52 protein-coding genes (1 of these 52 cut by a window edge) are annotated in these 56,777 nt (G+C 72.4%); 41 read left to right on the top strand and 11 right to left on the bottom strand.

The features are described 5' to 3' along the window. Positions 1-235, top strand: the final stretch of a protein-coding gene (locus tag ACFWBN_RS07970; RefSeq protein WP_385172276.1) for a pyridoxamine 5'-phosphate oxidase family protein. The gene continues 236 nt to the left of window position 1, outside the view; only the last 235 of its 471 coding nucleotides appear in the window; its start codon lies off the left edge, out of view; its stop codon occupies positions 233-235. A gap of 78 nt (positions 236-313) precedes the next feature. Then, entirely contained in the window at positions 314-931 is a 618-nt protein-coding gene (locus ACFWBN_RS07965) for a dihydrofolate reductase family protein (protein ID WP_385172273.1), read from the top strand. A gap of 5 nt (positions 932-936) precedes the next feature. On the opposite strand, the gene ACFWBN_RS07960 is transcribed toward ACFWBN_RS07965, so the two are convergent. Further along, positions 937-1,317, bottom strand: coding sequence for a hypothetical protein (locus ACFWBN_RS07960; RefSeq protein ID WP_385172271.1), 381 nt, complete (start codon positions 1,315-1,317; stop codon positions 937-939). 137 nt (positions 1,318-1,454) lie between these two features. Between ACFWBN_RS07960 and ACFWBN_RS07955 the strand changes: the two genes are divergently transcribed. Both ACFWBN_RS07955 and ACFWBN_RS07950 read left to right on the top strand, forming a co-directional pair. After that, positions 1,455-2,363, top strand: a complete 909-nt coding sequence (locus tag ACFWBN_RS07955) for a DMT family transporter (RefSeq protein WP_385172268.1) — start codon at positions 1,455-1,457, stop codon at positions 2,361-2,363. 53 nt (positions 2,364-2,416) lie between these two features. Further along, complete coding sequence (locus tag ACFWBN_RS07950; protein ID WP_385172266.1) at positions 2,417-3,610, top strand: cytochrome P450; 1,194 nt, start codon at positions 2,417-2,419, stop codon at positions 3,608-3,610. 18 nt (positions 3,611-3,628) lie between these two features. Here the strand turns inward: ACFWBN_RS07950 and ACFWBN_RS07945 are convergent, their stop codons facing one another. Continuing rightward, a complete protein-coding gene (locus ACFWBN_RS07945; protein ID WP_385172263.1) occupies positions 3,629-4,633 on the bottom strand; it encodes a Gfo/Idh/MocA family oxidoreductase in 1,005 nt (334 codons plus the stop codon). A 229-nt stretch (positions 4,634-4,862) separates the two neighbouring features. Between ACFWBN_RS07945 and ACFWBN_RS07940 the strand changes: the two genes are divergently transcribed. The 12 genes from ACFWBN_RS07940 (at position 4,863) to ACFWBN_RS07885 (ending at position 14,828) form a co-directional block, all read left to right on the top strand. Next, a complete protein-coding gene (locus ACFWBN_RS07940; RefSeq protein ID WP_385172260.1) occupies positions 4,863-5,843 on the top strand; it encodes a substrate-binding domain-containing protein in 981 nt (326 codons plus the stop codon). After that, on the top strand, positions 5,840-6,871 hold the full coding sequence (locus ACFWBN_RS07935) for an ABC transporter permease (RefSeq protein ID WP_385172258.1): 1,032 nt from the start codon (positions 5,840-5,842) through the stop codon (positions 6,869-6,871). The genes ACFWBN_RS07940 and ACFWBN_RS07935 overlap by 4 nt, the downstream gene beginning before the upstream one ends. Before the next feature lie 2 nt (positions 6,872-6,873). Continuing rightward, on the top strand, positions 6,874-7,764 hold the full coding sequence (locus ACFWBN_RS07930) for an ATP-binding cassette domain-containing protein (RefSeq protein ID WP_385172422.1): 891 nt from the start codon (positions 6,874-6,876) through the stop codon (positions 7,762-7,764). Next, on the top strand, positions 7,761-8,936 hold the full coding sequence (locus ACFWBN_RS07925; protein ID WP_385172255.1) for an ROK family glucokinase: 1,176 nt from the start codon (positions 7,761-7,763) through the stop codon (positions 8,934-8,936). The genes ACFWBN_RS07930 and ACFWBN_RS07925 overlap by 4 nt, the downstream gene beginning before the upstream one ends. Continuing rightward, positions 8,933-9,529, top strand: coding sequence for a hypothetical protein (locus tag ACFWBN_RS07920; RefSeq protein ID WP_385172252.1), 597 nt, complete (start codon positions 8,933-8,935; stop codon positions 9,527-9,529). The genes ACFWBN_RS07925 and ACFWBN_RS07920 overlap by 4 nt, the downstream gene beginning before the upstream one ends. Positions 9,530-9,550: 21 nt before the next feature. Next, the gene (locus ACFWBN_RS07915) at positions 9,551-10,183 is read left to right on the top strand and encodes an MBL fold metallo-hydrolase (RefSeq protein ID WP_385172249.1); all 633 of its coding nucleotides are present in this window, start codon (positions 9,551-9,553) and stop codon (positions 10,181-10,183) included. 30 nt (positions 10,184-10,213) lie between these two features. Then, the gene (locus ACFWBN_RS07910) at positions 10,214-10,999 is read left to right on the top strand and encodes an exodeoxyribonuclease III (RefSeq protein ID WP_385172246.1); all 786 of its coding nucleotides are present in this window, start codon (positions 10,214-10,216) and stop codon (positions 10,997-10,999) included. A gap of 80 nt (positions 11,000-11,079) precedes the next feature. Further along, positions 11,080-11,520: a DUF6278 family protein gene (locus ACFWBN_RS07905; RefSeq protein WP_385172244.1), complete on the top strand. Its 441-nt coding sequence runs from the start codon at positions 11,080-11,082 to the stop codon at positions 11,518-11,520. Between the two features lie 106 nt (positions 11,521-11,626). Continuing rightward, on the top strand, positions 11,627-12,370 hold the full coding sequence (locus tag ACFWBN_RS07900; RefSeq protein WP_385172241.1) for an amino acid ABC transporter ATP-binding protein: 744 nt from the start codon (positions 11,627-11,629) through the stop codon (positions 12,368-12,370). Positions 12,371-12,383: 13 nt separating this feature from the next. Further along, entirely contained in the window at positions 12,384-13,289 is a 906-nt protein-coding gene (locus tag ACFWBN_RS07895) for a glutamate ABC transporter substrate-binding protein (RefSeq protein ID WP_385172239.1), read from the top strand. Between the two features lie 16 nt (positions 13,290-13,305). After that, positions 13,306-13,950 carry an amino acid ABC transporter permease gene (locus ACFWBN_RS07890; protein WP_385172236.1) on the top strand — a complete coding sequence of 215 codons (645 nt, stop codon included), beginning with the start codon at positions 13,306-13,308 and terminating at the stop codon, positions 13,948-13,950. Continuing rightward, positions 13,947-14,828 (top strand): amino acid ABC transporter permease, encoded by an 882-nt coding sequence (locus ACFWBN_RS07885; protein WP_385172233.1) that lies wholly within the window; start codon positions 13,947-13,949, stop codon positions 14,826-14,828. The genes ACFWBN_RS07890 and ACFWBN_RS07885 overlap by 4 nt, the downstream gene beginning before the upstream one ends. 69 nt (positions 14,829-14,897) lie before the next feature. Here ACFWBN_RS07885 and ACFWBN_RS07880 read toward each other — a convergent pair whose 3' ends face one another. Together ACFWBN_RS07880 and ACFWBN_RS07875 are read right to left on the bottom strand one after the other, a co-directional pair. Further along, positions 14,898-16,502 (bottom strand): CocE/NonD family hydrolase, encoded by a 1,605-nt coding sequence (locus ACFWBN_RS07880; protein WP_385172231.1) that lies wholly within the window; start codon positions 16,500-16,502, stop codon positions 14,898-14,900. 122 nt (positions 16,503-16,624) lie between these two features. Then, positions 16,625-17,794, bottom strand: coding sequence for an Ig-like domain-containing protein (locus ACFWBN_RS07875; RefSeq protein WP_385172419.1), 1,170 nt, complete (start codon positions 17,792-17,794; stop codon positions 16,625-16,627). A gap of 247 nt (positions 17,795-18,041) precedes the next feature. Between ACFWBN_RS07875 and ACFWBN_RS07870 the strand changes: the two genes are divergently transcribed. The 6 genes from ACFWBN_RS07870 to ACFWBN_RS07845 all read left to right on the top strand — a co-directional run bounded on the left by ACFWBN_RS07870 (position 18,042) and on the right by ACFWBN_RS07845 (position 25,060). After that, positions 18,042-19,205: a lipid II:glycine glycyltransferase FemX gene (locus ACFWBN_RS07870; RefSeq protein WP_385172228.1), complete on the top strand. Its 1,164-nt coding sequence runs from the start codon at positions 18,042-18,044 to the stop codon at positions 19,203-19,205. 152 nt (positions 19,206-19,357) lie between these two features. Next, the gene (gene murJ, locus ACFWBN_RS07865; RefSeq protein WP_385172416.1) at positions 19,358-20,959 is read left to right on the top strand and encodes a murein biosynthesis integral membrane protein MurJ; all 1,602 of its coding nucleotides are present in this window, start codon (positions 19,358-19,360) and stop codon (positions 20,957-20,959) included. 39 nt (positions 20,960-20,998) lie between these two features. Then, entirely contained in the window at positions 20,999-21,691 is a 693-nt protein-coding gene (locus ACFWBN_RS07860; RefSeq protein ID WP_385172226.1) for a response regulator, read from the top strand. After that, the gene (locus ACFWBN_RS07855; RefSeq protein ID WP_385172224.1) at positions 21,688-23,145 is read left to right on the top strand and encodes an ATP-binding protein; all 1,458 of its coding nucleotides are present in this window, start codon (positions 21,688-21,690) and stop codon (positions 23,143-23,145) included. The genes ACFWBN_RS07860 and ACFWBN_RS07855 overlap by 4 nt, the downstream gene beginning before the upstream one ends. 62 nt (positions 23,146-23,207) lie before the next feature. Next, the gene (locus ACFWBN_RS07850) at positions 23,208-23,717 is read left to right on the top strand and encodes a GerMN domain-containing protein (RefSeq protein ID WP_385172221.1); all 510 of its coding nucleotides are present in this window, start codon (positions 23,208-23,210) and stop codon (positions 23,715-23,717) included. Between the two features lie 71 nt (positions 23,718-23,788). Further along, positions 23,789-25,060 carry a cytochrome P450 gene (locus ACFWBN_RS07845; RefSeq protein WP_385172218.1) on the top strand — a complete coding sequence of 424 codons (1,272 nt, stop codon included), beginning with the start codon at positions 23,789-23,791 and terminating at the stop codon, positions 25,058-25,060. Here ACFWBN_RS07845 and ACFWBN_RS07840 read toward each other — a convergent pair. Continuing rightward, positions 25,020-25,745, bottom strand: coding sequence for a hypothetical protein (locus tag ACFWBN_RS07840; protein ID WP_385172215.1), 726 nt, complete (start codon positions 25,743-25,745; stop codon positions 25,020-25,022). The two genes, ACFWBN_RS07845 and ACFWBN_RS07840, sit on opposite strands and share 41 nt — an antisense overlap. Before the next feature lie 137 nt (positions 25,746-25,882). On the opposite strand from ACFWBN_RS07840, the gene ggt reads away from it, so the two are divergent. Then, a complete protein-coding gene (gene ggt, locus ACFWBN_RS07835) occupies positions 25,883-27,682 on the top strand; it encodes a gamma-glutamyltransferase (RefSeq protein WP_385172212.1) in 1,800 nt (599 codons plus the stop codon). Positions 27,683-27,706: 24 nt separating this feature from the next. On the opposite strand, the gene map is transcribed toward ggt, so the two are convergent. After that, a complete protein-coding gene (map, locus tag ACFWBN_RS07830) occupies positions 27,707-28,474 on the bottom strand; it encodes a type I methionyl aminopeptidase (protein ID WP_385172209.1) in 768 nt (255 codons plus the stop codon). Positions 28,475-28,538: 64 nt separating this feature from the next. Between map and ACFWBN_RS07825 the strand changes: the two genes are divergently transcribed. Further along, positions 28,539-28,790 (top strand): helix-turn-helix domain-containing protein, encoded by a 252-nt coding sequence (locus ACFWBN_RS07825; RefSeq protein WP_385172206.1) that lies wholly within the window; start codon positions 28,539-28,541, stop codon positions 28,788-28,790. 223 nt (positions 28,791-29,013) lie between these two features. On the opposite strand, the gene ACFWBN_RS07820 is transcribed toward ACFWBN_RS07825, so the two are convergent. Then, a complete protein-coding gene (locus tag ACFWBN_RS07820; RefSeq protein ID WP_385172204.1) occupies positions 29,014-29,220 on the bottom strand; it encodes a hypothetical protein in 207 nt (68 codons plus the stop codon). A 157-nt stretch (positions 29,221-29,377) separates the two neighbouring features. Here ACFWBN_RS07820 and ACFWBN_RS07815 point away from each other — a divergent pair, with 157 nt between their 5' ends. From ACFWBN_RS07815 to ACFWBN_RS07780, 8 genes are all read left to right on the top strand, one after another. Beyond that, complete coding sequence (locus tag ACFWBN_RS07815; RefSeq protein ID WP_385172202.1) at positions 29,378-32,128, top strand: SpoIIE family protein phosphatase; 2,751 nt, start codon at positions 29,378-29,380, stop codon at positions 32,126-32,128. Positions 32,129-32,137: 9 nt separating this feature from the next. Next, positions 32,138-32,518 carry a PPOX class F420-dependent oxidoreductase gene (locus ACFWBN_RS07810; RefSeq protein ID WP_385172199.1) on the top strand — a complete coding sequence of 127 codons (381 nt, stop codon included), beginning with the start codon at positions 32,138-32,140 and terminating at the stop codon, positions 32,516-32,518. Between the two features lie 1,428 nt (positions 32,519-33,946). Then, entirely contained in the window at positions 33,947-34,453 is a 507-nt protein-coding gene (locus ACFWBN_RS07805; RefSeq protein ID WP_385172196.1) for a hypothetical protein, read from the top strand. 166 nt (positions 34,454-34,619) lie between these two features. After that, positions 34,620-35,462, top strand: a complete 843-nt coding sequence (locus ACFWBN_RS07800; protein WP_385172193.1) for a nitrilase-related carbon-nitrogen hydrolase — start codon at positions 34,620-34,622, stop codon at positions 35,460-35,462. Beyond that, positions 35,459-36,754: an aspartate aminotransferase family protein gene (locus tag ACFWBN_RS07795; RefSeq protein ID WP_385172190.1), complete on the top strand. Its 1,296-nt coding sequence runs from the start codon at positions 35,459-35,461 to the stop codon at positions 36,752-36,754. Before ACFWBN_RS07800 ends, ACFWBN_RS07795 begins: the two co-directional genes overlap by 4 nt. Positions 36,755-36,764: 10 nt before the next feature. Beyond that, the gene (gene hydA / locus ACFWBN_RS07790) at positions 36,765-38,165 is read left to right on the top strand and encodes a dihydropyrimidinase (RefSeq protein WP_385172187.1); all 1,401 of its coding nucleotides are present in this window, start codon (positions 36,765-36,767) and stop codon (positions 38,163-38,165) included. 25 nt (positions 38,166-38,190) lie between these two features. After that, complete coding sequence (locus tag ACFWBN_RS07785; RefSeq protein WP_385172184.1) at positions 38,191-39,207, top strand: TIGR03842 family LLM class F420-dependent oxidoreductase; 1,017 nt, start codon at positions 38,191-38,193, stop codon at positions 39,205-39,207. A 60-nt stretch (positions 39,208-39,267) separates the two neighbouring features. Continuing rightward, positions 39,268-40,803, top strand: coding sequence for an NCS1 family nucleobase:cation symporter-1 (locus ACFWBN_RS07780; protein WP_385172182.1), 1,536 nt, complete (start codon positions 39,268-39,270; stop codon positions 40,801-40,803). Positions 40,804-40,818: 15 nt separating this feature from the next. Here the strand turns inward: ACFWBN_RS07780 and ACFWBN_RS07775 are convergent, their stop codons facing one another. Continuing rightward, positions 40,819-41,952, bottom strand: coding sequence for an alpha/beta hydrolase (locus ACFWBN_RS07775; protein ID WP_385172179.1), 1,134 nt, complete (start codon positions 41,950-41,952; stop codon positions 40,819-40,821). Positions 41,953-42,149: 197 nt separating this feature from the next. Here ACFWBN_RS07775 and ACFWBN_RS07770 point away from each other — a divergent pair, with 197 nt between their 5' ends. The 3 genes from ACFWBN_RS07770 to ACFWBN_RS07760 all read left to right on the top strand — a co-directional run bounded on the left by ACFWBN_RS07770 (position 42,150) and on the right by ACFWBN_RS07760 (position 44,973). After that, the gene (locus tag ACFWBN_RS07770) at positions 42,150-42,974 is read left to right on the top strand and encodes an inositol monophosphatase family protein (RefSeq protein WP_385172176.1); all 825 of its coding nucleotides are present in this window, start codon (positions 42,150-42,152) and stop codon (positions 42,972-42,974) included. Positions 42,975-43,045: 71 nt separating this feature from the next. After that, a complete protein-coding gene (locus tag ACFWBN_RS07765; RefSeq protein ID WP_385172172.1) occupies positions 43,046-44,464 on the top strand; it encodes a phytoene desaturase family protein in 1,419 nt (472 codons plus the stop codon). Further along, positions 44,464-44,973 carry an O-acetyl-ADP-ribose deacetylase gene (locus tag ACFWBN_RS07760; protein ID WP_385172170.1) on the top strand — a complete coding sequence of 170 codons (510 nt, stop codon included), beginning with the start codon at positions 44,464-44,466 and terminating at the stop codon, positions 44,971-44,973. Before ACFWBN_RS07765 ends, ACFWBN_RS07760 begins: the two co-directional genes overlap by 1 nt. A gap of 10 nt (positions 44,974-44,983) precedes the next feature. Here ACFWBN_RS07760 and ACFWBN_RS07755 read toward each other — a convergent pair whose 3' ends face one another. Then, positions 44,984-45,457, bottom strand: coding sequence for an Lrp/AsnC family transcriptional regulator (locus ACFWBN_RS07755; protein ID WP_385172167.1), 474 nt, complete (start codon positions 45,455-45,457; stop codon positions 44,984-44,986). Between the two features lie 136 nt (positions 45,458-45,593). Between ACFWBN_RS07755 and ACFWBN_RS07750 the strand changes: the two genes are divergently transcribed. The 6 genes from ACFWBN_RS07750 to ACFWBN_RS07725 all read left to right on the top strand — a co-directional run bounded on the left by ACFWBN_RS07750 (position 45,594) and on the right by ACFWBN_RS07725 (position 55,710). After that, complete coding sequence (locus ACFWBN_RS07750; protein ID WP_385172164.1) at positions 45,594-46,607, top strand: DMT family transporter; 1,014 nt, start codon at positions 45,594-45,596, stop codon at positions 46,605-46,607. Next, on the top strand, positions 46,600-47,844 hold the full coding sequence (locus tag ACFWBN_RS07745) for an aromatic amino acid transaminase (protein ID WP_385172161.1): 1,245 nt from the start codon (positions 46,600-46,602) through the stop codon (positions 47,842-47,844). The genes ACFWBN_RS07750 and ACFWBN_RS07745 overlap by 8 nt, the downstream gene beginning before the upstream one ends. Positions 47,845-48,096: 252 nt before the next feature. Continuing rightward, positions 48,097-51,345 carry a DUF3376 domain-containing protein gene (locus ACFWBN_RS07740; protein WP_385172158.1) on the top strand — a complete coding sequence of 1,083 codons (3,249 nt, stop codon included), beginning with the start codon at positions 48,097-48,099 and terminating at the stop codon, positions 51,343-51,345. Between the two features lie 69 nt (positions 51,346-51,414). Next, positions 51,415-53,475: a SpoIIE family protein phosphatase gene (locus ACFWBN_RS07735; protein ID WP_385172154.1), complete on the top strand. Its 2,061-nt coding sequence runs from the start codon at positions 51,415-51,417 to the stop codon at positions 53,473-53,475. Between the two features lie 222 nt (positions 53,476-53,697). Then, positions 53,698-55,182 carry an AlkA N-terminal domain-containing protein gene (locus tag ACFWBN_RS07730; RefSeq protein WP_385172151.1) on the top strand — a complete coding sequence of 495 codons (1,485 nt, stop codon included), beginning with the start codon at positions 53,698-53,700 and terminating at the stop codon, positions 55,180-55,182. A gap of 12 nt (positions 55,183-55,194) precedes the next feature. Further along, a complete protein-coding gene (locus ACFWBN_RS07725; RefSeq protein ID WP_385172148.1) occupies positions 55,195-55,710 on the top strand; it encodes a methylated-DNA--[protein]-cysteine S-methyltransferase in 516 nt (171 codons plus the stop codon). Positions 55,711-55,729: 19 nt separating this feature from the next. On the opposite strand, the gene ACFWBN_RS07720 is transcribed toward ACFWBN_RS07725, so the two are convergent. After that, positions 55,730-56,158 carry a hypothetical protein gene (locus ACFWBN_RS07720; RefSeq protein WP_385172145.1) on the bottom strand — a complete coding sequence of 143 codons (429 nt, stop codon included), beginning with the start codon at positions 56,156-56,158 and terminating at the stop codon, positions 55,730-55,732. Between the two features lie 35 nt (positions 56,159-56,193). After that, positions 56,194-56,694: an NUDIX domain-containing protein gene (locus ACFWBN_RS07715; protein ID WP_385172143.1), complete on the bottom strand. Its 501-nt coding sequence runs from the start codon at positions 56,692-56,694 to the stop codon at positions 56,194-56,196. Positions 56,695-56,777: the final 83 nt, after the last annotated feature.

Raw genomic sequence — 56,777 nt, 5'->3', positions numbered from 1 at the left:
CGGCGCCACCCGCGACGTGGTCCTGGTGGAGGGCACCGCGACGACCGTGGAGTCGGGCGACCTCGCGCCGGCCGTACGGGAGGCGTTCGCGGCCCACACGGGCTTCGACCCGGGCGGCTTCGCCACGCCCTACCCGTACTTCCGGATCACGCCGGTGTGGATCCAGGCGTGGCGGGAGGTCAACGAGCTGGCGGACCGGCAGCTGATGACGGACGGCAGCTGGCTCCGCGCGTGAGCGTGGCGCGGCGATGAGTTCTGCGGGGTCCGGGAGTCTTGATCCGCGTAGGGACCATCGAGCTAGGAGCGCGGAGCCATGGGCAAGCTGACCCTCACCACCTTTGTGACCCTCGACGGCGTGATGCAGGCGCCCGGGGGACCGGACGAGGACCGCAGCAGCGGGTTCGAGTACGGCGGGTGGCTCGTCCCGTTCGCCGACGAGGGGATGAACGAGTTCGTCACCGAGGTCTTCACGAGGACCGAGGCGTTCCTGCTCGGGCGGCGGACGTACGAGATCTTCGCGGCGTACTGGCCGCAGCACGACGACCCCGCCGACCCGATCGCAGGCAACCTGAACCGGCTGCCGAAGTACGTGGCCTCTACCACGCTCAAGGAGCCGGCCTGGGGTCCGGTCACCGTGCTCGACGGGGAGCAGCTGCAGAGCGAGATCATGCGGGTGAAGGACGGCATGGAGGGCGAGCTGCAGGTGCACGGCAGCGGCGCGCTCGCGCAGTGGCTGCTGGCCCGGGATCTCGTGGACGAGATCAACCTGCTGGTCTTCCCCGTGTTCCTGGGGGCCGGACGGCGGCTGTTCCCCACCGGCGGGCTGCCGACCGCCTTCGAGCTGACCGGCTCCCGGACGACGTCGGCCGGGACGGCCATCCACACCTACCGGCCGAAGGGGCGGGCCACCTTCGGCTCGTTCATCAGGTGAAGGGACTAGCGGGGGTCCAGGGCCAGCTGGACCACGCGGCCCTCGCGCAGGACGAGCAGGTCCGGGGATTCGTGCTCGTAGTGGCGGATCCGGCCGACCGGGCCCGGCGGGCGGATGCAGGGGGCGACCAGCATGAGGAAGTCCTCCAGCTCGGGGAGCTGTTCCTCGTGGATCTCCTGGCGGGCGGTCAGGGCCCAGCGGCCGTGGTCGCCCTGCTCGAATTCCCCGACGAGCACGCCCCCGACGCGCCACGCCGGGCCGCGGGCCGAGAGGAGGGCGCCGTCCTCGGCGGCCGGCGCGAGCTGGCGCCGTACCTCCGCGAGGACGGCCTCCGGCGTGCCCTCGACGAGGTCGAAGGCGAGGTCCAGGGCGTAGAGATCAGCCATGTGGCTGATGCTACGGGGCCGTCGGGGGCGGTTCGGAATGGGGTCGACCGGCAAGATCGGCTGCGATAGCGTGGCGCGCATCCGTGTGAGCCGCCGAAGTCTCCACCCCCGTACACAGCCCCGTTGGAGACACACCGGTGACCGTCATCTCGCCCGCCCTCGCCGCTCCCCGCCGGACCTGGCTCGCCGACCTGCCCGTGCTGGCCGTCGCCGTCGTCTGGGGCGGCAGCTATCTCGCCGCCAAGGGCATCACCGCCACGCACACCGTCGTCGCCGTGCTCGTGTTGCGGTTCGCCCTGGTGCTGCCCGTGCTCGTCGTCGCCGGGTGGGCGCGGCTGCGGGCGCTGAGCGCCGCACAGCTGCGCGGGGCCGCGGTGCTGGGCCTCGTGCTCGGCGGGATCTTCCTGCTGGAGACCTACGGGGTGGTGCAGACCTCCGCCACCAACGCCGGGCTGATCATCAGCCTGACGATGATCTTCACGCCGCTGGCCGAGGCCGCCGTACGGCGCGAGGCGCCGTCCGGTGCCTTCCTCGGTGCCGCCGCCGTATCCGTCGCGGGTGTCGTGCTGCTGACCCAGGGGGGAGGGTTCACCGCGCCCAGCCTCGGGGACCTGCTCATCCTCTGCGCCGCCCTCGCCCGCACCCTGCACGTGCTGCTGATGTCGCGCATCAAGGCCGTCCAGGACGCCGACTCGCTGTCCCTGACCACCGTGCAGCTGGGCAGCGCCGTCCTCGTGTTCGCCGTGCTGGCCGCCGTGCCCGGGACCGGGGACAGCCCCTGGGCGGCCGCCGCCGACTTCGGGGCGGGCCAGTGGGCCGGGCTGGCCTTCCTGTCGGTCTTCTGCACGCTCTTCGCCTTCTTCGTGCAGATGTGGGCCGTACGCCGGACCTCGCCCTCCCGCGTCAGCCTGCTGCTCGGCACCGAGCCCCTGTGGGCGGCCGCCGCCGGCATCGCCATCGGCGGCGAGCACCTCGGAGCCCTCGGCCTCGCGGGCGCGGCCCTCGTGCTGGCCGGCACCGCGTGGGGTCGTCGCGCCGCCGCCTGATTGTCCGAAACGGGTCCCTGTCCATGGTCAACGGCGGGCCTACGCTGGCCCCCATGCCAGTTCTGGACATCAGCAACTTAGCCGACGGCTTCAACGAGGACCCGTACCCGCACTACGCACGCTTACGGGAGAGCGGCCCCGTCCACCGCGTCAAGACGGCCGACGGGGAAGAGATCTGGCTGATCGTCGGCCACGACGAGGCCCGGCAGGCCCTCGCCCACCCCGACGTGTCGAAGAACTGGCAGACCGCCGGCCTCTACGCCGACCGCACCACCACCACCCTCAGCACCAACATGCTCCGCTCCGATCCGCCCCACCACACCCGGCTGCGCCGGCTGGTGGCCCGCGAGTTCACCTCCCGCCGGGTCGAGGCCCTGCGGCCGCGCGTCCGGCAGGTCACCGACGAGCTGCTCGACGCGATGGCCGCCGCCCCGGGCCGGCGCGCCGATCTCCTCTCCGCCTTCGCCGTGCCGCTGCCGATGACCGTCATCTGCGAACTCCTCGGCGTCCCCGACCTCGAACGCGGCCGCTTCCGCCGGTGGTCCACCGAGATCGTCGCGCCCACCGGCAAGGAGGCCGAGACCGCCGCCCTGCGCGCCATGTCCGGCTACCTCGCCGAGCTCACCGACGCCAAGCGCGCCACCCCCGGCGAGGACCTGCTCAGCGCCCTGATCCGGACCCGCGACGAGGACGGCGACCGGCTGTCCCCCGAGGAGCTGGTCGGCATGGCCTTCCTGCTGCTGGTCGCGGGCCACGAGACCACCGTGAACCTGATCGGCAACGGCGTACGGGCCCTGCTCGCCCATCCCGACCAGCTCGCGGCCCTGCGCGCCGATCCGGACGGGCTGATCGACGGCGCCGTGGAGGAGATGCTCCGCTACGACGGCCCCCTGGAGAGCGCCACCTTCCGCTTCGCGAGCGCGGACCTGGAGATCGGCGGCACCTTCATCGAGGAGGGATCCGCCGTCCTCGTCGCCCTCGCCGCGGCCGACCGCGACCCGGCGCGCTTCCCGAGGCCCGATGTCTTCGACATCCGCCGCACCGGCCAGAGCCACATGGCTTTCGGCCACGGCATCCACTTCTGCCTCGGCGCCCCGCTCGCCCGGATGGAGGGCCGCATCGCGGTCCGGGCCCTGCTGGAACGCTTCCCCGACCTGGCCGAGGACACGGAACCCGCCGCCGGGCCGCGCGAGTGGATCCCCGGCGCCCTCATCCGGGGTGTGAAGCGGCTGCCGGTCCGCTGGTAGCCGTAGGTGACCACATGCTCACGGAGCCGGCAGCTCCTCCAACCGGACCCGCCGCCGCTCGCGCCGCGACAGCTCGCACGCCTCCGCGATCCGCAGCGCGGCGAGCGCCTCACGGCCGTCGCAGGGGTTGGGGCCCTCGCCGCGCACCAGGCGGACGAAGGCCGCCAGCTCCGCCTCGTACGCCGGGGCGAACCGCTCCAGGAACCCCGTCCACGGCTTGCTCGCCGGGGGCGGGCCGTGCGGTTCCGTCGAGGCGATCGGCGTCCGGTCGTCCAGCCCGGCGGAGACCTGGTCCAGCTCGCCGGCCAGCTCCATCCGCACGTCGTAGCCGGCGCCGTTGCACCGGGTGCCGGTCGCCGTGACCAGGGTCCCGTCGTCCAGGGTCAGCACGGCCGCGGCCGTGTCGATGTCGCCCGTCTCCCGGAACCGCGCAGGACCGGCGTCCGACCCGGCCGCGTACACCTCCGCCACCTCGTGACCGGTCACCCAGCGCACCATGTCGAAGTCGTGCACCAGGCAGTCCCGGTACAGCCCGCCCGAGGTCGCCAGGTACTCCGCGGTCGGCGGCGCCGGATCGGCCGTCATCGTCCGTACGGTGTGCAGCCGGCCCAGCGTGCCCGAACGGACCAGCTCGCGGGCCGTGCGGTAGCCCGCGTCGAAGCGGCGCATGAAACCCACCTGCAGCAGCCCGCCGCCGGCCTCCACCTCGCGCAGCACGGCCAGGGAGCGGGCCAGATCCGGGGCCACCGGCTTCTCGCAGAACACCGGCAGCCCGCCGCGCACGGCCCGTACGACCAGCTCCGCGTGCCCCTCGGTCGCGCAGGCCACGACCACCGCGTCCACGCCCCAGGTGAAGACCTGCTCCACGGAGGGCGCGGCGGTGGCCCCGAGCCGGTCGGCGAGGCGTGCCGCCCGCGCGGGATCGGCGTCCGCGAGCAGGAGCGAGCCCGCATCCGGGTGGCGGGCCAGCGCCGCCGCGTGGAAGGAGCCGATCCGGCCCGTTCCGATGAGCCCGATGCGCATGCACTCAACGTGACCCCGTACGGGGGACCTGTCAATCCGCCCGCACACGCCCCGATGACCCCTCATGGTCCACTGTGGCGGATACTGGGCGGCTGGAACCGGATGGAACCGGAATGACCGAATGGTGACGGCCGGACGATGGCGACCGGCCGACGGCAGACGACGACGGACGAGACGGACGAGGGAAGGGCGCGGCGACGTGGCTAGGGTTCGGACAGGGGTACGGGTCGTGGGCGCCGTGCTCGCGGCGGTACTGGGGGCCTCGCTCGCGGGCTGCAGCAGTACGGGCGGCAAGCGCGCCGAGGAGCGGGCCAAGGCCGAGGCGCAGGGCCGGCCCGCCGTCTCCACCCCGCGCTGGACCTTCGCGATGGTCACCCACGCGGGCGATGGCGACACCTTCTGGGACATCGTCCAGAAGGGCGCCAAGGAGGCCGCGGCGAAGGACAACATCAACTTCGTCTACTCCCACGACGACCAGGCTCAGCAGCAGGCGCAGTTCGTGCAGAACGCCATCGACCAGAAGGTCGACGGGATCGTCGTCAGCCTCGCCAAGCCGGAGGCCCTCAAGGACGTCATCGCCAAGGCCGTCAAGGCCGGCATCCCGGTGGTCACGGTCAACTCCGGATCCGCCCAGTCCGCCGAGTACGGGGCGCTGACCCACATCGGCCAGGACGAGCAGATCGCGGGCGAGGCGGTCGGCACCGAGCTGAGCAGGCGCGGCCGCAAGAAGGCCGTCTGCGTCCTGCACGAGCAGGGCAACGTCGGCCACGAGCAGCGCTGCGCGGGGGCCAAGAAGACCTTCAGCGGAACGATGGAGAACCTGTACGTCGAGGGCACCAACATGCCCTCCGTCCAGGCGGCCATCCAGGCCAAGCTCCAGGCGGACCCCTCCGTCGACGCGATCCTCACCCTCGGCGCGCCCTTCGCCCCGACCGCGATCAAGGCCAAGGACGCGGCCGCGAGCAAGGCCGAGGTGGACACCTTCGACCTCAACGAGTCCGTCGCCCGTGACCTGAAGTCCGGCGCCCTCGGCTTCGCCGTCGACCAGCAGCCCTACCTCCAGGGCTACGAGGCCATCGACCTGCTCTGGCTCTACCGCTACAACGCGGACGTGCTCGGCGGCGGCCGCCCGGTCCTCACCGGACCGCAGATCGTCACCGGCGCCGAGGCCGCCAAGCTGGAAGAGTTCATCAAGCGGGGCAGCCGATGAGCACGGCCACCGCCGCCGACGAACGGCTGGCGCCCACCTCCGTCGTCCGCAAGCTGCTGGGCCGCCCCGAGCTCGGCGCGGTCGTCGGCGCCGCCGCCGTCTTCGTCTTCTTCTCCTTCGCCGCCGACAGCTTCCTGCGGGCCTCCAGCCTCAGCACGATCCTCTACTCGGCCTCCACCATCGGGATCATGGCCGTCCCGGTGGCCCTGTTGATGATCGGCGGCGAGTTCGACCTCTCCGCCGGCGTCATGGTCACCACCTCGGCGCTGTTCAGCTCGATGTTCAGCTACCAGATGACCGCCAACGTCTGGGTCGGCGTCCTCGTCTCCCTGCTGGTCACCCTGGCCGTCGGCTTCTTCAACGGCTTCATGCTGACCCGCACCAAGCTGCCGAGCTTCATCATCACGCTCGGCACCTTCCTGATGCTGACCGGCCTGAACCTCGGCTTCACCAAGCTGATCAGCGGCTCCGTCTCCACCAAGAGCATCGCCGACATGGAGGGCTTCAGCTCCGCGCGCGCCCTCTTCGCCTCGCAGTGGAACATCGGCTCGGTCACCCTGAAGGTGACCATCCTGTGGTGGCTGGCCCTGGTCGCCGTGGCCACCTGGATCCTGCTGCGCACCCGCGCCGGGAACTGGATCTTCGCCGTGGGCGGCGGGGCCGACGCGGCCCGCGCGACCGGCGTGCCCGTCGTGAAGACCCGTATCGGCCTGTACATGGGCGTGGCCCTGTGCGCCTGGATCTCCGGACAGCACATCCTCTTCTCGTTCGACGTGGTCCAGTCGGGCGAGGGCGTCGGCAACGAGTTCCTCTACATCATCGCGGCCGTCATCGGCGGCTGTCTGATGACCGGCGGCTACGGCTCCGCCATCGGCTCGGCGGTCGGCGCCTTCATCTTCGGCATGACCAGCAACGGCATCGTCTACGCCCAGTGGAACCCGGACTGGTTCAAGTTCTTCCTCGGCGCGATGCTGCTGCTCGCGACGCTGCTCAACGCATGGGTCCGCAAGCGGGCGGAGGCGAAGTGACGATGACCGTGTCCCACGAGAAGACCGCCGAGAAGGCCCCGCCCGCCCTGGTGAAGCTGACCGACGTCAGCAAGTACTACGGCAACATCCGCGCGCTCCAGGGGGTCTCCCTGGAGGTGTCGGCCGGCGAGATCACCTGCGTCCTCGGCGACAACGGCGCCGGCAAGTCCACCCTCATCAAGATCATCGCGGGGCTGCACCGGCACGACGCCGGATCCTTCGAGATCGAGGGGGAGGAGACCGTGCTCGCCAACCCGCGCGCGGCCCTCGACCGCGGCATCGCCACCGTCTACCAGGACCTGGCCGTCGTCCCCCTGATGCCGGTATGGCGCAACTTCTTCCTCGGCTCCGAGCCGACCAGGGGCCGCGGCCCCTTCCGCCGCCTCGACGTGGAGCTCATGCGCGAGACCACCCGCGCCGAGCTGCTGCGCATGGGCATCGACCTGCGCGACGTCGACCAGCCCATCGGCACCCTCTCCGGCGGCGAGCGGCAGTGCGTGGCCATCGCCCGCGCCGTCCACTTCGGCGCGAAGGTCCTCGTACTCGACGAGCCCACCGCGGCCCTCGGCGTCAAGCAGTCCGGCGTCGTCCTCAAGTACGTCGCCGCAGCCCGTGACGCGGGCCTCGGCGTGGTCCTGATCACCCACAACCCGCACCACGCCCACCTGGTCGGGGACCGGTTCGTGCTCCTCAAGCGCGGCACCATGGCGGGCAGCCACACCCGCGACTCGATCACCCTCGACGAGCTGACCCGTCAGATGGCGGGCGGCTCCGAGCTCGACGAACTGAGCCACGAACTGGAGCGAGTGGCAGAATCAGGGTCATCGGGCTCAGCAGGGCCAGACGACACCTCCGGCACCACCGCACCCACGAGGGACGACACGACTCGATGAGCACGTACCGGGACTTCACGCTCGCCCACCGGGGTTCGGCGCGAGGCACCGTCCTGCGGACCATCGGCACCCGTGAGCGCCGGTCGCACCTGACCGCCCCGCGCGTCCCGACCGTCGGCATCGACATCGGCGGCACCAAGGTGATGGCCGGGGTGGTCGACGCCGACGGCATCATCCTGGAGAAGATCCGCACCGAGACCCCGGACAAGTCCAAGAGCCCCAAGGTCGTCGAGGACACCATCGTCGAGCTGGTCCTGGACCTCTCCGACCGGCACGACGTGCACGCGGTGGGCATCGGGGCGGCCGGCTGGGTCGACGCCGACCGCTCGCGGGTGCTCTTCGCACCCCACCTGGCCTGGCGCGACGAGCCGCTGCGCGACGCCCTGCAGTCCCGGCTCGCGGTCCCGGTCATGGTCGACAACGATGCCAACACCGCCGCCTGGGCGGAATGGCGCTTCGGCGCCGGGCGCGGCGAGGACCACCTCGTCATGATCACGCTGGGCACCGGCATCGGCGGGGCCATCCTCGAAGGCGGCCAGGTCAAGCGCGGCCGGTACGGGGTCGCCGGTGAGTTCGGCCACATGCAGGTCGTCCCCGGCGGCCACCGCTGCCCCTGCGGCAACCGCGGCTGCTGGGAGCAGTACAGCTCCGGCAACGCCCTGGTCCGCGAGGCCCGCGAGCTCGCCGCCGCCGACTCCCCGGTGGCGTACAACATCATCGCCAGAGTCGGCGGCAACGTCCAGGAGATCACCGGGCCGCTCATCACCGAACTGGCCCGCGAGGGCGACGCCATGTGCGTCGAGCTGCTCCAGGACATCGGCCAGTGGCTCGGCGTCGGCATCGCCAATCTCGCGGCCGCCCTCGACCCCGCCTGCTTCGTCATCGGCGGCGGCGTCAGCGCCGCCGACGACCTGCTGATCGGCCCCGCCCGGGACGCCTTCCGCCGCCACCTCACCGGCCGCGGCTACCGGCCCGAGGCCCGGATCGCCAAGGCCCAGCTCGGCCCCGAGGCAGGTATGGTCGGAGCCGCCGACCTCGCCCGACTGGTCGCCCGCCGCTTCCGCCGCGCCACCCGCCGCCGCGTGGAGCGCTACGAACGGTACGAGCGCTACGCGCAGCAGCTGGGCCGGCGCGACACCACCGGCCCCGAGGACCAGGAACCGAAAGCGTGACACCCCCGCCCACCCTGCCCCGCCAGGCCTCCGCCCCCGACGGGGGCGGCACTCGGCCGCCCACCGCCGAGGACCGCAGGCACGTCGTCAAGCGCCGCTGGATCACCGCGATCATCATCGTGCTGCTGATCGGCGTGCCCGCGGGCTACCTGGCGATCTCCACCCAGCAGAGCCGCGAGAGCGGCCGCGACAAGGCCGCGAAGATCGGCGCCACCAAGGTGCGGCCCGGCTGGCCCTCGAAGGTGCAGCGCAGCATCTACGAGGTCCCCATCCCGGACAAGGCCTGGCGGGTCGGGTTCCTGGAGACCAACAACTGGCGCACCAGCCGGCTCTTCACCGCGTTCGCGGTCACCCCGGCGGACCTGGACGGCTTCCTCGCCTCCGTCGGCACCAGCCGGGCCGCGCTGAACCAGGGGGAGGTCGCGATCTCCCCGCACGACGCCGAGGTCGCGGGCTGGAGCTGGAGCCCGAAGGCCTCCTGGTACGGGATCACCCTGGAGCAGCCGAACCCGCGCCCCACCCGGGACATCACGGTCGACCTCACGGACCCGGAGCAGCCCAAGGTCTACGTGGTTTCCACCACCACCCCGTAAGACACCCCCTAGCCTTGGATCATGAAGCTCACCAAGCGGCTGCACTCCTGCGTTCAGCTGGAGAAGGACGGGCGCACGCTCGTCATCGACCCGGGCGCCTTCAGCGAACCGGACGCGGGCCTCGGGGCGGACGCCCTGCTGGTCACGCACGAACACCCCGACCACTTCGAGGAGGGCCGGCTGCGGGCCGCCCTCGACGCGAACCCGGCGGCCGAGCTGTGGACCCTGCGCAGCGTCGCGGAGAAGCTGGCCCCCGCCTACCCGGGCCGGGTGCACACCGTGGGCCACGGCGACGCCTTCGCCGCCGCCGGGTTCGAGGTCCAGGTGCACGGGGAACTGCACGCGGTGATCCACCCGGACATGCCGCGGATCACGAACGTCGGCTACCTGGTGGACGCTTCGCTCTTCCACCCCGGGGACGCGCTGACCGTGCCCGGGGCCCCGGTGGAGACGCTGATGCTCCCGGTGCACGCGCCCTGGAACAAGGTCTCCGAGGTGATCGACTACCTCCGCGAGGTCAAGCCGCGCCGGGCCATCGACATCCACGACGCCTACCTCGCCGACATCGCCCGCCCCATCTACGACAAGGCCCTGGACGCCCTGGGCGGCACCGACCACGGCCGACTCACCGCCGGGGACAGCGCCGACCTGTGACTGTCGGTGCCGGGCGGTAGGTTGGGACGCATGCGTATTGCCACGTTCAACGTCAACTCCATCACCGCCCGGCTGCCCCGCCTGCTGGCCTGGCTGGAGAGCTCCGGTACGGACGTCCTGTGCGTCCAGGAGACCAAGTGCTCCGCGGAGCAGTTCCCGCACGACGCGCTGCGCGAGCTGGGCTACGAATCGGCCGTCAACGCCACCGGCCGGTGGAACGGCGTGGCCCTGCTCTCCAAGGTCGGCCTCGACGACGTGGTCACGGGGCTGCCCGGCGGCCCCTTCTACGAGGACGTCGACGAGCCCCGCGCGATCTCCGCCACCTGCGGCGGGGTCCGCGTCTGGTCCGTCTACGTGCCCAACGGGCGCGAGGTCGAGCACGACCACTACGGCTACAAGCTGGACTGGTTCCGCGCCCTGACCACCGCCGTCGCCGAGGACGCGGCCGGCCCCCGCCCCTTCGCCGTGCTCGGCGACTTCAACGTGGCCCCGACCGACGAGGACGTCTACGACCCGGCCGTCTTCGCGGGCCTGACCCACGTCACCCCCGCCGAGCGGGCCGCCCTGGAGGCACTGCGCGGCGCCGGGCTCTCCGATGTGGTGCCGCGCCCCCTCAAGTACGACCGTCCGTACACGTACTGGGACTACCGCCAGCTCGCCTTCCCCAAGAACCGGGGCATGCGCATCGACCTGGTGTACGGAAACCAGCCCTTCGCCAAGGCCGTCACCGACGCCTACGTCGACCGCGAGGAGCGCAAGGGCAAGGGCGCCTCGGACCACGCGCCCGTCGTCGTGGACCTGGACCTCGACCGCTAGTGCTGTGACCGCCGCGGCATCGGAGCGTGTCCAGGCGCGCCCTGTGGCCAGCGGCGGATCCCGGTGCGACGCTGGGCGGTATGAACATCCCTTTCCTGGACAACTGGCTGAACCGGCACGATTCGGAACAGGGTGCGGGTCTCGCCGCCGCCCTGGCGGATGATCCCGAGGGCGTCGCGGAGTTGTTCTCGGAGTGCGAGATGCTGCGCGTCCAGGCGAGGGCGGCCGGGCTCGAACTGGACGAGACCCAGGCCTCGTTGGAGGCGCTCGACCAGCTGATGCCCCGCTGGCGGCGGGATCCCGAGATCGTGCCCTGGCTCGGCAACGACGCGGGCTTCTACCTCGGGACCGTGATCATCCGGACCATCGCGGGCGCCGGCTGGCAGGTCTGGCCCAACGGCCAGCCGGTGATCCGGCTGGCCTCGGGCCGGGAGCTGAACGTGATCGAATCGGGCGTTTCGTGGGCGATGACCGGCTCCCCCGAGCTCAGCCAGGCCTACGCCGAGGCCTCGGAGGGCTGACCCGCGGCGAGCTTTATGTCCCTTTTAGGCGTGTCGAAGTGAAGTGCCCTTCCTGGGCTGGATAGTTTGCGCTGACCTCGACACCGACAAGTGGGCAGGGCAGCGCATGGCCGTCGATCCGTTGATCGAGCTGCGGGACGTCAACAAGCACTTCGGACAGTTGCACGTACTCCAAGACATCAACCTCACCGTCGGCCGCGGGGAGGTGGTGGTGATCATCGGCCCCTCCGGCTCGGGGAAATCGACGCTGTGCCGGGCCATCAACCGGCTCGAAACCGTTGAATCGGGCACCATCCTCCTCGACGGACAGCCGCTGCCCGCCGAGGGCAAGGAACTGGCCCACCTGCGCGCCGAGGTCGGGATGGTCTTCCAGTCCTTCAACCTCTTCGCGCACAAGACCGTCCTCGCGAACATCTCCCTCGCGCAGATCAAGGTCCGCAAACGCCGCAGGGAGGAGGCGGACAAGCGCTCCCGGGAGCTCCTGGAGCGCGTCGGCCTCGCCGACCAGGCCGAGAAGTTCCCCGCCCAGCTCTCCGGCGGCCAGCAGCAGCGCGTCGCCATCGCCCGCGCCCTCGCCATGAACCCCAAGGCCCTGCTCTTCGACGAGCCCACCTCCGCGCTCGACCCGGAGATGATCAACGAGGTGCTGGAGGTCATGCAACAGCTGGCCAAAGAGGGCATGACCATGGTCGTGGTCACCCACGAGATGGGCTTCGCCCGCTCCGCCGCCAACCGCGTCGTGTTCATGGCCGACGGCAGGATCGTCGAGGACCGGACCCCGGAGCAGTTCTTCACCGCACCCGAGAGCGCGCGGGCCAGGGACTTCCTTTCCAAGATCCTCAAGCACTGAGGGGGGCCGGCCGATGAGACACCTCCGCGCACTGGCCCTCGCCGTGGTCCTGCTCGCCGCCGCCACCGGCTGCGGCAAGTCCGGCAGCCCGCCGGTCAAGGGACCACAGCCCGAGGACCTGCCCGCGTACAAGGTCGACACCGCCTTCCGGCTGCCCGAATCCCGCACCTGGGAGAAGGCGCGCAAGCGCGGCCACCTCGTGGTCGGCGCCAAGGAGGACCAGCCGTACATGGGGGAGAAGGACCCCGCGAGCGGCGGCTACTCCGGCTTCGACATCGAGATCGCCAAGATGATGTCGGCCTCGCTCGGCTTCGACCCCAAGACCATCGAGTTCAAGACGATCGCCTCCGCCAACCGCGAGACGGCCCTGCAGAACGGCCAGATCGACTACTACGTCGGCACCTACACGATCAACGACAACCGCAAGAAGCAGGTCGGCTTCGCCGGTCCCTACTTCATGGCGGGCCAGTCCCTCCTGGTCCGCAGGGACGAGAAGGACATCAAGGGCCCCGAGGACCTCGCGGGCAAGAAGGTCTGCTCGGCCGCCGGCTCCACCCCGTACCAGCGGCTCCAGAAGGAGTTCCCCAAGGCGGTCCTCGTCGCCTACGACACCTACTCGGTCTGCGTGGACAACCTGCTCACCTACCAGGTCGACGCCGTCTCCACCGACGACTCCATCCTCCTCGGCTACGCGGCCAAGGTCCCCGAGGAGCTCAAGGTCGTCGGCAAGCCCTTCTCCAAGGAGCCCTACGGCATCGGCGTCCCGCGCAGCGACAACGCCCTGCGCTTCGCGCTCGACGACGCCCTGGAGGCGAACGAGAAGAACGGCAACTGGAAGAAGGCCTACGAGGCCACGCTCGGCCTGTCCGGGGTGCCAGCCCCCACGCCGCCGCCCATCGACCGCTACCCGGCGGGCTGAGGGAGAGGACACCGCCATGGACGTACTCACCGAGAACTTCGCGCTCTACGGGAAGGGGTTCCTCGGCACCGTCGAGCTGACCGTCTACGCCTCCCTCCTCGCCCTGGTCCTGGGCTTCGTCATGGCCTCCTTCCGCGTCGCACCCGTCGGCTCCTTCCGGGTCTTCGGCACGGTCTGGGTCACCATCCTGCGCAACACCCCGCTCACCCTGCTCTTCTTCGCCGTACTGCTGGGCCTGCCCCGCTTCGGACTGGTCCTGCCCTTCCAGCTGTTCGCCGTCCTCGCACTCGGCTGCTACACGTCCGCCTTCATCTGCGAGGCCCTGCGCTCGGGCATCAACACCGTGCCCAAGGGCCAGGGCGAGGCCGCCCGGAGCCTCGGGATGTCCTTCGGCCAGACGCTCGGCACGGTGGTCCTCCCGCAGGCCTTCCGCTCCGTCATCCCGCCCATCGGCTCCACCCTGATCGCGCTCGCCAAGAACTCCGCGATCGCCGGCGCCTTCAGCGTCACCGAGCTGCTGGGCACGTACAAGACCCTCAACGAGCTGGGCTACAGCATCATCTGGACCTTCGTCTGGATCGCCGTCGGCTACCTGATCATCACCCTGTCCATCAGCGCGCTCTTCAACGTGCTGGAGAAGCGCTTCGGAGTCGCCCGATGACCGCGCACGCGCTCCACGGGGACATGCAGTCCACCGCCCTCTACGACATCCCCGGCCCCCAGGCCCGGCGCCGGCACTTCCTCTACGGGCTCCTGTCGACCGCGGTGATCCTCGGACTGCTGGCCTGGATCCTCTACCTGCTCTTCGACACCCAGCAGTTCACCGCCTCCAAGTGGGGCCCGTTCACCTACGAGGGCATCCAGGAGCTGCTGCTCAAGGGCCTGGGCAACACCCTCAAGGCCTTCGCCTACGCCTCGGTGCTCGCGCTCGTGCTCGGCGCGGTGCTCGCCACCGGCAGGCTCTCGGTCCACCGGCCGGTCCGCTGGCTGTCGACGCTGTGCGTGGAGTTCTTCCGGGCCATGCCGGTGCTGGTGATGATCTTCTTCATCTTCGTCGCGCTGAAGGTCCAGCCGCTGCCCGCGCTGGTGGCGGGGCTGGCCCTCTACAACGGTTCGGTGCTCGCGGAGGTCTTCCGTACTGGCATCAACTCGGTGGCCAGGGGGCAGGGCGAGGCCGCGTACGCCCTCGGCATGCGCAAGACGCAGGTGATGACCCACGTCCTCGCCCCGCAGGCGGTCCGGGCGATGCTGCCCACCATCATCAGCCAGCTGGTGGTGGCCCTGAAGGACACCTCGCTCGGCTACCTGATCACCTATGAGGAGTTCCTGCACGCGGGCAAGCTGATCGCCTCCAACCTCGACTACGACCTGCCCTTCATCCCGGTCGTGATGATCATCTCGCCGATCTACATCGGGATGTGCATCCTGCTGTCCTGGTTCGCCACCTGGGTGGCCCGGCGGGAGCGGGGCAGCCCCAAGACCAAGGCGGTGGAGGTCGCCCCGGCCGAGCCGGGAGTGGTGCTGCCGGGCCGGGAGTAGCCCCCAAGAGCCTCCCACCCCCTGGGCCCAGGGGGCGTGGGGGACCCCCACCCCGGCAGCAGCCGTGGATCACTGCTCGCGCAGCGGCACCGAGACGTACGAGGGATCGGTGCGCGGCGAGGAGAAGGTCAGCTGCGCGCCGGTGGGGTTGTGCTCGATGTAGAGCGGGTCCACGGTGTCGACGACGAGGGCGAGCCGGTGGCCCGCGGGCACGTCGTAGGCGGTGGAGAAGAGCTCCAGGTCCACGCCGAACGCCTGCCCGGGGGTGCGGCCGTGGAAGGTGTACGGGGCGTTGCTGACCAGCTTGCCGATGCCGAGCGGGCCGACGTCGTAGAGGTACGCGACGAAGGTGCCGTCGGCCTTCGTGGGCGTGACGGTGGTGTGCAGCCGGGCCGTGCCGCGGACCCGGCGGTCCTCGCCGTAGCGCTCCGACTGCCAGACCGCGGCGAAGGCGCGGGGGAGGAGCGGGACGGAGGCGGTCGGGGGCGCCTTGACGAACTGGTCGAGGATGCTGGAGAGGAAGAGGATCCCGCCGTTGGCGCCGGAGTCCACGTTGGCGAAGAGGTGCTCGCTGTCGGAGAGCGCGAGCTTCTCGGTGCCGCCGGAGCCGACCGACTTCCAGTCGGCGTAGCCCTCGTAGCCGTCGTTGCTGCGGGACTTGATCTGCACCGGGGCCTCGGTGTCGACGCCGTTGCGCTCGCCCTTGAGGTAGCGGTCGAACCAGCGGTGGGCGTTGGTCCAGGTGTCGTTGGGCAGGCCGAGCAGGCCGGTGGCCTCGGCGGTGGCGTGGTCGCCTGGGCGGAACTCAAGGCGCTTGGGCCCGGTCAGCTTCCCGAAGAACTCGGCGTACTGGTTGGGCGGGAAGATGGTGTCGCCCCAGGCGTTGCCCAGCATGATCGCGGCGCCGTTGGCGTTGATCCGGTCCACCTGCTCGGCGGCCGAGCGCTTCCTGCCCCAGTCGATCATCGCCTGCTCGTTCTCCAGCTCGGAGCCGAGGAAGTCGCCGAGGATCCGCTGGAGTTCGGGGCCGGGGCGGCCGGTGAGGTAGCCGGCGGCGCCGAGCATTCCGGCGGCCTGGAGGTGCTGGGTGCGGCCGGAGTAGATGGACTCGATGAGGTCGGCCCAGCCGCTGAGCGCGACCACGGCCTTGATGCGCGGGTCGTGCGCGGAGGCCAGCAGGCTGATGCCCGCGCCGTACGAGACGCCGCCGAGGCCGATGCGGGCGGCGTCGGCCGGGGTGGTGGCGAGGGCCCAGTCGATGACGGCGGAGACGTCGGCGATGTCCGGCGGGCCGGCCACCTCGATCATGCCGCCGGAGAGCCAGAAGCCGCGGGAGGTGTAGCTGACCACGACGTAGCCGGAGTCGGCGAGCTGCTTGGCCTGGGCGATGTATTCGATCTGCGGCATGCCCCAGCTGGTGGGCAGCACGATCAGGGGGTACTTCTGGCCGGCCTTGGCGCCGGCCGGGGTGAAGACGTTGCCCTTGAGGGTGATGCCTCCGGAGCCCGGGATGTCGTGGAAGGTCAGCCCCGACGAGGCTGCCCGGGCGTCGGCGGAGGCGGTCGCGGAGGCGGCGGGAGCCGCCTGGGCCTGGTGGGGGGCCAGGCCCAGGGCGGCTGCCGCCAGCAGGGCTGCCACGGCTGCGGCGGTGGTGGTGCGGTGGGTGCGGTCCATCAATCGCTCCTCGCGTACGCCGGGTCGTCAAAGTGACCCGACGGTAACGGGAGGGGGTTACCGAAAGTAACCCATCGGTAAGTTACGCACTGGTAACGATTGAACGAGAGTCAGTGGATCGCTCAGCCGTTCTGCGGAGCGCCGGACAGGGCGCTCTTGGCCTTCCACTGGTCCCAGGAGAGGTTCCACTCGCCGTAGCCGTTGCCGATGTCGGCGTTGCCCTTCGAGCCCTCGCCGACGACCTCGAACGGGTCGCCGACCTGCACCTCGGCGTAGAAGGACGCGGCGTTGGCGTCGCTCATCCCCACGCAGCCCGAACTGGTGTTGGCGCTGCCGAAGTTGGCGCTGTTCCACGGTGCGGCGTGGGCGTACATGCCCGACCAGGTCAGCCGCATCGAGTAGTCGACCATCTTGTCGTAGGCGTCACCGAGGCCCACCGTCTGGGAGTCCATCCGGATGGTGCCCTCCTTCGACATCAGCACCATCTTCCCGGACCAGGAGGCCTTCTTGCCGCCCGGGGTGCCGGCCGAGATCGGGATGGTCTTCACCGTCTGGCCGTCCTCGGTCACCTTCATCTTCTTGGTGTCGAGGCTGACCTCCATCCGGCGGTCCTTGCCGATCTTGAACTCGGTGTTGTAGTCCCGCGCGAAGAGTCCGCCGCCCGGGCCGGAGTCCACGCCGTTCAGGTTCATCTCGACCTTCACGTCGGTGCCGGACTTCCAGTAGTCCTTCGGCCGCCAGTCCACCCGGTCCTTGCCGGAGTAGTCCTTGAACCAGCCCCAAGAACCCTCGGTGTTGTCCGAGGTGGTGACCTTCAGCTGCTTCTCCACCTCGGCCTTGTTCTTGACCGGGTTGTCGAAGACCAGCGAGACCGGCATGGCCACGCCCACCGTGATGCCCTTGGTGATGTTGATCGAGACCTTGTTCACCTTGTCGGCGGCGGAGGTCTTGAACTGGGTGGTCGCGCTCTGGCTGTCGGTGTTCTGCGCCTCGACCTTGTAGTCCGTGCCGGGCGAGGCGTTGCGCTCCGAGGTCCAGGTCCTGCCGTCGGCGGATATCTGTCCGGGCAGCTCCCCACCCTTGCCGTCCGTCACCTTCACCAGCGAGAACTTGCCGTCGGCGAGGGTCACCTTCACGGGCTCACCGGCCTTGACCTGATCGCCCGTGAGGTTCACGGAGATCGCCATGTCCGGCTTCGGCTTGATCTCCGCCGTGCCGGACCCGCTGCCGGCCGATCCCGAGCCGCCCCCGCAGGCGGTCAGCGCGAGGGCCAGAAGTGCGGTGCCCGCCATGGCGGTGCGGCGTGTGCGGCTCAACGAAGGGCCCCTTCAAGTGGTGGTGGTAATGAACGTCCGCAAACTAGGAGCGGACAGAGCGACTTTAGGTTGCGGAACCGGGGGAAAAGATCGGTATTTCTCCTGTGACATGGACCGCAGCAAAACGGTCATCGTCCGGTCACAATCGCCGCGCACGTCGGTCACGGGCGGCTGTGAGAGTCCTGTGCATACCCCTTCGGACCGAACAGGAAGGCCGTCAGCCGTGTGTGCACTGCTCGTGACGACCGCTCAGCAGGATCAGGACCAGGAGCTGAGGGTGCGCGCCCTGTCCGTCTCCGAATACAAGTGGTTCCTTTCGCGGAACCGGAACGCGAGCTTTCTCCAATACCCGTCCTGGGCCGAGGTGAAGGACCTTTGGCGCTCGGAAAGGGTCGGATGGCACTTGCCCGACGGGACCCTCGTCGGGGCCGGACTCGTTCTCTATCGCCAATTCCCGGGCACCCGCAAATACTTCGCGTACCTCCCCGAGGGTCCCGTGGCCGACTGGTCCGACCCGTACATCGACCGCTGGCTCACCCCCCTCATGCGCCACCTGAAGGCGGCCGGGGCCTTCGCCGTCCGCATCGGCCCCACCCCCGCCTACCGCCGCTGGGACGCCGCCACCGTCAAATCGGCCACCGGGCCCGGCCGGCAGATATCCGACGTGCTCGCCACCGAGGTCGACCCCGTCGGCGCCGCCCTCGCCGACCGGCTGCGCACCCGCGGCTGGAAACGCTGCGGCGGCGAGGACGACGGCGACGCCCAGCCCCGCCACGTCTTCCGCGTGCCGCTGGCCGGCCGCACCCGCGACGAGCTGTGGTCGGGCCTGAACCAGGAGTGGCGGCGCAATGTGCGCAAGGCCACAAAGGCGGGCGTGGAGACGGTCCTCGGCACCTCGGCCGACCTGCCCGAGTTCTACCGGCTGCTGCGGATCACCGAGGAGCGCGACGGCTTCCGGCTCGGCCGCTCCCTCGCGTACTACGAGCAGCAGTACCGGGTCCTCAACGCCGAGGAACCGGGCCGGATGCGGCTCTACCTGGGCATCCACCAGGGCGAGATCCTCGCCGCCCACACGATGATCGTCGCAGGGAAGCGGGTCTGGTACCAGACCGGCGCCTCCGCCGACCACCGCCGCGAGGTCCGCCCCAGCAACGCCCTTCAGTGGCGCATGATGTGCGAAGCCCACGACCTCGGAGCGGACGAATACGACATGCGCGGGGTACCCTCCACCCTCGACCCCGACGAACGTTCCTTCGGGCTGCTGCGCTGGAAGCTCGGCACCGGCGGGCAGGTCGTCGAGACGCTCGGAGAGTGGGAGACCCCGATGGACGGATACGCCAACACGGCGCTCTACAAGGCGTTCCAGGCCTACATGGCCCGCCGGTGACCCACGGCACCACGGCCGCGGCCGCCGCGACGACCGCGCCGCACGGCGGTCCCGGCGCACCCCAGGGCGACACCGCTGCCGCCAGCGACACCGTCGCCGGCAGCGGGACCGCTGCCGGCGACGGAGCCGCTCCCGCGCCGAAGAAGACCTCCGTGCTGCGCAGCGGCGCGCTCATGGCGGCCGGCTCGATCGTCTCCCGCGCCATCGGCTTCGTCCGCTCCGCCGTCGTCGTCGCCGCCCTCGGCACCGGACTGACCGGCGACGGCTACGCCGTCGCCAACACGGTCCCGAACATCATCTACATGCTGCTCATCGGCGGCGCGCTCAACGCCGTCTTCGTGCCCGAGCTGGTGCGCGCCGCCAAGGAGCACGCCGACGGCGGTTCCGCCTACACCGACCGGCTGCTCACCGCCTGCACCGCGGCCCTCGTCGCGCTCACCGCCGTCGCGGTCCTCGCCGCCCCGCTCATCGTCTCGGCGTACACCGACTACAGCGGAGCCCAGGCGGACACCACCGTGGCGCTGGCCCGGTACTGCCTGCCGCAGATCCTCTTCTACGGGCTGTTCACCCTGCTCGGCCAGGTGCTGAACGCCCGCGGCCGGTTCGGCGCGATGATGTGGACCCCGGTCCTCAACAACTTCGTGATCATCGGCGTCTTCGGGCTCTTCCTCTACCTCTCCCACGACGCCGCGGACGGTCTCACCGCCGCCGACACCCGGCTGCTGGGCCTCGGCACCACCGCGGGCATCGTCATCCAGGCCCTGGCCCTGGTCCCCTCGCTGCGCGCCGCCGGCTTCCGCTGGCGCCCCCGCTTCGACTGGCGCGGCAGCGGCCTCGGCCGCCCGCTGCGCAACGCGGGCTGGCTGGTCATGCTCGTCTTCACCAACCAGATCGCCTACTGGGTCGTCACCCGGCTGTCCACCACCACCGGACAGCACGCCGTCGAGGCCGGCCTCGCGGGCGGCGCCGGCTACACCGCCTACAGCAACGCCTACCAGCTGTGGATGGTCCCGCAGGGCATCATCACGGTCTCGCTCGTCACGGCCCTGATGCCGCGGATGAGCTCTGCCGCCGCCGACGGCGACCTCGCCGCCGTGCGCAGGGACGTCTCCTACGCGCTGCGCTCCAGCGCCGCCCTCGTCGTCCCCGCCGCCGCGCTCTTCGCCGCCCTCGCGCCCTGGGTGATCGGCGCCGTCTTCGGCTACGGCCGCACCGGCGCCGCCGACGTCGAGGTCATGGCGGGCATGCTGGTGGCCTTCGCGCCCGGCCTGATCGCCTACTCCGCGCAGTACGTGCTCTCGCGCGGCTTCTACGCCCTGTCCGACACCCGGACCCCCTTCTTCCTCAACCTGGTCATCGCCGCGTCGAACGCCGCCCTGTCGGCCGCCGCGTACTTCCTGCTGCCCCCGCGCTGGGCGGTCACCGGCATGGCCGCGGCCTCCTCCGTCGCCTTCCTCGCGGGCGCCGCCGTGACCGCGTACACCCTCGCCCGCAGGCTCGGCCCGCGCGCGGGGACCCGTACCGAACGCCGCGCCACCGCCGTACGCACCCACCTGCGGGTGCTGGCCGCCTGCGTACCTGCGGCCGCCGCCGGATACGCCGCCGCCCGGTTCGCCGACCGGTTCGGGGACTTCGCCGCGGTCGGGGCGGGAACCGCGGTGCTGCTGCTCGTCGTCGTCCTCCTCGCCGGGCCGTTGCGCCTGACGGAGATCACCGACCAGCTGGACTCCCTGCGGCGCCGCATCGGCCGTTAGAGGGACGAAGGCGCTGAACCACCCTGGGATACTGACCCGATGCCACGCGTACTGCTGATCGAGGACGACCCTTCCATCCGCGAAGGCGTGGGCCTCGGCCTGCGCCGCCGCGGCCACGAGGTGAGCGTCGCCGAGGACGGCGAGACGGGCCTCGCCCTGATGGCCTCCTTCCGCCCCGAGCTGGTCCTGCTCGACCTGATGCTGCCCGGGATGAACGGCGTGCAGGTCTGCCGCAGGATCCGAGAGACCAGCGAGGTCCCGATCATCATGCTCACCGCGCGCGGCGACGACTTCGACATAGTCATCGGCCTGGAGGCCGGCGCCGACGACTACATCGTCAAACCCGCCCGCACCGAGGTCATAGAGGCCCGCGTCAAAGCCGTACTGCGCCGGCTCATAGACCCCGTCGGCGCCCGTCCCGAGGTCGAGCACCACGGCGAGCTCGCCGTCGACCGCAGCGGACTGACCGTCGCCAAGAACGGCGAGCGCGTCCCCCTCGCCCCCAGCGAGCTCAAGCTCCTGCTGCACCTGTCGGCCTCTCCCGAACAGGTCTTCTCCCGCCAGCAGCTGCTGGAGTACGTCTGGGACCACAGCTACCACGCCGACGCCCGGCTGGTGGACGCCTGCGTCCGCCGCCTGCGCCACAAGATCGAGGACCCGGCCCGCAGCCCCCGCTACATCCAGACCGTGCGCGGCTTCGGCTACCGCTTCGGGCCCCTGCAGGCGTCGTGAGGCGCATAGCGCCGCTGGGCCTGCGCACCCGGTTGATCGCGGCCTTCCTGCTGGTCGCCGCGATCAGCGCGGTGACCACGGCCGCCCTCACCTACCAGCAGGCGCGCACCGCCATCCTCAAGCAGAGCCAGGACACCGCCCTCAACACCCTGCGGGACCAGCTCGAACAGCAGCCCCTGAAGCTCCCGATGACCCAGGAGGACCTCCAGAAGGTCGTCATCGATCTCGGGAAACGGGCCAAACCGCACCCGTGGAGCGTCTTCGGCGAGTACGGCAGCCTCCGCGCCTCCGCCAACAGCGGCTGGGCCGCCTCCGGCGCGATCACCGACACCCTGCGCCAGAAGGTGCGCGACAACCAGTACGGCGCCTTCCAGCGGGTCGAGCTGAAGGGCGGCAACACGTACCTCACCTTCGGTGTCGCCGCCCGCTTCCACCACAACGGGTACGAGGAGCCCACCGGGGCCTTCTTCTTCGCCAGCATGCCGCTGTCCGACGAGAAGCAGACCGTCCAGGCCATGGTCGAGGCCGCCCAGACGGGCGCCGTGCCGGGCCTGGCCATCGCCGTGGTCCCCGCGCTGCTGGCCGCCCGCAGCGTGCTGCGGCCGGTCCGCGACATGCGGCGGGCCGCCCAGCGGCTGGGCCGCGGCCGCCTCGACACCCGCATCGAGGTGCGGGGCGCCGACGAACTCGCCGGCCTCGCCCGCACCTTCAACGAGACGGCCCGCGCCCTGGAGCAGTCGGTCCGCGAGCTCCAGGAGGCGGAGACCCGGGCCCGCCGGTTCGCCTCCGACGTCTCCCACGAACTGCGCACGCCCCTCGCCGGAATGCTCGCCGTCACCGAAGTGCTCGACGAGGACGCCGAGCAGCTCGACCCCGACACCGCCAAGGCCCTGCGCCTGGTCAGCGCCGAGACCGGCAAACTCGCCGTCCTCGTCGAGGACCTGATGGAGATCTCCCGCTTCGACGCCCGCGCCGCCGAGCTCAACCTCGACGACGTGGACGTCGCCGAAGCCGTGGCCAAGACCCTGGAACGGCGGCGCTGGGACGACGGCAGCGTCTTCACCGTCTTCACCGAGCTGCCGGCCGGGGTCCGCGCCCGGCTCGACCCGCGCCGCTTCGACGTGATCCTCGCCAACCTCGTCGGCAACGCCCTGCGCCACGGCGGAGCCCCCGTCCGCGTCACCGTACGGACGGCGCCGGGCGCAAAGGACGGCGAGCGGCTGCTGATCGAGGTCGCCGACAGCGGGCCCGGCATCGCCCCCGAGGTGCTGCCGCACATCTTCGACCGCTTCTTCAAGGCCGACGCCGCCCGCACCCGCTCCGCGGGCAGCGGCCTCGGGCTCGCCATCACCCTGGAGAACGTCCGCCTGCACGGCGGCACCCTGCTGGCGGGCAACGGTCCGGCCGGGGGAGCGGTGTTCACCCTCGACATGCCGCTGGAGGCCCGGGAATGACAGCGCGGAAGGCATGGAAGGCATGGAAGGCATGGAAGGCGCGGAAGGCGCGGAAGGGGTGGATGCGGGGCGGCGCTGCGGCCGCGACGCTGGCGGGCTGCGCCCTGCTGCTCGCCGGATGCGGGATCAAACCCACCGGGGTGATCGAGAGCGGGCACGCCGCCACCGTCGAGGTACCGGGCGCGGGAGGCCCCGTCCTCTACTTCGTCTCGCGCGAGGGTGACCGGCTCGTCCCGGCCCCCGTGTTCTCGGACGGCTACCGGATGGAAGCCGCCTCGCTCCTCCAGATGCTGCTGGCGGGCCCGGCCGGCCGCGCCCGGGAGGCCGGGCTCACCACGGCGCTGCCCCCGCCCGGCGACGCGCGCCAGGCAAGCGTGGCGTTCGCCGAGCCGGCGGACAGCGAACTGGTCACGGCCCAGCTGCCGTTCAAGGTGGGCGACCTGTCGGAGCTGGCCCGCGGCCAGCTCGTGTGCACCCTCGCCTTCGCCGGCGCCCCGGGCACCCTGAACCGGGTCACCCTCCGGGGCACCGACACCGCGCTCAGCCCCGCCGAGTGCGAGCTGGTGAGCTGACGGTCGTCCACGGGCGCGGGCACGCCGTCGGCCCCTTGCGGGCGGGGCCGCGCACCCGTCACGGTGGCCCCATGGACCCCGCCGCGGACGTGCCCGACGTCTTCGACCCCCGCATCTACGCCGAGGGCGTCCCGCACGCCCGCTACCGGCTGCTGCGCGAGCACCACCCGGTGGCCTGGCAGGCCGAGCCGGAGATCCGGGGCTGGCCCGCGGGCCCCGGCTTCTGGGCCGTCACCCGGCACGCCGACGTCGTCCGCGTCCTGCGCGACCACCGCACCTACTCCTCCTGGCTGGGCGCCACCCAGATCCGCGACCCCGACCCGGCCGACCTGCCCTTCCTACGGCGCACCATGCTCAACCAGGACCCGGACAAGGCCGCCGGGGACCACGGACGGCTGCGGCGGCTCGTCTCCCGCGCCTTCACCCCCGCCCGCGTCGACGCCTTCGCCGGGCGGGTGCGGGACCGCGCCCGCAGCCTGCTCGCCGCCGCCCGGGACCAGGCCGAGGAGGGGGCCGCCGACCTCGTGCGCACCGTCACCGACGAGTACGCGCTGCTCAACCTCACCGACCTGCTGGGCGTCCCGCCCGCCGACCGGGGCCTGCTGCTGGAGTGGACCGTACGGGTCATCGGCTACCAGGATCCCGAGGACGCGCCCGCACCCCGGCTCGGCCCGGACGGCAAGCCGCTGAACCCGCGCTCGCCGGCGCTGCTCGGCGAGATGTTCGCGTACGCCCGCGAACTGGCCGCCCACAAGCGGGCGCACCCCGGCGACGACGTGATGACCGCCCTCGCCGAGGCCCGGCTCGACCCGGCGGAGCTGGAGATGTTCTTCTTCCTGCTCACCGTCGCCGGCAACGACACCGTGCGCAGCGCCGCCCCCGGCGGGCTGCTCGCGCTCGCCCACGCCCCGGACGCCTACCGGCGGCTCGCCGCAGGGCACGTCCCGGTGGAGCGGGCCGTCGACGAACTCCTGCGCGTCCACCCGCCGGTGCTCAGCTTCCGCCGCACGGCCGCCGCCGACACCGAGCTGGCCGGGCAGCCGATCCGGGCCGGGGACAAGGTGGTCGTCTTCCACGCCTCCGCCAACCACGACGAGCGCGTCTTCACCGACCCCGACCGCCTCGACCTCGGCCGGGCGCCCAACCCGCACGTCTCCTTCGGGGACGGCCCGCACGTATGCCTGGGTGCCCACTTCGCCAGGCTCCAGCTGCGCACCCTCTACGAGGAGTGGTGCGCGGCCATGCCGCCGCCCGAACTCGCGGGCCCGCCGCGGCGGCTGGTCTCGAACTTCATCAACGGGATCACGCGACTGCCGCTGCGGGTGTGCGGGCCTCGCGGGTGACATCGGCCACCAGCTCCGTCACATCCGGCCCGTAGGCGTCGGAGTTGATCACCTTCAGCAGCACGCAGAAGGACTCGCCGCCGTACTTGCGGGCCAGCTGCCGGTGGTGCCGGGCGAGGTAGCGGGCCGCGGCCTGGTTGCTGTTGGCGGTCTGCCCCGACAGCAGGAACACCGGCCGGGAGCCCTGCCCGGTCGTCAGCCGCGCCAGCAGCACGTACTCGACCTGGCCCTTCTCCCAGCGGTACGTCTCCCCGCCCACGTTGATCGAACCCCGGTCCGGTCCGGGCTCGGTGGAGACGTCGACCCGCACCCCCGGGAGCATGGAGGCCAGGTGCGCCGTCGTCCTGGTGTTGGAGACCGGCCCGCCGACACAGAACTCGGCGCGCTCGCCGAAGCCCTGCCGGGCCGCGTCATGGGTGACGATCTGGACGTTCGCCCCGCAGTCCTTGATCAGGGCGGAGATCTCCAGCAGCGCGAAGGCGTCGTTGCGGTGCAGCGAGGAATCGGTGCCGCCCATCTGCCGGTTGACCACGAACAGGCAGTCGGAGCCGGTCGGCAGGCCGAAGAAGACCTGCTTGCGGCGGAGCGCGCGGCGCCACTGGTAGGTCCGGGTGAACCAGCCGAACCCGCCACTGAGGGCGGTGGCTATCACCCCCAACACGATGTTGCGCACGTCGTCGTTCATGCGCCGGATGCTAGGGCATCCGATCGGGAGGGTCACCAGCCGGTGCCGGGCCTCGTGAACTGCACGGACGGGGCGACTCCCTGACGGGACGGCGGGGTGGCCGATAGGCTCGGCGCACGCTGCCACTGGAGGTCCGGATGCACCGTTCCGCCGCCCGTACGTTACCGCTGCTGGCCCTCGCCGCCGCGCTCGTCTCGACCGGAGCCGCCGCCCCGCCTTCGGCCCCGGCAACCCCGGGCAAGGTGCCGGTCGCCGCCGGCTACGGCGGGGCCGTCGCCAGCGTCGACGCGGACGCCTCCGCCGTCGGCATCGCCGTCCTGCGCTCCGGCGGCAACGCCGTCGACGCGGCCGTCGCCACCGCCGCCGCGCTCGGCGTCACCGAGCCCTACTCGGCCGGCATCGGCGGAGGCGGCTACTTCGTCTACTACGACGCCGAGTCCCGCCGCGTACAGACCATCGACGGCCGCGAAACCGCCCCCGCCACGGCCACCGCCACCCTCTTCCAGGAGAACGGCGTCCCCATCCCCTTCGCCGAGGGCCAGACCAGCGGCCGCTCCGTCGGCGTCCCCGGCACCCCGGCCACCTGGAAGAGCGCACTCGACTCCTGGGGCAGCCGCCCGCTCGGCCAACTGCTGCGGCCCGCCGAGAAACTGGCCCGCGACGGCTTCACCGTGGACTCCACCTTCCGGGCCCAGACCGAGGCCAACCAGGACCGGTTCAAGGACTTCCCCGACACCCGGAAGCTGTTCCTGCCGGGCGGCGCCCTGCCGGTGGTCGGCTCCACCTTCAAGAACCCGGACCTGGCCGCCACCTACGCGGAACTCGCCCGCAAGGGAACCGGCGCCCTCTACAAGGGCCCCATCGCCGACGACATCGTCCAGGCCGTCCGCAAGCCCCCGGTGGACCCGGCGGCCACCCGCAACGTCCGGCCCGGCGACCTGACCACCGGCGACCTGCGCGCGTACGCGACCAAGCGGCAGGCCCCGACCCGGGTGGGCTACCGCGGCCTGGACGTCTACAGCATGGCGCCCTCCTCCTCCGGCGGCACCACCGTCGGCGAGGCGCTGAACATCCTGGAGGGGACCGATCTCTCCCGGCTGTCCGAGGCGCAGTACCTGCACCGGTTCATCGAGGCCTCCCGGATCTCCTTCGCCGACCGCGGCCGCTGGGTCGGCGACCCGGCCGCCGAGAACGTGCCGACGCGCGAACTGCTGTCCCAGCGCTTCGCCGACTCTCGCGCCTGCCTGATCAAGCCGGACCAGGCGCTGACCAGCCCGCTCGCCCCCGGGGACCCGCGCAGCCCCGCACCCTGCGCCACCACCGGGCAGGCCGCCCCGACCACCTACGAAGGGGAGAACACCACCCACCTGACGGTCGCCGACCGCTGGGGCAACGTGGTCTCCTACACCCTCACCATCGAGTCCACCGGCGGCAGCGCGATCACCGTCCCGGGCCGCGGCTTCCTGCTCAACAACGAGCTGACGGACTTCTCCTTCGCGCCGGCCGCGCCCGGTGTCCCGGACCCGAACCTGCCCGGTCCCGGCAAGCGCCCGCGTTCGTCCATGTCCCCGACCATCGTGCTCGACGACGGGCGGCCGGTCCTCGCGGTGGGCTCCCCGGGCGGCGCCACCATCATCACCACCGTCCTGCAGACCCTGATCGGCCACCTGGACCGGGGCCTGCCGCTGGTCGACGCCATCGCCGCGCCGCGGGCCAGCCAGCGCAACCAGACCACCACCGAGCTGGAGCCGGGGCTGTGGAACAGCCCGCTGCGCGCCGAGCTGGAGGCCATCGGCCAGGGCTTCCGGCAGAACCCGGAGATCGGCGCCGCGACCGGCGTGCAGCGGCTGCCGGACGGCCGCTGGCTGGCCGCGGCCGAGACGAGCCGACGGGGCGGCGGCTCGGCCATGGTCGTCCACCCGCACGGAAAGCCGTAGCGCCGCGCGGAGGCCCGGGGACCGCTACGGCGAGGTGAGGATCCTCGGGCCCTCGGCGGTGATCGCTACCGTGTGCTCCGCGTGCGCGGCGCGGCTGCCGTCGAGGGTGCGCAGGGTCCAGCCGTCGCCGTCGCACCCGTAGTCGTCCGTACCGCCGGCGATCAGCATCGGCTCGATGGCGAGGACCATGCCGGGGCGCAGCTTCATGCCGCGTCCCGGCGGGCCCTCGTTGGGCACGCCCGGGTCCTCGTGCATGCTGCGGCCGATGCCGTGCCCGCCGAAGCAGTCCGGGATGCCGTAGCCGGCGGCGCGGCCGACCGTGCCGACGGCGTGGGCGATGTCCCCGATCCTGTTGCCGGGCACGGCGGCGGCGATCCCCGCCGCGAGGGCCGCCTCGGCGGCCTCGATCAGCCGGAGGTCGGCGGGGCGGGCCCGGCCGACGGTGAAGCTCACCGCCGCGTCGCCGGCCCAGCCGCCGAGCTTCGCCCCGCAGTCGATGCTGACCAGGTCGCCGTCGCGCAGCCGGTACCCGTCGGGGATGCCGTGCACGATCGCGTCGTTGACCGACGCGCACACCACGCCGGGGAAGGGCACCGGCGCGAACCGCGGCCGGTAGCCCAGGAAGGGCGAGGCCGCGCCCGCCTCGTGGAGCACCTCGCGGGCCACCCGGTCCAGGTCCAGCAGGGACACCCCGACGTGCGCGGCCTCCCGTACGGCGGCCAGGGCGTGCGCGACCACGCGGCCCGCGGCGCGCATCTCGTCGATCTGTCGGTCTGTCTTCAGTTCCACCATGCCAATTACTATACCGGTATAACTATAACGGGATACTTATTGGTGCGCGGGGTAGGATGTGGCCATGGTCCGTACCCCCCTCACCCCCGAAGAGCGCGAGCGCGGCGAGCGTCTGGGCGCCCTGCTGCGCGAGGCCCGCGGCGGCCGCAGCATGGTCGAGGTCGCGGCCGGCGCCGGGCTCTCCGCCGAGACCCTCCGCAAGATCGAGACCGGCCGGGCGCCCACCCCCGCCTTCTTCACGGTCGCCGCCCTCGCCGAGGCGCTCGGCCTCTCCCTCGACGAGGTACTGAGGCGCTGCGCCGTCGTTCCCGCCTAGCTGCTCCGACCGGCCGCTCCGGCCTAGCCGTTCGGGCGGGCGCGGCGGCCGAACGGACCAATCGGCGGTGCGACGACCGGGACGCGGGGCAAGCGTGAAGGCGTGTCAGCCACCAACGCACCCCAGCGACTCGGTCTCGGACTCCTCGGCGCGCTCCTCGCGGCCGGCCTGCTCCTCGCGGCCTGCTGTGGTCGGTGAACGCCAGGACCGCCGTCGCGGCCGCCTACGTGACGGTGGTGAGCACCACCACCAGAACGGCACTGATGACGGTCAGCGTCGTCGCGAACGCCTTGCCGGACCGGGACACGCACTCGGGTACCGGGCTTCCGCTCCAACGGGCAACGGCGAACGCGGCGCCGGCCACCAGGAACGAGAAGACCACCGCCAGTCCGATCGTCATGGCCACCATCGCGGCGTGGGTGACATTCACGGCTCCCCTCCAAGATCTTTCCGTGGGACGCGGTACGGCTTCGTACCGGCATGATTCGACGATCCACCCCCCGCGCCTGCCGATGAACCGGTTGGATGTTGTTCGCGCGACAACGTGGGGTTGTCCGATGAACAACCTCGCCGGGAAGGGGGCGGTCGTGGGGACGGCAAAGCGGCCCGGACGTCCGTGGGCGGAGGCTCGCGGCACGAGCAGGGAGATCAACGATCTCGTGCACGTCCTGCGGAGCTGGCTCGACACCTCCAACGTCCCGGTGGCCAAGCTCCACCGACTCCTCACCCCGGAGCACTTCGGCAGTGGCTCCGTGCCCCCGGTGTGGCGCCTGCGGGAACAACTCAACGGTGTCGGGCTCGCCTGGGAACTCGCCGAAGCCGTCGCCGACGTCTGCTTCCCGGACGAGACCGGACAGCAGACGGCCGAACGACTCGATCGGATCCGACCGCTGTGGACCGCGGCGAACGAAGCCCCCACCCCCTCCCGTTCGGCCTACGACCTGGTCGAGGCCCAACAGCGCACGATCGCCGCGCTGGAGGAGCTGAACCGCGTACGCCAAGCATTCGAGGTCAGCGAACAGGCCCGCCTCCAGGCCTTGCAGGTCTCCACGTTGCTCTTCGCCCTGCTGGGCCAGACCCAGGCCCATGTCGCCCGACTGAGCCGGCAACTGGACGTGCTCCGCACGTCCACCGCATCGGCCCCGGGCGACGTGCGGACGGCAGCGAGCCGCCTCGATCGCGCGCAGCAGCAGACGGAGGACCTCCGCACCCAGCTCGCACGCGCCGAGGGCGAGCGAGACAGGGCGCAGCAGGTCGCCGATCACGCCGCCCGGCAGATCAGCAGGCTGGAGGAGGAGCTGCGTGACCTACGGGCCGACGCCGGAGCTCCCGGTCCTTCCCGGGACGAGGCCGGGATCCAGCTCCCCGACCCCGAGGGCGTGACGGCGGGCGATGCCGCCCTCGACCAGGTCGACGCGGTCCTGCAAAGGGCCCGCGACGTGTTGGACCGGGAGCACGAGGCGGTCGAGGGCGCGGCCGAGGACGTGGGTCTGGGGGAAGCCCCGATCGGCGGCGCCGGAGACGGCGGCACGATCATCCCCGGACAGGCCGTGAGGCGGGATGCCGGCGTGCCGGACCCAGGGGATGAGGAGTTGTTCCGCACAACTCCGCACAACTCCTCCGTCCTGTGGCCGACCGGGATCCTGGACCCGTCCGTCGACGGGGTCGACCAGGAATTGATCACCATCATGCGAGGGCTGAGACAGTTACCCGTACCCGATTTCTCGAACGAGATCCTGCTCCACCTGCGTGATCAGCCGCAGGCGTACCGGCCCGCATGGGACCCGCTCGTCCTGCGGTTCAGGGGAACGCTCCGGACGGATCTGCGGGGGCACCAGACCATCTTCCTGCCCGGTGCCGAGCCTGCTCCGGCGGCCGAACGGTGCGAGGTCGGCTCCAGCGGCGCCCTGGCCGACGTGCTGTGCGACGGCTGGCCGGTCTTCTGCGACACCTCTGCCACCCGGACGGCGCTGGTCGAGCTGGTCGGCCCCGGGCGTCCGCTGCCCGACGGGCCACGGCAGGTGATCATCGCGCCGCTGCACAGCCGAAGCCGGGTCATGGGTGCGGCCGTCCTCGTGCGTCACCCCGCCCGGCCACCCTTCCTGGCGAAGGACCTGCACGTCGCCGCCTGGTTGGCGACGCACACCATGCAGGTCATGGACGACACTGCGCAGCGCGCCCGCGATTCGGACACGTCCACGGAGCTCCAACGCCGCATGCTGCCCGCCTCGTTGCCGCAGCAGACCGGCGTCCGACTCGCCGCGCGCTACCTCCCCGCACAGGAGCCGGCTCGGAGAGGCGGTGATTGGTACGACGCCATCGCGCTACCCGGCAGCCGAGTGGCGCTCATCGTCGGCGACGTCATGGGCAATTCGATGCCCTCCGCCGCCGCGGTCATGGGGCAGCTGCGCGGCATCGCTCAGACCCTGGCCGGATTCGACTTGCCGCCACGGGACATCCTGGAGCGGCTCGACGGGCAGGCGCGGGGGCTCGGCGAGCTGATGGCGACATGCCTGTGCGTGGTGTACGACCCGGTCTCGCACCGGATCACCCTCTCGAACGCGGGCCACCCGCCGCCGGTGCTCTTGCACCTGGGCGGCCGCGCCGAGGTGCTCCGCGTACCGCCCGGCGCCCCCATCGGCGTAGGCGGCGTGGACTTCGAGGAGGTCGAGCTGGACGCCCCTCCCGGGTCCACGTTGCTGCTGTACACCGACGGCCTGGTGGAGTCCCGGCTGCGGGACGTGTGGACCGGCATCGAGCAGCTCCGCGAGCGCCTGGCGACCACCGCCCAGCTGACGGGCCTGGAGCACCCGCCGGCGCCGGAGGCGCTGTGTGACGACGTGTTGGACATGCTCGGCCCGGGCGACCGGGACGACGACATCGCGCTGCTCGCGGCCCGGTTCGACGGGATAGCGCCCGGTGACTTCGCGTACTGGTTCCTGGACCCGGAGGAGACGGCGCCCGGCCGGGCCCGCCGGTTCGCCCGCCGTGCGCTGACGCGCTGGGGTCTGGAGGAGTTGAGCGACTCGCTGGAGCTGCTGGTCAGCGAGGTGGTCACCAATGCCGTGCGGTACGCGGAGCGGCCGGTGACCCTGCGCCTGCTGCGTACGGACGTCCTGCGCTGCGAGGTCGGCGACGACTTCCCGCAGCTGCCGCGCCTGCACCGGGCGCGGGCCACCGACGAGGGCGGCCGGGGCGTGTTCCTCGTCGACCGGATCGCCCGCCGCTGGGGTGCGGTCTCACGGTACGGGGGGAAGTTGGTCTGGTTCGAGCTCGACCTGCCGGATGCTCCGGGGCGGCCGCAGGGCGATCCGGAGCCGTCGAGCCCGGGGCCGTAGGGTCGGGGTATGGACCTCGAAGAGCTGGGCAGGGCGCGGTACGTCAGTCTCACCACCTTCCGGAAGGACGGCACGCCCGTCGCCACCCCGGTGTGGGCGGTGGCGGACGGTGGTGAGCTGTACGTATGGACGCGCAGCGATTCGTGGAAGGTGAAGCGGATAGGCAACGACGGGCGGGTCGCCGTCTCCGCGTGCGACGTCCGGGGGCGCGTGGCGGAGGGGGCGCCCGTGCTGGAGGGCGAGGCGCGGCTGCTGGACGAGGCGGGGCTGAAGCGGGTGCGCAGGCTGATGTCCCGGAAGTACACCTGGCAGTTCTGGGTGGTGGATCTGCCCGCGGCGGTGGCCCGGCGGGGGAAGCGGCCGCACACCGCGATCGCCGTGAAGCTTTGAGGCGCCCGTAGCCCGCCCGTAACACTGGTGGGGTCCAATGCGGTCATGGAGACCGCGACTTCGCTGGTGATCAGTCAACTTGCCGAATATCTCCGGGGGTTGACGCAGAGACTGGATCCCGGGGCAGGCTGGTACGGGGAGTTCCTGCGCCGGGATCCGGAGGGTATGCGGGCCTGCCTCGACGGGGCCGCGATCCCGCCCTGGGACGTGGTGGAGTCGCTCCTGAGGGACCTGGGGGCGGAGCCGGCGGCGCGGGAGACCGTATACGCCGCCCAGCTTCGGGGTGCGGCGGTCGCCGCGTGGGACCGCCTGCCGGGCGGGACGGAGGAACTCCGGACCCTGCTGGCGGCCTCGGCGGCCCAGCGGGCCGAGTCGGAGGCGGCCCTGCGCGCCCTCACGGCGCGACTCGGCTCCACCGACGACCCGGCGGAGGCGGACGCGCTGTCCCGGGAACTCTCCTGGATCCAGGACGACGCCGCCCGCGCCGCGTCCCGCCATGCGGACCTGGCGTCCCGCCTGTCGACCGTGCCCCGCCCGGAACCGGAGGCGTGGTCCGGGCCGGGACCCACCAGCTCCCCGTGGCCACTGCCCGACGAGGCTGAGGCGCAGTCGGTGGGCGGGCCCGGCGGGGCGTGGGCCGCCTGGCCGGAGCCGACCGAGCCACTGCCCGGAGTGCCCACGCAGCGAGCCCCGCGGGGCGAGAGGCCCGTAGGCCGGGCCGAGGGCCGGTGGCTGCGCGGGGCACGCCGGGCCGGCGGCGCCCGGTACGCGGGCTCGGCGGCCCCGGAACCCCAGCCCTTCACCCCACCCCCCGGCCACCCCACACAGGACTCCGCCCCGCAGCCCGATCTCCCCGCCCCACGCGGCGCCCGCTTCGCCCGCGAGGCACGACCATCCGACACCGCCCCGGGACCCGAGACCAACGAGCCCACCGGACGCGCCGGAACGGCCCCGTACGACCCCGGCTCCGACGGAGCCGGCAACCTGACGGGCCACTCCGCGCAGGCTCCGCACGGCCCGGGTGCCGACGGGGTTGGGAGCATGTGGGCTCCGCACGGCACCGCTCCCGCAGGGGCCGGGTACATGACGGGACACCCCGAGCAGGCTCCGAACGGCCCGGGTTCCGGCGGGGCCGGGCGTGTGCCGGGGCGCCCCCGCAGGGCGCCGAACGCAACAGGGCTGTCACTCTCCGACCCCTGGCCACGTTCGGCGCCCGAGGAGGTGCCCCGGCGCGCGCACGGTCCCGTCGGAACCTCCCCCGCGCACGGCCCAGCCGTAACAGCTCCCGCCGGAACCGCTTCGTCAGGCGCCGCCCCGACAGGCCCTGCCAAGGCTCCCGCTCCCGCCCCGACAGGCACCGCCCCGGCAGCCACCGCCACCACAACCCCCACCGCCCCCGCCGCCCCCTCCCCCCGCGCCACGCAAGCCGTGGTCGGGGAGCTGCTCGCGCTGCGCGCGCAAGGGCACGGCGGCGCCGCCCACGCCCTGCTCTGCGAGGCCGCCGGCTGGCCCGCGGAGCGACTGCCCGGCCTAGCCGACGAGCTGGTCCGGGCCGGGCTCGCGGCCGACTGGGGAACCCTGCTGTGGGAGGCCGCCTCGCTGCCGCCCGAGCGCCTCGCCGCGGCCGCCGCCGCCCTCGGCGAGGCCGGCCGGGAGGCCGACAGCGACCGCCTGCTCCGCCAGGGCGTCTCCCGCCCCACCGCCGAGATCGCCGACGCGGCCCTCGCCCTCGGCGCGGCCGGCCGCCCCCGGGAGGCCGACGCCCTGCTCGACGCCTTCGTCCGGGTCCGCACCGCGGAGGAGGCGGCCGACCTCGCCCGCCGCGACCCCCGCCGGCTCACCCCCCGCCTGCTCCGGGCCGCCGCGGCCCTGTCCCCGAACCACCACCGGGACCTGGCCCACGCCCTCCGCGTGGCCGGCGTCGCCACGGCGTAAACCGCCCGTCTCCTGACCGCAATCGACCACGGGGCGACGTAACGTGATCGACTACTCCAACCGCGCACGGCGGTCTTGCCCCACGCTGTGACGAGGCCTACGTTCTACTCCCTACGTACTCCGTCTACGTGCGTAGAACCGGCGTTCCCGTCGCGAGGAGCAGCTCATGGCCCAAGTCGTCCGCGCCGCGCTGGTCCAGGCCACCTGGACCGGAGACACCGAGTCGATGATCGCCAAACACGAGGAGCACGCCCGCCGGGCCGCGGCCCAGGGCGCGAAGATCATCGGCTTCCAGGAGGTGTTCAACGCCCCCTACTTCTGCCAGGTCCAGGAGCCCGAGCACTACCGCTGGGCCGAGGCCGTCCCCGACGGCCCGACCGTCCGCCGCATGCAGGACCTCGCCCGCGAGACCGGAATGGTGATCGTGGTCCCCGTCTTCGAGCGGGAGAGCGAGGGCTTCTACTACAACACCGCCGCCGTCATCGACGCGGACGGCAGCTACCTCGGCAAGTACCGCAAGCACCACATCCCCCAGGTCAAGGGCTTCTGGGAGAAGTACTACTTCCGTCCGGGCAACCTCGGCTGGCCCGTCTTCGACACCGCCGTCGGCCGGATCGGCGTCTACATCTGCTACGACCGCCACTTCCCCGAGGGGTGGCGCCAACTCGGCCTGGCCGGCGCCCAGCTGGTGTACAACCCGTCCGCCACCCACCGAGGGCTCTCCTCGCACCTGTGGCAGCTGGAACAGCCCGCCTCCGCCGTCGCCAACGAGTACTTCGTCGCCGCCATCAACCGCGTCGGCCAGGAGGAGTACGGCGACAACGACTTCTACGGCACCAGCTACTTCGTCGACCCGCGCGGACAGTTCGTCGGTGAAGTCGCCAGCGACAAGGAGGAGGAACTCCTCGTCCGCGACCTCGACTTCGACCTCATCGAAGAGGTCCGCACCCAGTGGGCCTTCTACCGCGACCGCCGCCCCGACGCCTACGGAGGGCTCGTACAGCCGTGACCAACCCGATTCCCCTGCACAGCCGCCACCGTTCCGTCCTGCCCGACTGGCTCGCGCTCTACTACGACCGCCCCATCGAGCTGACCCACGGCGAGGGCCGCCACGTCTGGGACGCCGACGGCAACCGCTACCTCGACTTCTTCGGCGGCATCCTCACCACGATGACCGCCCACGCCCTGCCCGAGGTCACCAAGGCCGTCTCCGAGCAGGCCGGCCGGATCATCCACTCCTCCACCCTCTACCTCAACCGGCCGATGATCGAGCTGGCCGAGCGCGTCGCCGCGCTGTCCGGCATCCCCGACGCCCGGGTCTTCTTCACCACTTCGGGCACCGAGGCCAACGACACCGCCCTGCTGCTCGCGACGACGTACCGCCGCTCCAACCAGATCCTGGCGATGCGCAACAGCTACCACGGCCGGTCCTTCTCCACCGTGTCGATCACCGGCAACCGCGGCTGGTCCCCGACCAGCCTCTCGCCGCTCCAGACGTACTACGTGCACGGCGCCGTCCGCACCCGCGGCCCCTTCGCGCACCTCTCCGACGCCGAGTTCACCGCCGCCGCCGTCTCGGACCTCGAAGACGTCCTCGGCCAGGCCCGCGGGGGAGTGGCCGCGCTCATCGCCGAGCCGATCCAGGGCGTCGGCGGCTTCACCTCCCCGCCCGACGGCCTCTACGGAGCCTTCCGCGAGGTCCTGGACCGCCACAGCATCCTCTGGATCAGCGACGAGGTGCAGACCGGCTGGGGGCGTACGGGCGACCACTTCTGGGGCTGGCAGGCCCACGCCCAGAACGGCCCGCCGGACATCCTCACCTTCGCCAAGGGCATCGGCAACGGCATGTCCATCGGCGGGGTCGTCGCCCGCGCCGAGGTGATGAACTGCCTCGACTCCAACTCCATCTCCACCTTCGGCGGCTCCCCGGTCACCATGGCGGCCGGCCTCGCGAACCTCGCGTACCTGCAGGAACACGACCTCCAGGGCAACGCCCGCCGCGTCGGCGGCCTGCTCCTGGAGCGGCTGCGCGCCATCACCGCCGCCGTGCCCGCCGTACGGGAGGTGCGCGGCCGGGGCCTGATGGCCGGGCTGGAGCTGACCCGGCCCGGCACCGACCAGGCCGACCCGGACGCGGCCGCGGCCGTCCTGGAGGCCGCCCGCGCCGGCGGACTGCTGCTCGGCAAGGGCGGCGGCTACAACACCAGCGTGCTGCGCATCGCGCCGCCGCTCTCCCTGACCGTCGCCGAGGCGGAAGAGGGCGCCGAGATCCTCGAACAGGCGCTCCGCAGCATCCAGTAGGGGGATTCCGATGAGCACCCGCACCCTGATCCGCGGCGGTCTGGTCGTCACCGCCGCCGACGAACTCCACGCGGACGTCCTGATCGAGGACGGCCGCGTGGCGGCCCTGGCGGCGCACGGCTCGGCCGCCGCCGAGGCCTGGACGGCCGACCGTACGATCGACGCGAGCGCGAAGTACGTCATCCCGGGCGGGGTCGACGCGCACACCCACATGGAGCTCCCCTTCGGCGGCACCTCCGCCTCGGACACCTTCGAGACCGGAACCCGCGCCGCCGCCTGGGGCGGCACCACCACCATCGTCGACTTCGCCGTGCAGAGCATGGGCCAGCCCCTGCGCGCCGGGCTCGACACCTGGTACGACAAGGCCGACGGCCACTGCGCCATCGACTACGCCTTCCACATGATCCTCTCGGACGTCAACGAGGGCACCCTCAAGGAGATGGACCTCCTCATCGGGGAGGGGGTCACCTCCTTCAAGCTGTTCATGGCGTATCCGGGGGTCTTCTACAGCGACGACGGGCAGATCCTGCGGGCCATGCAGCGGGCCTCCACCAACGGCGGGCTGATCATGATGCACGCCGAGAACGGCATCGCGATCGACGTCCTCGTCGAACAGGCCCTGGCCCGCGGGGAGACCGACCCCCGCCACCACGGCGAGGTGCGCAAGGTGCTCCTGGAGGCCGAGGCCACGCACCGCGCCATCCAGCTGGCGCGGGTCGCGGGCTCCCCGCTCTACGTCGTCCACGTATCGGCGGAGGAGGCGGTGGCCGAGCTGGCCGCCGCCCGCGACAAGGGCCTGCCCGTCTTCGGGGAGACCTGCCCGCAGTACCTCTTCCTGTCCACCGACAACCTGGCCGAGCCCGACTTCCAGGGCGCCAAGTACGTCTGCTCCACCCCGCTGCGCCCCCGCGAACACCAGGCGGCGCTGTGGCGGGGGCTGCGGACCAACGACCTCCAGGTGGTCTCCACCGACCACTGCCCGTTCTGCTTCCGCGGCCAGAAGGAGCTGGGCCGCGGTGACTTCTCCAAGATCCCCAACGGGCTGCCGGGCGTGGAGAACCGGATGGACCTCCTCCACCAGGCCGTCCTGGACGGGCACATCAGCCGCCGCCGCTGGATCGAGATCGCCTGCGCGACCCCGGCCCGGATGTTCGGCCTCTACCCCCGGAAGGGCACCATCGCGCCGGGCTCCGACGCCGACATCGTCCTCTACGATCCGCACGCCGAGCAGGTCATCTCCGCCGAGACCCACCACATGAACGTGGACTACTCGGCGTACGAGGGCAGGCGGATCACCGGACGCGTCGAAACGGTCCTCTCGCGCGGCGAACTGGTCATCGACCGGCGCGAGTTCACCGGCCGGGCCGGACACGGCGCCTTCATCCACCGCTCCACCTGCCAGTACCTGTAAGCACCGCACGCAGCAAGGAGCAGCCATGGACTTCGGCCTCGTCCTGCAGACCGACCCGCCCGCCTCGCAGGTGGTCAGCCTCATGCGCCGTGCCGAGCGCAACGGGTTCCGCTACGGCTGGACCTTCGACTCCGCCGTGCTGTGGCAGGAGCCGTTCGTCATCTACAGCCAGATCCTCTCCAACACGCAGAAGCTGCACGTCGGCCCGATGGTGACCAACCCGGGCACCCGCACCTGGGAGGTGACCGCCTCCACCTTCGCGACCCTCAACGACATGTTCGGCAACCGCACCGTGTGCGGGATCGGGCGCGGGGACTCGGCCATGCGGGTGGCCGGGCGCGCGCCGAACACCCTGGCCCGGCTCGGCGAGGCCATCGAGGTCATCCGCGATCTGGCGGAGGGCCGCGAGGCGGTCGTCGACGGCAATCCGATCCGCCTGCCCTGGGTCCGGGACGGAAAGCTCCCGGTGTGGATGGCCGCGTACGGGCCGAAGGCGCTGGCGCTCACGGGGCAGAAGGCGGACGGTTTCATCCTCCAGCTCGCCGACCCGTATCTGACGGAGTGGATGGTCAAGGCGGTGCGCGCCGCGGCGGCGGAGGCCGGACGCGATCCCGCCGCGATCAGGATCTGCGTCGCCGCGCCCGCCTACGTCACCGCCGACGACTCGCCGGAGGCCCTCGCGCACGCCCGTGAGCAGTGCCGCTGGTTCGGCGGCATGGTCGGCAACCACGTCGCCGACCTCGTCTCCCGCTACGGCGAGCACTCCGGCATGGTCCCCGAGGCCCTCACCGACTACATCAAGGCCCGCAAGGGCTACGACTACTCCCACCACGGGCGCGCCGACAATCCCGACACGGCGTTCGTACCGGACGAGGTGGTCGACCGGTTCTGCCTGATCGGCCCGGCCGAGGCCCACATCGAGAAGCTGAAGGCGCTGCGTGACCTGGGGGTCGACCAGTTCGCCGTCTACGACATGCACGACGCCAAGGAGGCGACGATCGACGCCTACGGCGCGCGGATCATCCCGGCGCTCACCGGATGACCGCCACGACCGCCACGACCCCCATGACCGTCCGCACCGCCGGCTGAAAGGGCACACGGCATGACCGCGACCGTCCCGCCCGAAAGACCGACAACCGACCAGGCGGGACGCGTCGAACTCCCACCGGACACCCGTTTCCCCGACCGGCGTTTCGTCAACGACGACCTGCTGCCCGTGCCGGTCGCCCGCCGGAACTGGACCACCTACAACTTCGTGGCCCTGTGGATCGGCATGGCCCACTGCATCCCGTCCTGGACCCTGGCCTCCGGCCTGGTCGCGCTCGGCATGGACTGGAAGCAGGCCGTCCTCACCATCGCCCTCGCCAACGTGATCGTGCTGCTGCCGATGCTGCTCACCGGCCACGCCGGGCCCAAGTACGGCATCCCGTTCCCGATCCTGGCCCGCGCCTCGTTCGGGGTGCGCGGGGCGAACCTGCCGGCGATGGTGCGTGCCGCGGTGGCCTGCTGCTGGTTCGGCATCCAGACCTGGATCGGCGGCCAGGGCATCTTCCTGCTCCTCGGGAAGATCTTCGGCGGCTGGGCGGACGCGACCGAGGTCGGCGGCTACCCGTGGACCCTCTGGCTGTGCTTCGTCATCTTCTGGGTGCTCGAACTCGCCATCATCTACCGGGGCATGGACACCCTGCGCCGCTTCGAGAACTGGGCCGCACCCTTCGTGCTGGTCGGCGCCGTCGTCCTGCTGATCTGGATCGCGAACAAGGCGGGCGGCTTCGGCCCGCTGCTGCACGAGCCGTCGAAGCTCGGCTGGGGCGCGGACTTCTGGAAGGTCTTCTTCCCGGGCCTGATGGGCATGATCGGCTTCTGGTCCACGCTGTCGCTCAACATCCCGGACTTCACGCGCTTCGGGAAGGGTCAGCGCGCCCAGGTCTGGGGCCAGACCCTGGGCCTGCCCACCACGATGACGGCCTTCGCGCTCATGTCCGTACTGGTGACGGCCGGTTCGCAGCAGGTCTACGGCGCGGCGATCTGGGACCCCGTCGAGCTGGCCGCCAAGACCGACAACGTCTTCGGCCTGCTCTACGCCCTGGTCACCGTCTTCGTCGCGACGATCTCCGTGAACATCGCCGCGAACGTCGTCTCACCCGCCTACGACCTCGCGAACCTGGCACCCAAGCTCATCAACTTCCGTAGAGGAGCTCTCATCACGGGCGTCCTCGGCGTCCTCGTGATGCCGTGGAAGCTGACGGCGACGCCCGAGCTGTACATCTTCACCTGGCTCGGCGTGGTCGGCGGGCTCCTCGGCACGGTCGCCGGGATCCTGATCGCCGACTACTGGATCATCCGCCGTACCGTGCTGCACCTCCAAGACCTGTACGTGACGGGCGGCCGCTACTGGTACGCCGCCGGCTGGAACTGGCGGGCGGTCGTGGCCTTCGCCGTCGGCGGGGTGCTCGCCGTGGGCGGCTCGTACTCGACGCTCGACGCCAAGGGCGCCAAGGCGGGCCCGTTCCCCGTGGACGGGATCATCCCGGTCCTCAAACCGCTCGCGGACTACGGCTGGGCCGTCGGGCTCAGCACGTCACTCGTCCTGTACGTGGCCCTGATGGCGGGCAAGGGCGGGCATGACCGGTCCTGAACGGCCGACGCCGGCCTACGGGGTCTCGGCGCCCCAGCCGTTGGGGCAGGAGTCCGGCTTCGTGCCGTAGGCGTAGGCCACGAAGTCCTTCAGGTCCGGGACCCAGTACGGCCATTGGTGCTCGCCCGCGCCCTGGCAGTAGCGGTGCGGCACGCCGCGGTCCTTCAGGTCATGGTGGAGGGCAGCCGTGCCGGCGCCGATGGCGGTCTCGCCGGAGCCGCCCGCGCCGCCCGCGTACAGGGCCATCCTCCCGCCGTACGAGGCGTACTTGCCGTCCAGCGCCAGGTTCACCGGATTCTGGCCGGGCCAGGTCGCGGGCGGGCCGAACACCGTGGCCATCCGGTACGGGGTGTCGCCGGTGACCCGGAACTTGCCGTCGAACAGGCCCGTCCAGAGGATCGAAGCGCCCACCTGCCAGGTGGAGGCGGCGATGAGCGCCTGGGCGTCGGGGTGGTAGATGTCGGTGCCCGGCGAGAAGGCGCCCACCGCCGAGAACAGGTCCGGGTGGCGGCCCGCGTACCGCAGGGCTCCGTACCCGCCCATCGACACGCCCGCCACGGCCCGTCCGGACGCCGACTTCACGGTGTTGAAGTTGGCGTCGATCCACGGGACCAGCTGCTCGACGTGGAAGGTCTCCCACTGCGGGGCGAAGAAGCCGTCCGTGTGCCCGGGCCAGTCGCTGTACCAGCCGGCCTTGCCGCCCTCCGGCATCACCACGATGCCGTTGAAGGCCGAACCCCGCAGCGCCGCGGTCACATTGCCCTCGTCGGTCTTCGACCACTGCTCGACATCGCCCGTACCGCCGTGCAGCAGGTACAGCACGGGGTAGGGGCGGGCCGGGTCGCGCCGGTAGTCCTCGGGCAGCAGGATCCGCACCCGCACGGGCACCCGTACCGGATCGATCGACGGGGTCCCGCCGTGCGGGGCGAAGATCGCGGCCGTCGTCAGCGAGGCGTCGCCCATCCGCTCGCTCTGCCCGGCGGCGACCGACCACGTCTGCAGGGTCAGCCCGTGCGCGTCGGGCGCCGGCAGCGAGGGCAGCACCGACCGCGCCGCCGCTCCGGCGGGCGCGCCGGGCGCGGCCATGAAGAGCGCGGCGGCGGTGGCGAGCAGTGCCGGCACGCGGCGCAGGGGGGAAGGACGGCGCACGAGGTCTCCCGGGGACGGCCGAAAAGGGCGGGCGCCGCCGGTTTAGCACGCCCGTCCCGCAGCCACCAGGAGGTATGCCTCCTTCCGCTCCGCCGGGCCCGGATCGCCGGGCGGTTCACCGGGAATCCACCCTGTGTCCGGACCCCCGATGCGCATTGTCGGTGGGGTTTGTCGGTGGGGCGTGCTTTGCTGGGGGCATGATCGATGAGTTCCTGGCCCATGGCCTGTCCGATGTGGAAGAGGCCGTCCGCAAGGCGGCGGCGGTCGAGATCATGCCGAGGTTCCGGCAGCTCGCCGACCACGAGGTCGACCAGAAGAGCGGACCGCACGACCTGGTGACGGTCGCCGACCGCCAGGCCGAGGAGCACCTCACGGCCTCCCTGACCCGGCTGCTGCCCGGCTCGGCGGTCGTCGGCGAGGAGGCCGTGCACGCCGATCCGACCGTCTACGGGGCGCTGCGCGCCGACGCGCCGGTGTGGATCGTGGACCCGGTCGACGGCACCCGGCAGTTCGTGAACGGCGACCCCGCCTTCTGCACCCTGGTGGCGCTGGCCCACCGCGGGGAGATCCTCGCCTCCTGGACCTTCGCCCCGGCCCTGGAGGAGCTGGCCACCGCCGTGCGCGGGCAGGGCGCGTACGTCAACGGCGAGCGGATCCGCAGCGGCTCGCCCGAACCCGGCGCCGACCTGCGGGTGGCCATGGCCCACCCGCTGTACACCTCCGAGGCGGACAAGCAGACCCTGAGCCGCCTGGAGGTGCCCGGGGTCGCGGCCCGCCCGTGCGGTTCGGCGGGCCTGGAGTACCTGAAGGTGGCCCGCGGCGAGATGGACGGCCTGGCCTTCACCTGGCCCTCGGCCTGGGACCACGCGGCCGGTCTGCTGCTGGTCGCCGAGGCCGGCGGGTCGCAGAGCACCGTTGCCGGCGTCCCCTTCCGGGTGGACCGGGACAACGCCCTGCCGTTCGCCGTCGGACGGGACGAGGCCACCGCCGTACGGATCCGGGACCTGCTCCGGGGCGCCTAGTGCCGTGACCGCCCGCGCGGGCGGGCGGAATATCCTGGAAGCGCAGGCGCCGCCGGACGAAGGAGTCGCAAGTGCCGTCGATTCTCGATGCGGTCGTGGTGGGGGCGGGGCCCAACGGGCTGACGGCCGCTGTCGAACTGGCCCGGCGCGGCTTCTCGGTGGCCGTTTTCGAAGTCGCCGACACGGTGGGCGGGGGAGCCAGGACCGAGGAGCTCACCCTGCCCGGCTTCCGGCACGACCCCTGCTCGGCGGTGCACCCGCTCGGCGTCGGCTCGCCGGTCTTCGCCACCATGCCGCTGAAGCGGTACGGGCTGGAGTGGCTGCACCCCCCGCTCCCGATGGCGCACCCCTTCGACGACGGTACGGCCGCCGTCCTCTCCCGCTCGGTCGCGGAGACGGCGGCGTCCCTCGGCCCGCGCGACGCGGGTGCGTACCGCCGCCTCGTGGACCCGTACCTCGGCAGATGGGACACGCTGGTCCGGGACTTCATGTCCCTGCCGAGCACCGCGCTGCCCCGCGACCCGCTGACCCTCGCCCGCTTCGGGCTGGCCGGACTGCCCCCCTCCACCTGGCTCCTGCGCCGTTTCCGCGACGAGCGGGCGCGCGCCCTGTTCGCGGGGCTCGTGGCGCACGTCATCGCCCCGCTCGGCGGGATCGCCACCGGCGCCGTCGGCCTGGTCTTCGCCCTGGCCGCGCACGCGAACGGCTGGCCGATGCCGCGCGGCGGCTCGCAGTCCATCTCCGACGCCCTCGCCGCCTACCTGCGCGACCTCGGCGGCACCGTCCACACCGGCTTCGAGGTCAAACGGCTCGACGACCTCCCGCCCGCCCGCGCCTACGTCTTCGACACCTCGCCGACCGCGCTGGCCCGCATCGCCCGCCTGGGGCGCGCCTACGACGGCTACCGGTACGGCGCCGCCGCGTTCAAGCTCGACTACGCTCTGGACGGCCCCGTCCCGTGGACCGCCGAGGCGCCCCGCCGGGCCGGCACCGTGCAGATCGGCCCCCGCGCCCGCGACATCGACGCCGCCCTCCAGCTCGCCACGAGCGGCCGCGCCCCGCGCAACCCCTTCCTCATCACCGCGCAGCCCAGCCTCGTCGACCCCGGCCGCGCACCCGCGGGCAAGCACGTGTTCTGGGCGTACGGCCATGTCCCCGCGGGCTGGGAGGGAGACCTCACCGACGCGGTCGAACGCCAACTGGAGCGCTTCGCGCCGGGCTTCCGCGACCTGATCCTGGCCCGTGCCACGGCCGGCCCACCGCAACTCGCCGCCCGCAACCCCAACTACGTCGGCGGGGACATCGCCTGCGGCGCCGCCTCGGGACTCCAGCTCCTGCTGCGCCCGAAGCTCTCCCTGTTCCCCTACGCCACGGCGAACCCGGCCGTCTTCATCTGCTCCTCGGCGACCCCGCCCGGCCCGGGCGTCCACGGCATGTCCGGGCACAACGCGGCCAAGGCCGTCTGGCGCCACCTGCGAAAGGACTCCTGATGGTCCGGATCACCCTGGTCCGCGGCGACATCACCGCCGAGAAGGCCGACGCGATCGTCAACGCCGCGAACTCCTCGCTGCTCGGCGGCGGCGGGGTCGACGGCGCCATCCACCGGCGCGGCGGCCCCGAGATCCTCGCCGCCTGCGAGGACCTGCGCCGCTCGCACTACGGCAAGGGCCTGCCGACGGGCCGGGCCGTCGCCACCACCGCCGGCCGGCTCCCCGCCGCGCACGTCATCCACACCGTCGGCCCCGTCTGGTCCCGCGAGGAGGACCGCTCGGAGCTGCTCGCCTCCTGCTACCGCGAATCCCTGCGGGTCGCCGACGAGTTGGGGGCCCGTACGGTCGCCTTCCCGGCCATCTCCACCGGCATCTACGGGTGGCCCATGGACGACGGGGCGCGGATCGCGGTGGAGACCGTACGGGCGGCCCGGACCGAGGTGGAAGAGGTCCGCTTCGTCCTCTTCGACGACAAGGCCTACGCGGCCTTCGCCGGCCAGGTCGGCTGACCCGCAGGGATCAAGAGGTCCTGCCCGGGGCCGGCCGGGGATACGTCCTCGACTGCTTGACGCTGCCGTACGCGAAGCTCGACTCGATCGAGGCGATGCCGGGAATGGCGTGGATCCGGTGGCGCACCAGGGCCTCGTACGCCTCCAGGTCCTCGATGACGACGCGGAGCAGGTAGTCGCTGCTGCCCGCCATCAGGTAGCAGTCCTGGATGTGCTCGATGACCGCGACGTGCTCCTCGAAGAGCCGGACCGCCTCCGCCGTGTGGCGCTCCAGCCGGATCCGGACGAAGACGGTCACCGGGAGTCCGAAGGCGACCTGGTCGACCATCGCCGTGTAGCCGCGGATGAGACCGGCCTCCTCCAGGCGCCGGACCCGGCGCAGGCAGGGGGAGGGGGAGAGGCGGACCCGGTCGGCCAGATCCTGGTTGGTCAGGCGTCCGTCGGCCTGCAATTCCCGGATGATCTGCAGATCGACTGCGTCCATGGCCACTCCTTGGCAGATTCTGCCCCAAACGTATGTCCGAGCGGCAGAACTGGCAATCGGCTGCCCCGGCCGAAGCCCTAGCGTTGCCAGTGAACGGACCAGACCGGTCCGCTCTCAGAGGCTGGAGCACTTTCCCTTGGTCGCCACGAACACCTCCACAGCGGCCGCGCCTCCCGATGCGGCGGGCCCGCGCGCCGGACAACCCGGCTGGCGCGGGCTCTCCCCGCTCTCCCTGCTCTCCCCGCAGGCCCGGGGCACCCTGGCGCTGCTCGTGACCGTGTCGATCTGGGCCGCCTTCGCGCTCAGCGCCCGCGCCCTGAGCGCCTCCACCCTGCTGCCCGCCGACGCGGCCCTGCTGCGGTTCGGCGTCCCGCTCGTCGTCCTGTTCCCCGCGCTGTGGCGCCGCCGCCGGCGCATCGCGGCCGTGCGGCCGGGCGCCGCTGCCAAGATCATCTGCGGGGCGGGGGTGCCCTTCTTCCTGGCCGCCATGCACGGCGGCGCCCTGACCTCGGCCGCCTTCGTCGGCTCGATCGTCCCCGGCATGGTCCCGCTCTTCGTCTCCGCGCTCATGGTCGCCCGCGGGCACCGCGCCCCGCGGGGCACGCAGGCCGCCGGGCTCGCGCTGATCGCGGTCGGCGTGGTCGCCCTCGTCTGGCGCTACGTCGTTCCCGTCGACACCGGCGTACTGGCGGGCGCGGGCACCCTCCTGGTGGCCAGCGGCCTGTGGGCCCTGTACACGGTGGGACTGCGCGATGTGGACCTCGATCCGGTCGGATCGATCGGACTGCTGTGCCTGCCCTCCTTCGCCGTGATCGGGCTCCTGGTCCTGACCGGGGTGCTCCCCACCGGTCTCGCCCACGCGGCCGGCGGCGACATCGCCCTCTTCCTGGTGGTGCAGGGGCTCGGGGTCGGACTGTGCGCCGGCCTGCTGTACGCCTACGCGATCCGCCGGCTGGGCGCCGAGCGCAGTGCCGTCGTCGGAAGCCTCAGCCCGGTGGCCGTGGTCCTGCTCGCCATCCCCCTGCTCGACGAGTCGCCCACCGTCGCCGTCCTCATCGGCGTACCCCTCATCACCGCCGGTGTCGTCCTCGCCAACCGCCGTCCCCCCGTCCGCCCCCACCCCCGTCCCGAGGTTCCCGCAGATGCTTGAGCTCCTCCCGCCGCCGCCCACCGACCCGCTGTGGGACCTGACCGCCGAGTTCGCGGCCGACGAGCGGCCCGAGCGCCTGAACCTCGTCCTCGGCGTCTACCGCGACGCCGCGGGCCGCACGCCCGTCATGGCCGCCGTCCGCGAGGCGGAGATCCGCCTCGCGGAGCGCTCCGAGTCCAAGGAGTACCGGGGCCTGTCCGGCAACACCGCCTTCAACCGCGCCCTGTTGGGGATGGTTCTGGGAGCCGAGGGGACCGCGGACCGGGCCGCGGCGGTCCAGACCGTCGCGGGCTCCGGCGCGCTGCGGCTGCTGGCCGATCTGATCTGCCGGACCCGCCCCGGGACCACGGTCTGGATCAGCGACCCGGCCTACGTCAACCACCGCCCCATCCTGGAGGCCGCCGGTCTGCGGGTGCGCCCGTACGGCTGGCGCGACGCGGACGGCGGCTTCGACGCGGCCGGAGTGCTGCGCGAGCTGAGCGGCGCGCGACGGGACGACGTCGTGCTGCTCCAGGGCTGCTGCCACAACCCCACGGGGGTCGACCCGTCGCGGGAGGACTGGGCGGCGCTGGCCGAACTGGCCGCCCGGGACGGCTGGGTGCCCTTCGTCGACCTCGCCTACCACGGGCTCGGCGGCGGCCTGGAAGCCGACCTGGCGGCCACCCGCATGCTGGCCGCCCGCGTCCCGGAGATGCTCATAGCCGTCAGCTGCTCGAAGAACTTCGGCCTCTACAGCGACCGCACCGGCTGCGCCATCGTCCTCGGCGGGTCGAGCCGGGCCGTGCGGCACGCCGAGACGACCCTCCAGAACGCCGCCCGGACGCTCTACTCGATGCCGCCCGAGCACGGCGCGGCCGTCGTGACGACGATCCTGGAGGACGGGCAGCTGCGCGACCTCTGGCGGGCGGAACTGGATGTGATGCGCGGCCGGATCGCGGCCAACCGCACGGATCTGACCACGCACCTGAGCGCCCTGGGCTGCGAGGCGCAGGCGCGGTCGCTCGCGCGGCAGAAGGGGATGTTCTCGATGCTGCCGCTCTCGGCCGAGCAGATGCTCCGGCTGCGCAGGCAGTTCGCGATCTACGGCACGACCTCGGGGCGGATCAACATCGCGGGGATCCCGGGGCACCGCATCCCGTTCCTCGCGCAGGGCATCGCTGCGGTCATCGGTACGGGGGCGGATGCGGGCGCGGGCGCCCGGACACGACAGTCCCCGGCAGTCTCGCCGATTCCATGAGCCATCCGCCGTCGCCGATGGCTCCCGTGGTTCGCAAGTGCTGCCGGGGGCCTGGCCAGAGCCTGGAACAGGGTCACGCGGGCCTCAGGACGTCTCCGGAGGGAGGTGCGGCTCTTTCCGGTATTCCGGTGTATTGATGAGTTTCCTCCCTATTTCGCCGGAGTCAAGAGCCCGGTCCCAGATGGATCGTGGCGCTATGGAGCTGCGCCTCCTGAGGGTGCGTGAGCGCTGACCCGGGGTCACGATGGAGGCATGAACGCCACCGGGACGGGGGCGCCCCGCAGCTCGGAACTACGGCTGGCCCTCGCCATGCGGGGCGGGGTGAGCCTGGCCGTCTGGATGGGCGGAGCCTGCTGCGAGACGGCGGCACTGCGGCGGTCCGCGCCTTCCGCGGCGGGCCCGGACGTGGAGCCGGAGCCGGCCTTCTACCGGGCCCTGCTCGAATCCTGCGGGTACCAGGACGTCGAGATCGACGTCGTCGCCGGCACCAGCGCCGGCGGCCTCAACGGGGCCCTGCTCGCCTGCCACCTCGTGTACGGGATGCCCTTCGGCAACGGCGTGCGCAACCTGTGGCTGCGCCTCGGGGACCTCGAAGGGCTGCTGCGCCGCTCGACGCCCTTGCACGTACCCGATTCGCTGATGCACGGCGACGAGGTCTTCTACGCCGAACTGCGCAAGTCGCTCGACGACCTGATCCCATCCGCGGACGCGGACCCGCCGAACCCGCCGAGCCGCCCCGTCGGCTCCCTCCGGCTGATCCTCACCGCGACCCGGCTGCGGCCCCGGCCGGACTGGGTGCGGCCCACGCGCGGCCGGCCGCTGCTGGTCGGGCGCTCGAACGCCTACTTCCGCTTCCGCCACCGGGACAACCTGACCGACTTCCCCTGCGGCGCCGACGGCAAGCGGCTGGCCCTGGACCGGCTGGCCTACGCCGCCCGGACCTCGTCCTCCTTCCCGGGCGCCTTCGAACCGGGCCGGCTGTACGTCGGCGGCGACCCGCCGCTGCGCGACGAGCCCCCGCGCGTGGACATGCGCGGGGTCAGCAGCGAGACCGGCTACCCGGACCCGGAATTCGGCGGCTGCGTGGAACTCGTCGACGGCGGCCTGCTCGACAACATCCCGGTGGCCTGGGCCGTCCGCGCCCTCGCCGGGGCCCCCGCCCTCCGGAAGACCGACCGCTGGCTCCTGTTCCTCCAGCCCGTGCCGCCCAACCCCGCCGAGCCGGAGAAGGGCGGCGCCAGGCGGGTCACCCGGCTCGTGCGGCTGGCGGCGAAGTCCCTGGCGGCGAAGGCCGGTTCCGAATCCCTGCGCGACGACGCGCTCGAACTGCGGGCCACCGAGGCCGCGGCCCAGCAGTCGCGCGGCGTCAGCGGGGTGCTTCCGCTGAACCTCTCGGCGCTGGAGTTCACGGCGCAGGGCAGGATGGGCGCCTACCGCCGGATCGTCGGCGAGGCCGAGGCGAAGAGGCTCGTCCGGTTGCTGGAGGACCCGGCCGACGTGGCCGGCCCCGACCCCCTGCCCCTGCCCTCAGGACCAGGACCGCTCGAACGGCTCGACGAGGGCGGGGGAGAGGGCTCGGTCTCCCTCTTCGCGCAACTGCGCGCGGCCGCGGGTACCTTGGCGCTCCCGGACGTGGCCGGCCCGCTCCCCTTCCCGGGACGCTCCCCGCTTGCCCTCGCCCGTACCGTACGGCTGCTCATGGACTGGCTGCGGGCCTACGAGTCCGCCGCCGGGACCGTGGACCCGCAGGTGATGGCGGACTGCCGGGAGCGGCTGTTCGGGTACCGCTTCGCCATCGCCACCCTCATCGCCGCGCGCGACCGGCTGCTGCTCCGCGAGTACGGCAAGGCGCTGGCCGACGGGCGGTTGCCCGCGCGCGCCACGGGGCCGATGTTCGAGGCCGTGGGCCGGCTGAGCGACCTGATGCCGGCCACTCCCCAGGCGTGGGAGGGCCCGGGCGCCTGGCGGCGCTGGTCGGCCTCCCTGGCCGCGGCCATCGACGGCGCGCTGGACTCCTGTCAGGCCGACGACGGGCGCGGGCAGTGGCCCGACGGCCTCTACCGCGAGCTCTGGGAGCGGGCGGGGGACCTGGGCCGGCGCCTCGGCCTGGCGATGGGCGACACCGTGGTCGACGGGTACCAGGCGCTCCACGAGGCCGCCCTCGGCGACGGACCGGACATGCGGGACGCGCTGGCCGCCGCGGAGGTGCTGCTCGGCCCGCTGCGGCCGGACCCGCTGGCCGAGGCCTCCGACATCTCCTTCCACACGATGTCGGCCGCCAATACGAGCTGGGCCACGCGCACCGTGCTGAAGGGAATCGACCCCGCCGCCTCCGGCGACATCGTCACGGCCAAGCTCAGCGGCAACCAGATCGCCAACTTCGCCGCGTTCCTCAGCGCCCGCTGGCGGCAGAGCGACTGGACCTGGGGCCGGCTCGACGCGGCCGCCTCCCTGGTGTCCGTGGTCGCCACGGACGAACGTCTGGCCGCGGCCTTCGCGACCGGCCCCGACGGACGGCCGTACGCGCCCGACGACGCGGAGCTGGCGGCGAACATCGCCGCCGTGGTGCCCGCACCCGCCCTCTTCGCGGAGCTCTGGGAGGAGGACCTAGCGGACAAGGACCGGTCCGGCGTGCCGCGCTGGGACCGGGTCCGCGACGTACTCACCGCCCTGCGCCAGCGCGAGATCCTCGACGAGGAACTGCCGCTGATCGCCGTCCTGGACGACACCCCGCCGGACGCCTCGGACCCGGACCCCGAGCCGCTGGGCTCGCCCGAAGACAGGGACCGGGCCATGGAGCGCTTCCGGGAGATCGGAGCCGAGAGGATCGGCTCGCTGGTCCGGGCCCGCAATCCGCGCCGCGCGGCCCTGCGGACCGGACTCCTCGCCTGGCCGGCGCTCCAGCCCTCCGGGAAGTTCAAGGCCCGGCTGGTGCAGGCACCGCTGGGGCTGGTGAAGCCGCTGTTCTGCCTGGTTCCGCTGGTGGCCCTGCTGGCACCCCTCCCGGCGCTGTGCGCGGCCGGCCTGATGTGGACCGGTGTGGCCTTCGGCACCGGGCAGTGGTCCTCGCTGCCCGGCCACGTCCCCGTCGCCGTCCTCGCCTCCCTCGCACTGGGCGCGTGGGCGTGGCCGAGGCTCAGGAACCCCTGGGAGCGGTGGCCGGTGGTCCTCGCCTTCGCCGCCGCTCCACCGTTGGCCCTGTGGCGGCTGCGCGGCGTGGACGAGACGTCCGTCCACGGATGGCCCACCACGCTGGTCGTCGGTGCCGCGTTCGCGCTCGCCGCCGGAGCCCTCCTGTACGTCGGCTCGGACCCGGACCCGTACCGCTGGTGGCGCGCGACCCTGGCCGCCCTGCTGGCCGGAGGCGTGGCGGCGCTGATCCAGTTCGGCCGCACCGAGCCGGGCGGGTGGTGGGGCGCCCTCATCGTGTACGCCGTCCTCTTCGTGGTCACCGCCGTCCATCCCTGGCTCTACCCGAAGCCGCGGCCGAGCCGGACGTAGAGCCCCGTGCCGATGCCTCGGATAGGGTGAATCGGTAAATATCGGGCCCCCCGGGGTGAGGTCGGTGCATTGGACACGTACCAGTCGACGAGCGAGGTGCCGGATCCGCCGGTGGCGGCTGTCGGCTACGCCGGCGTGCTCAGCGAGCTGCTGCCGATCGCCCTGTGGCGGGAGGACGCCGACGGCCGCATCGTCGAGTGGTCGCTCGCCGCCCAGGACCTGCTCGGGCACCGCCCCGAGGACATCCTCGGCCGTCCCGGCACCGCCGTCCTCGTCCCCGAGGCCAACCACGAGCTCGCCGACCAGCTGACCCGCCGCGTCCAGGCGGGCGAGACCGTCGTCGGCACCCTGCCCGTGCGCCACCGCGACGGCCACCGCGTCGTGATGGAGATGTGGATCGTCCCCGCCGCCGACCCGCACGGACGTACGGGAGCCATGCTCATCGCCGTGGAGACCTCCGAGGTCCTCCACATGCGGGACTCCCTCGCCGCCCTCCAGAGCCTCTTCACCCAGTCCCCGATCGGCCTGGCCACCCTCGGCCCCGACCTGCGCTTCCTGCGGGTCAACGACGCCCTGGCCCGGATGAACGGGGTCTCCGCCGCCGAACACCTCGGCCGACGGCTCACCGAGGTGGTGCCCGGGGTCAACGCCACCGCGCTGGAGGCGATGATGCAGCGGGTGCTCGACCGGGGCACGCCCGTCGTCGACGTCCGCCGCACCGGACGCACCCCCGCCGACCCCGAGCACGACCGGACCTGGTCCTGCTCCTACGCCCCGCTGCTCGACGGCTCCGGGCACCGCCTCGGCCTGATCGCCTCCCTCATCGACATCACCGAGGGACAGCAGGCCCAGGCCGACGCCGAACGGGCCCGCCACCGGTTCGCCCTGCTGGCGGAGGCGGGCACCCGCATCGGCACCACCCTGGACCTGCGGCAGACCGCCCAGGAAATCGTGGACGTCCTGGTACCGCAGCTCGCCGACTCGGCCGACGTACAGCTCCTCGAAGCGGTCCTCGGCCCCGACGAGGGCGCCGTCCCCGCGGCCTCCACCCGCGGGGTCATGCGCCGGCTGGCGGCCTCCTTCCCGGACCCGACCGCCCCCACCGCGAAACTCGTCGCCGGCCAGACCTTCCAGATCCCCGTCGGCTCGGTCTACGAACAGGTCATCGCCGAGGGCCGGCCCATGGACCTGTACGCCTCCGACGTCCCGGCGCTGATCACCGACCCGCGCGCCGGGCCGCTGCGCGGCTATCTCGCCACCCTGGGCTCCGCCCGCATGATCCCGCTGGTCGCGCGCGGCACCGTACTCGGCGCCGTCGCCGTCACCCGGGTCCGCGACCGCGAGCCCTTCGACGAGGAGGACCGCGTCCTCATCGACGAGCTGGTCGCCCGCGCCGCCCTCAACATCGACAACGCCCGCATGTACACCCGGCAGCGGCAGGCCGCCCTCACCCTCCAGCGCAGCCTCACCAACAGCGCGCTGCCCGAGGTCACCGGCCTCGAACTCACCGGCCGCTACCTGCCGGCCAGCGACCACGACGTCGGCGGGGACTGGTTCGACGTGATCCAGCTGCCCGGCGGCCGGACCGGACTGGTCATCGGGGACGTCATGGGCCACGGCATCCACGCGGCGGCCGTCATGGGACAGCTGCGCACGGCCGTACGGACCCTCGCGCGCCACGACGTGCCCCCGGCGCAGATGCTCCGCTCGCTCGACGCGGTGGTGGCCGACCTGGGCGAGGACGAGATGGCCACCTGCGTCTACGCCGTCCACGACCCGGCATCGGGCGGCTGCATGATCGCCCGCGCCGGCCACCCGCCCCCTGCCGTGGTCGGAGCCGACGGCACCATCACCTTCCTCGACGGCCCGCCCGGAACCCCGCTCGGCACCGGTGGGCAGGACTTCCGCACCGAGGAGGTGCCGCTGCCCCCGGGAAGCCTGCTCGTGCTCTACACCGACGGCCTCATCGAGGCCCGGGACCGGGACCTCGACGAGGGCATGGACCGGCTGGCGCAGGCGCTGCACGGGGCGGAGCAGCCGCTGGAGGACCTGTGCGACGGCATCCTGGAGAGCCTGCTCCCCTGCGCCCCCCAGGACGACGTGGCTGTCCTCCTGGCCCGCACAAGGTAAACCGGGCCCCGCCGGCGGCAAACCGGCCCCCGCCGACGGCATTCCCAGCCCCGGCGTTCGAGGCGCTGGGGGTCCCCCGGATGAAGTCCGGGGGAGGGTCCGGGGCTGGTCCCCGACAGCGGCGGCGAGCCTGGCCGCGAAGGCGGGGGCAGGCCCCGAGGGGATAGCCTTGATGTCGGAAAATCGCCAGCCGGAGGCGACTCCACCCCGGATCCTGGAGCCATGCACACCGACACCGAGCGCTGCGTCAGAGCCGTGCAGTCGAAGGACGCCCGCTTCGACGGATGGTTCTTCACCGCCGTCCTGACCACCCGGATCTACTGCCGGCCCAGCTGCCCCGCCGTGCCGCCCAAGGTCGAGAACATGACCTTCCTGCCCAGCGCCGCCGCCTGCCAGCAGGCCGGGTTCCGGGCCTGCAAGCGGTGCCGGCCCGACACCAGCCCCGGCTCCCCCGAGTGGAACGCCCGCGCCGATGCCGTCGCACGCGCGATGCGGCTGATCCAGGACGGGGTCGTGGACCGGGAGGGGGTCCCGGGGCTCGCCACCCGCCTGGGGTACTCCACCCGCCAGGTGGAACGGCAGCTCAACGCCGAGCTCGGCGCCGGCCCGCTCGCCCTGGCCAGGGCCCAGCGCGCGCAGACCGCCCGGCTGCTCATCGAGACCTCCGAGCTCCCGATGGGCGACGTGGCCTTCGCCGCCGGGTTCTCCTCCATCCGCACCTTCAACGACACCGTCCGCGAGGTGTTCGCCCTGTCGCCGAGCGAGCTGCGCGAGCGTGCCGCCAGGGCCAGCCTCCGCAAGGACGCCCTGCCCCGGATCCCCGGCACGATCAGTCTCCGGCTGCCCTTCCGGGCCCCCCTCAACCCCGACAACCTCTTCGGGCACCTCGCCGCGACCGCCGTCCCCGGCGTCGAGGAGTGGCGGGACGGCGCCTACCGCCGGACCCTGCGCCTCCCCTACGGCACCGGCGTCGTCGCGCTCACCCCGCAGCCCGACCACATCGGCTGCCGCCTCGCCCTGACCGACCTGCGCGACCTCACCATCGCCATCAGCCGCTGCCGCTGGATGCTCGACCTGGACGCCGACCCCGAGGCCGTGGACGAGCAGCTGCGCTCCGACCCGCTGCTGGCGCCCCTGGTGGACAAGGCCCCCGGCCGCCGGGTTCCCCGTACGGTCGACGCGCAGGAGTTCGCCGTACGGGCGGTCCTCGGCCAGCAGGTGTCCACGGCGGCGGCGCGCACGCACGCGGCCCGCCTGGTCACCGCGTACGGGGAGCGCGTCGAGGACCCGCTGGGCGGGCTGACCCACCTCTTCCCCTCCCCGCAGGCGCTGGCCGGCCTGGACCCCGAGTCGCTGGCCCTGCCGCGCAGCCGGCGCGCCACGCTCACCACCCTGGTCTCGGCCCTCGCCGACGGTTCGCTGCCGCTCGGCATCGACAGCGACTGGGAGGCGGCGCGCGCGCAGCTCTCGGCGCTGCCGGGCTTCGGCCCGTGGACCACCGAGATCATCGCGATGCGGGCGCTCGGCGACCCCGACGCGTTCCTCCCGTCCGACCTGGGCGTACGGCGGTCCGCCCAGGGGTTGGGACTGCCGTCCGGCCCCGCCGCGCTGACCGCCCGCGCGGCCGGCTGGCGGCCCTGGCGCGCGTACGCCGTGCAGTACCTGTGGGCCACCGAGGACCACGCCATCAACCACCTGCCCGTCTGAGGAGCAGCACTCATGAGCACCAAGCAGCACACCATCGTCGACAGCCCCTACGGACCGCTCACGCTGGTGTCCACGGACGGCGTCCTCAGCGGCCTCTACATGACCGGGCAGCGCCACCGCCCGGCCGAGGAGTCCTTCGGGGAGCGGGTCGCGCACACTGAGGAGCCGTTCCCGGCGGTGACCCGGCAGCTGACCGCGTACTTCGCCGGGGAGCTCACCGACTTCGACCTCCCGCTCCGGCTGGAGGGCACCGACTTCCAGCGCAGCGTGTGGGACCAGCTGGTACGGATCCCCTACGGCGAGACCTGGTCCTACGGGCAGCTCGCGGCCGAGCTCGGCAAGCCGAACGCCTCGCGTGCGGTGGGCCTGGCCAACGGGAAGAACCCGATCGGGATCATCGTGCCCTGCCACCGGGTGATCGGGGCCTCGGGCGGCATGACCGGCTACGGCGGCGGCCTCGACCGCAAGGTGCGGCTGCTGGAGTTCGAGTCGGGCCGGCCCGCCGCGACGGCCGGGGAGCTGTTCTAGGGCCCGGATCCCGCTCCGCCTAGACGACCATCAGGGGGACGAGGAGTGCGAAGGCGGCGCCCGCCTCGACGGCGTAGCCGTAGAGCGAGGGGTGCTGGACGGGGGCGGCGAGCAGGACCACGCTCTGCTGGGTGGCGGCGGCCGCCACCCAGTCGGCGTCGGCGCCGAGGTTGCCCTGGTACCAGCCTTCGCAGGAGCCGGGGCCGCTGACGGCGAGGAGGTCGTCCTCGCGGCGGTAGAAGGCCTGCCACTCGGTGGCGGGCACGGACCAGCCGTCGAAATCGGTGAACTGGGCCCAGCCGCCCTCGCGGATCGCGGTGTCGAACAGCCAGACGGGCATTCCCTCGGGGGTGACTTCACCTCCGGCCTGCTCATCGGTGGTGAAGTGGACCATGGGCAGGGCGTCGGGCCCGTCGGCGGTGCTGGGCCAGGCGTACATCGTGATCATCAGCTGATTCTGTCCTGCTCGCAGTAAGCCCGGTGTTACGAGGAGGCCGGGCGCCGGCCGTTCTCCAGCTCCACGGTGCCCTCGCCCGACTGGAGGACCCGGTAGGCCTCTTCGGTGCGGCGCCCGAGCGATCCGGGGAGGTACGCGGTGAGTTCGGCGGGCTCGACCAGCCGCCAGGAGATCAGCTCCTCCTCCTGGAGCTTGACGGAGGCGAGCTGTTCGGCGTCCAGCACCCCGCCGTCGTAGAGGTACGCGGCGAGCGGCGGGCGGCCGGCGTCGACGCTCCAGTCGACGGCGAGGAGCCGGCCGAGCGGTACGTCGATGCCGATCTCCTCGGCGCTCTCGCGGCGGGCGGCCGTACGCGGCGACTCGTTCCGGTCCGACTCGATCGTGCCGCCCGGCAGGGCCCAGCCCTCGCGGTAGTTGGGCTCGACGAGCAGGACCCGGCCCTCGGCGTCGCGGTAGAGGGCGGCCGCGCCGGCCAGCACCCGGGGCAGGCTCGCGATGTACGTGGCGTAGTCATCCGTGGTGGTCACCCGGCCACCCTACCGAGGCGCCGGGGCCGGAAGGCGCGGGGAAATCGGCCCGTTTCCCCACCGGGGACCGCCAAAAGATGATT

Origin of the sequence: Streptomyces sp. NPDC059989 (assembly GCF_042736975.1) — a bacterium.
Lineage (GTDB): Bacteria > Actinomycetota > Actinomycetes > Streptomycetales > Streptomycetaceae > Streptomyces.
The sequence above is the reverse complement of the archived record's forward strand: the minus strand, read 5'-3'. Positions and strand labels throughout refer to the sequence as shown.

Bases quoted from the DNA above. Each gene is read 5' to 3' on its own strand.
- ACFWBN_RS07905 (WP_385172244.1), top strand. From the start codon at position 11,080: ATGAACATCCCTTTCCTGGACAACTGGCTGAACCGGCACGATTCGGAA.
- ACFWBN_RS07895 (WP_385172239.1), top strand. From the start codon at position 12,384: ATGAGACACCTCCGCGCACTGGCCCTCGCCGTGGTCCTGCTCGCCGCC.
- ACFWBN_RS07845 (WP_385172218.1), top strand. From the start codon at position 23,789: ATGGACCCCGCCGCGGACGTGCCCGACGTCTTCGACCCCCGCATCTAC.
- ACFWBN_RS07825 (WP_385172206.1), top strand. From the start codon at position 28,539: ATGGTCCGTACCCCCCTCACCCCCGAAGAGCGCGAGCGCGGCGAGCGT.
- ACFWBN_RS07945 (WP_385172263.1), bottom strand. From the start codon at position 4,633: ATGCGCATCGGGCTCATCGGAACGGGCCGGATCGGCTCCTTCCACGCG.
- ACFWBN_RS07840 (WP_385172215.1), bottom strand. From the start codon at position 25,745: ATGAACGACGACGTGCGCAACATCGTGTTGGGGGTGATAGCCACCGCC.
- ACFWBN_RS07730 (WP_385172151.1), top strand. From the start codon at position 53,698: ATGCACACCGACACCGAGCGCTGCGTCAGAGCCGTGCAGTCGAAGGAC.
- ACFWBN_RS07935 (WP_385172258.1), top strand. From the start codon at position 5,840: ATGAGCACGGCCACCGCCGCCGACGAACGGCTGGCGCCCACCTCCGTC.
- ACFWBN_RS07860 (WP_385172226.1), top strand. From the start codon at position 20,999: ATGCCACGCGTACTGCTGATCGAGGACGACCCTTCCATCCGCGAAGGC.
- ACFWBN_RS07785 (WP_385172184.1), top strand. From the start codon at position 38,191: ATGGACTTCGGCCTCGTCCTGCAGACCGACCCGCCCGCCTCGCAGGTG.
- ACFWBN_RS07740 (WP_385172158.1), top strand. From the start codon at position 48,097: ATGAACGCCACCGGGACGGGGGCGCCCCGCAGCTCGGAACTACGGCTG.
- ACFWBN_RS07760 (WP_385172170.1), top strand. From the start codon at position 44,464: ATGGTCCGGATCACCCTGGTCCGCGGCGACATCACCGCCGAGAAGGCC.
- ACFWBN_RS07900 (WP_385172241.1), top strand. From the start codon at position 11,627: ATGGCCGTCGATCCGTTGATCGAGCTGCGGGACGTCAACAAGCACTTC.
- ACFWBN_RS07890 (WP_385172236.1), top strand. From the start codon at position 13,306: ATGGACGTACTCACCGAGAACTTCGCGCTCTACGGGAAGGGGTTCCTC.
- ACFWBN_RS07725 (WP_385172148.1), top strand. From the start codon at position 55,195: ATGAGCACCAAGCAGCACACCATCGTCGACAGCCCCTACGGACCGCTC.
- ACFWBN_RS07930 (WP_385172422.1), top strand. From the start codon at position 6,874: ATGACCGTGTCCCACGAGAAGACCGCCGAGAAGGCCCCGCCCGCCCTG.
- ACFWBN_RS07880 (WP_385172231.1), bottom strand. From the start codon at position 16,502: ATGGACCGCACCCACCGCACCACCACCGCCGCAGCCGTGGCAGCCCTG.
- ACFWBN_RS07950 (WP_385172266.1), top strand. From the start codon at position 2,417: ATGCCAGTTCTGGACATCAGCAACTTAGCCGACGGCTTCAACGAGGAC.
- ACFWBN_RS07850 (WP_385172221.1), top strand. From the start codon at position 23,208: ATGCGGGGCGGCGCTGCGGCCGCGACGCTGGCGGGCTGCGCCCTGCTG.
- ACFWBN_RS07915 (WP_385172249.1), top strand. From the start codon at position 9,551: ATGAAGCTCACCAAGCGGCTGCACTCCTGCGTTCAGCTGGAGAAGGAC.
- ACFWBN_RS07755 (WP_385172167.1), bottom strand. From the start codon at position 45,457: ATGGACGCAGTCGATCTGCAGATCATCCGGGAATTGCAGGCCGACGGA.
- ACFWBN_RS07965 (WP_385172273.1), top strand. From the start codon at position 314: ATGGGCAAGCTGACCCTCACCACCTTTGTGACCCTCGACGGCGTGATG.
- ACFWBN_RS07810 (WP_385172199.1), top strand. From the start codon at position 32,138: ATGGACCTCGAAGAGCTGGGCAGGGCGCGGTACGTCAGTCTCACCACC.
- ACFWBN_RS07800 (WP_385172193.1), top strand. From the start codon at position 34,620: ATGGCCCAAGTCGTCCGCGCCGCGCTGGTCCAGGCCACCTGGACCGGA.
- ACFWBN_RS07885 (WP_385172233.1), top strand. From the start codon at position 13,947: ATGACCGCGCACGCGCTCCACGGGGACATGCAGTCCACCGCCCTCTAC.
- ACFWBN_RS07720 (WP_385172145.1), bottom strand. From the start codon at position 56,158: ATGATCACGATGTACGCCTGGCCCAGCACCGCCGACGGGCCCGACGCC.
- ACFWBN_RS07875 (WP_385172419.1), bottom strand. From the start codon at position 17,794: ATGGCGGGCACCGCACTTCTGGCCCTCGCGCTGACCGCCTGCGGGGGC.
- ACFWBN_RS07745 (WP_385172161.1), top strand. From the start codon at position 46,600: ATGCTTGAGCTCCTCCCGCCGCCGCCCACCGACCCGCTGTGGGACCTG.
- ACFWBN_RS07770 (WP_385172176.1), top strand. From the start codon at position 42,150: ATGATCGATGAGTTCCTGGCCCATGGCCTGTCCGATGTGGAAGAGGCC.
- ggt (WP_385172212.1), top strand. From the start codon at position 25,883: ATGCACCGTTCCGCCGCCCGTACGTTACCGCTGCTGGCCCTCGCCGCC.
- ACFWBN_RS07925 (WP_385172255.1), top strand. From the start codon at position 7,761: ATGAGCACGTACCGGGACTTCACGCTCGCCCACCGGGGTTCGGCGCGA.
- ACFWBN_RS07910 (WP_385172246.1), top strand. From the start codon at position 10,214: ATGCGTATTGCCACGTTCAACGTCAACTCCATCACCGCCCGGCTGCCC.
- ACFWBN_RS07960 (WP_385172271.1), bottom strand. From the start codon at position 1,317: ATGGCTGATCTCTACGCCCTGGACCTCGCCTTCGACCTCGTCGAGGGC.
- hydA (WP_385172187.1), top strand. From the start codon at position 36,765: ATGAGCACCCGCACCCTGATCCGCGGCGGTCTGGTCGTCACCGCCGCC.
- map (WP_385172209.1), bottom strand. From the start codon at position 28,474: ATGGTGGAACTGAAGACAGACCGACAGATCGACGAGATGCGCGCCGCG.
- ACFWBN_RS07780 (WP_385172182.1), top strand. From the start codon at position 39,268: ATGACCGCGACCGTCCCGCCCGAAAGACCGACAACCGACCAGGCGGGA.